55 protein-coding genes and 2 riboswitches (2 of these 57 cut by a window edge) are annotated in these 57,671 nt (G+C 44.0%); of the genes, 11 read left to right on the plus strand and 44 right to left on the minus strand.

What is annotated here, in order from left to right; genetic code table 11:
* Together V6W81_RS17100 and V6W81_RS17105 are read right to left on the minus strand one after the other, a co-directional pair.
* Positions 1-210 carry the 5' portion of an SDR family NAD(P)-dependent oxidoreductase gene (locus tag V6W81_RS17100; RefSeq protein WP_338539866.1) on the minus strand. 564 nt of this gene lie to the left of the window's left edge, so the window shows 210 of its 774 coding nt (coding positions 1-210); its start codon is at positions 208-210; the stop codon falls past the left edge of the window.
* Positions 211-264: 54 nt separating this feature from the next.
* Complete coding sequence (locus tag V6W81_RS17105; RefSeq protein WP_082560223.1) at positions 265-753, minus strand: GNAT family N-acetyltransferase; 489 nt, start codon at positions 751-753, stop codon at positions 265-267.
* Positions 754-936: 183 nt separating this feature from the next.
* Here V6W81_RS17105 and xerS point away from each other — a divergent pair, with 183 nt between their 5' ends.
* Positions 937-2,031 carry a tyrosine recombinase XerS gene (gene xerS, locus V6W81_RS17110; protein WP_145047126.1) on the plus strand — a complete coding sequence of 365 codons (1,095 nt, stop codon included), beginning with the start codon at positions 937-939 and terminating at the stop codon, positions 2,029-2,031.
* 289 nt (positions 2,032-2,320) lie between these two features.
* Here the strand turns inward: xerS and mobB are convergent, their stop codons facing one another.
* Both mobB and V6W81_RS17120 read right to left on the minus strand, forming a co-directional pair.
* Entirely contained in the window at positions 2,321-2,845 is a 525-nt protein-coding gene (gene mobB / locus V6W81_RS17115) for a molybdopterin-guanine dinucleotide biosynthesis protein B (RefSeq protein WP_338539867.1), read from the minus strand.
* A gap of 3 nt (positions 2,846-2,848) precedes the next feature.
* On the minus strand, positions 2,849-4,117 hold the full coding sequence (locus V6W81_RS17120; protein WP_338544017.1) for a molybdopterin molybdotransferase MoeA: 1,269 nt from the start codon (positions 4,115-4,117) through the stop codon (positions 2,849-2,851).
* Between the two features lie 178 nt (positions 4,118-4,295).
* On the opposite strand from V6W81_RS17120, the gene V6W81_RS17125 reads away from it, so the two are divergent.
* The gene (locus V6W81_RS17125; RefSeq protein WP_338539868.1) at positions 4,296-4,586 is read left to right on the plus strand and encodes an HNH endonuclease; all 291 of its coding nucleotides are present in this window, start codon (positions 4,296-4,298) and stop codon (positions 4,584-4,586) included.
* Between the two features lie 113 nt (positions 4,587-4,699).
* Here the strand turns inward: V6W81_RS17125 and V6W81_RS17130 are convergent, their stop codons facing one another.
* The 5 genes from V6W81_RS17130 to V6W81_RS17150 all read right to left on the minus strand — a co-directional run bounded on the left by V6W81_RS17130 (position 4,700) and on the right by V6W81_RS17150 (position 7,634).
* The gene (locus V6W81_RS17130) at positions 4,700-5,434 is read right to left on the minus strand and encodes a DUF4247 domain-containing protein (protein ID WP_338539869.1); all 735 of its coding nucleotides are present in this window, start codon (positions 5,432-5,434) and stop codon (positions 4,700-4,702) included.
* Positions 5,435-5,445: 11 nt separating this feature from the next.
* On the minus strand, positions 5,446-5,952 hold the full coding sequence (locus V6W81_RS17135) for a DUF4178 domain-containing protein (RefSeq protein WP_338539870.1): 507 nt from the start codon (positions 5,950-5,952) through the stop codon (positions 5,446-5,448).
* A gap of 50 nt (positions 5,953-6,002) precedes the next feature.
* Entirely contained in the window at positions 6,003-6,404 is a 402-nt protein-coding gene (locus V6W81_RS17140; RefSeq protein WP_056690140.1) for a DUF350 domain-containing protein, read from the minus strand.
* A gap of 95 nt (positions 6,405-6,499) precedes the next feature.
* Positions 6,500-7,171, minus strand: a complete 672-nt coding sequence (locus V6W81_RS17145; protein ID WP_128101775.1) for a PspA/IM30 family protein — start codon at positions 7,169-7,171, stop codon at positions 6,500-6,502.
* Positions 7,172-7,289: 118 nt separating this feature from the next.
* Complete coding sequence (locus V6W81_RS17150; RefSeq protein WP_338539871.1) at positions 7,290-7,634, minus strand: hypothetical protein; 345 nt, start codon at positions 7,632-7,634, stop codon at positions 7,290-7,292.
* A 155-nt stretch (positions 7,635-7,789) separates the two neighbouring features.
* Between V6W81_RS17150 and V6W81_RS17155 the strand changes: the two genes are divergently transcribed.
* Positions 7,790-8,578 (plus strand): polysaccharide deacetylase family protein, encoded by a 789-nt coding sequence (locus V6W81_RS17155; protein WP_338539872.1) that lies wholly within the window; start codon positions 7,790-7,792, stop codon positions 8,576-8,578.
* Positions 8,579-8,683: 105 nt separating this feature from the next.
* Here the strand turns inward: V6W81_RS17155 and V6W81_RS17160 are convergent, their stop codons facing one another.
* The 3 genes from V6W81_RS17160 to V6W81_RS17170 form a co-directional block, all read right to left on the minus strand.
* Positions 8,684-9,358, minus strand: coding sequence for a 3D domain-containing protein (locus V6W81_RS17160; protein WP_430700888.1), 675 nt, complete (start codon positions 9,356-9,358; stop codon positions 8,684-8,686).
* Positions 9,359-9,360: 2 nt separating this feature from the next.
* A riboswitch (cyclic di-AMP (ydaO/yuaA leader) is annotated at positions 9,361-9,554 on the minus strand.
* A 278-nt stretch (positions 9,555-9,832) separates the two neighbouring features.
* A complete protein-coding gene (locus V6W81_RS17165) occupies positions 9,833-10,555 on the minus strand; it encodes an amino acid ABC transporter ATP-binding protein (RefSeq protein WP_186380900.1) in 723 nt (240 codons plus the stop codon).
* Complete coding sequence (locus tag V6W81_RS17170; protein WP_338539873.1) at positions 10,542-11,999, minus strand: ABC transporter substrate-binding protein/permease; 1,458 nt, start codon at positions 11,997-11,999, stop codon at positions 10,542-10,544. Before V6W81_RS17170 ends, V6W81_RS17165 begins: the two co-directional genes overlap by 14 nt.
* 253 nt (positions 12,000-12,252) lie before the next feature.
* On the opposite strand from V6W81_RS17170, the gene V6W81_RS17175 reads away from it, so the two are divergent.
* Both V6W81_RS17175 and V6W81_RS17180 read left to right on the plus strand, forming a co-directional pair.
* Positions 12,253-13,428, plus strand: coding sequence for a M20 family metallopeptidase (locus tag V6W81_RS17175; protein WP_338539874.1), 1,176 nt, complete (start codon positions 12,253-12,255; stop codon positions 13,426-13,428).
* A 242-nt stretch (positions 13,429-13,670) separates the two neighbouring features.
* Positions 13,671-15,419, plus strand: a complete 1,749-nt coding sequence (locus V6W81_RS17180) for an alpha-glycosidase (RefSeq protein ID WP_338539875.1) — start codon at positions 13,671-13,673, stop codon at positions 15,417-15,419.
* 215 nt (positions 15,420-15,634) lie between these two features.
* Here the strand turns inward: V6W81_RS17180 and glgA are convergent, their stop codons facing one another.
* Together glgA and glgB are read right to left on the minus strand one after the other, a co-directional pair.
* The gene (gene glgA, locus V6W81_RS17185) at positions 15,635-17,071 is read right to left on the minus strand and encodes a glycogen synthase GlgA (RefSeq protein WP_338539876.1); all 1,437 of its coding nucleotides are present in this window, start codon (positions 17,069-17,071) and stop codon (positions 15,635-15,637) included.
* The gene (gene glgB, locus V6W81_RS17190; RefSeq protein ID WP_338539877.1) at positions 17,068-19,074 is read right to left on the minus strand and encodes a 1,4-alpha-glucan branching protein GlgB; all 2,007 of its coding nucleotides are present in this window, start codon (positions 19,072-19,074) and stop codon (positions 17,068-17,070) included. Before glgB ends, glgA begins: the two co-directional genes overlap by 4 nt.
* Before the next feature lie 195 nt (positions 19,075-19,269).
* Here glgB and V6W81_RS17195 point away from each other — a divergent pair, with 195 nt between their 5' ends.
* Positions 19,270-20,496, plus strand: coding sequence for a glucose-1-phosphate adenylyltransferase (locus V6W81_RS17195; protein WP_338539878.1), 1,227 nt, complete (start codon positions 19,270-19,272; stop codon positions 20,494-20,496).
* Between the two features lie 46 nt (positions 20,497-20,542).
* On the opposite strand, the gene V6W81_RS17200 is transcribed toward V6W81_RS17195, so the two are convergent.
* From V6W81_RS17200 to V6W81_RS17220, 5 genes are all read right to left on the minus strand, one after another.
* Positions 20,543-22,000 carry a sensor histidine kinase gene (locus V6W81_RS17200; RefSeq protein ID WP_145047150.1) on the minus strand — a complete coding sequence of 486 codons (1,458 nt, stop codon included), beginning with the start codon at positions 21,998-22,000 and terminating at the stop codon, positions 20,543-20,545.
* The gene (locus V6W81_RS17205; protein ID WP_095286490.1) at positions 21,997-22,695 is read right to left on the minus strand and encodes a response regulator transcription factor; all 699 of its coding nucleotides are present in this window, start codon (positions 22,693-22,695) and stop codon (positions 21,997-21,999) included. The genes V6W81_RS17200 and V6W81_RS17205 overlap by 4 nt, the downstream gene beginning before the upstream one ends.
* Positions 22,688-24,004, minus strand: coding sequence for a hypothetical protein (locus V6W81_RS17210; protein ID WP_145047152.1), 1,317 nt, complete (start codon positions 24,002-24,004; stop codon positions 22,688-22,690). The genes V6W81_RS17205 and V6W81_RS17210 overlap by 8 nt, the downstream gene beginning before the upstream one ends.
* Before the next feature lie 22 nt (positions 24,005-24,026).
* Positions 24,027-24,752, minus strand: a complete 726-nt coding sequence (locus tag V6W81_RS17215) for a phosphonate ABC transporter ATP-binding protein (protein ID WP_056690102.1) — start codon at positions 24,750-24,752, stop codon at positions 24,027-24,029.
* Between the two features lie 84 nt (positions 24,753-24,836).
* Positions 24,837-26,027 (minus strand): MFS transporter, encoded by a 1,191-nt coding sequence (locus V6W81_RS17220; protein WP_338539879.1) that lies wholly within the window; start codon positions 26,025-26,027, stop codon positions 24,837-24,839.
* A 210-nt stretch (positions 26,028-26,237) separates the two neighbouring features.
* Here V6W81_RS17220 and V6W81_RS17225 point away from each other — a divergent pair, with 210 nt between their 5' ends.
* Both V6W81_RS17225 and V6W81_RS17230 read left to right on the plus strand, forming a co-directional pair.
* The gene (locus tag V6W81_RS17225; protein WP_145047156.1) at positions 26,238-27,158 is read left to right on the plus strand and encodes an ArsR/SmtB family transcription factor; all 921 of its coding nucleotides are present in this window, start codon (positions 26,238-26,240) and stop codon (positions 27,156-27,158) included.
* Positions 27,159-27,200: 42 nt separating this feature from the next.
* Complete coding sequence (locus V6W81_RS17230) at positions 27,201-27,959, plus strand: HAD family hydrolase (protein ID WP_056690094.1); 759 nt, start codon at positions 27,201-27,203, stop codon at positions 27,957-27,959.
* A gap of 92 nt (positions 27,960-28,051) precedes the next feature.
* On the opposite strand, the gene V6W81_RS17235 is transcribed toward V6W81_RS17230, so the two are convergent.
* The 9 genes from V6W81_RS17235 to pdhA form a co-directional block, all read right to left on the minus strand.
* Entirely contained in the window at positions 28,052-30,394 is a 2,343-nt protein-coding gene (locus tag V6W81_RS17235) for a type IA DNA topoisomerase (protein ID WP_338539880.1), read from the minus strand.
* Positions 30,395-30,519: 125 nt separating this feature from the next.
* Positions 30,520-31,011, minus strand: a complete 492-nt coding sequence (locus V6W81_RS17240) for a Fur family transcriptional regulator (protein WP_056690088.1) — start codon at positions 31,009-31,011, stop codon at positions 30,520-30,522.
* A gap of 296 nt (positions 31,012-31,307) precedes the next feature.
* The gene (locus V6W81_RS17245; protein ID WP_145047159.1) at positions 31,308-32,795 is read right to left on the minus strand and encodes a glutamate synthase subunit beta; all 1,488 of its coding nucleotides are present in this window, start codon (positions 32,793-32,795) and stop codon (positions 31,308-31,310) included.
* A 629-nt stretch (positions 32,796-33,424) separates the two neighbouring features.
* Positions 33,425-33,913 carry a dihydrofolate reductase gene (locus tag V6W81_RS17250; RefSeq protein WP_338539881.1) on the minus strand — a complete coding sequence of 163 codons (489 nt, stop codon included), beginning with the start codon at positions 33,911-33,913 and terminating at the stop codon, positions 33,425-33,427.
* Between the two features lie 51 nt (positions 33,914-33,964).
* Positions 33,965-34,759: a thymidylate synthase gene (thyA, locus tag V6W81_RS17255; protein WP_338539882.1), complete on the minus strand. Its 795-nt coding sequence runs from the start codon at positions 34,757-34,759 to the stop codon at positions 33,965-33,967.
* A gap of 275 nt (positions 34,760-35,034) precedes the next feature.
* Entirely contained in the window at positions 35,035-36,450 is a 1,416-nt protein-coding gene (gene lpdA / locus V6W81_RS17260) for a dihydrolipoyl dehydrogenase (protein ID WP_036613658.1), read from the minus strand.
* A 3-nt stretch (positions 36,451-36,453) separates the two neighbouring features.
* Positions 36,454-37,773, minus strand: a complete 1,320-nt coding sequence (locus tag V6W81_RS17265; protein ID WP_145047165.1) for a dihydrolipoamide acetyltransferase family protein — start codon at positions 37,771-37,773, stop codon at positions 36,454-36,456.
* Between the two features lie 176 nt (positions 37,774-37,949).
* A complete protein-coding gene (locus V6W81_RS17270; protein ID WP_128101755.1) occupies positions 37,950-38,927 on the minus strand; it encodes an alpha-ketoacid dehydrogenase subunit beta in 978 nt (325 codons plus the stop codon).
* Positions 38,928-39,032: 105 nt separating this feature from the next.
* Positions 39,033-40,100: a pyruvate dehydrogenase (acetyl-transferring) E1 component subunit alpha gene (pdhA, locus tag V6W81_RS17275; RefSeq protein WP_128101754.1), complete on the minus strand. Its 1,068-nt coding sequence runs from the start codon at positions 40,098-40,100 to the stop codon at positions 39,033-39,035.
* A 256-nt stretch (positions 40,101-40,356) separates the two neighbouring features.
* Between pdhA and V6W81_RS17280 the strand changes: the two genes are divergently transcribed.
* On the plus strand, positions 40,357-41,091 hold the full coding sequence (locus tag V6W81_RS17280) for an alpha/beta hydrolase (RefSeq protein WP_056690068.1): 735 nt from the start codon (positions 40,357-40,359) through the stop codon (positions 41,089-41,091).
* 160 nt (positions 41,092-41,251) lie between these two features.
* Here V6W81_RS17280 and V6W81_RS17285 read toward each other — a convergent pair whose 3' ends face one another.
* Positions 41,252-41,722 carry a low molecular weight protein-tyrosine-phosphatase gene (locus V6W81_RS17285; RefSeq protein WP_338539883.1) on the minus strand — a complete coding sequence of 157 codons (471 nt, stop codon included), beginning with the start codon at positions 41,720-41,722 and terminating at the stop codon, positions 41,252-41,254.
* A 5-nt stretch (positions 41,723-41,727) separates the two neighbouring features.
* Positions 41,728-42,402 carry a trimeric intracellular cation channel family protein gene (locus V6W81_RS17290; protein ID WP_307213783.1) on the minus strand — a complete coding sequence of 225 codons (675 nt, stop codon included), beginning with the start codon at positions 42,400-42,402 and terminating at the stop codon, positions 41,728-41,730.
* Between the two features lie 266 nt (positions 42,403-42,668).
* On the opposite strand from V6W81_RS17290, the gene V6W81_RS17295 reads away from it, so the two are divergent.
* Both V6W81_RS17295 and V6W81_RS17300 read left to right on the plus strand, forming a co-directional pair.
* A complete protein-coding gene (locus V6W81_RS17295) occupies positions 42,669-43,310 on the plus strand; it encodes a thiamine diphosphokinase (RefSeq protein ID WP_056690061.1) in 642 nt (213 codons plus the stop codon).
* 280 nt (positions 43,311-43,590) lie between these two features.
* Positions 43,591-44,091, plus strand: a complete 501-nt coding sequence (locus tag V6W81_RS17300) for a C40 family peptidase (RefSeq protein ID WP_145047172.1) — start codon at positions 43,591-43,593, stop codon at positions 44,089-44,091.
* Between the two features lie 128 nt (positions 44,092-44,219).
* On the opposite strand, the gene V6W81_RS17305 is transcribed toward V6W81_RS17300, so the two are convergent.
* The 14 genes from V6W81_RS17305 to V6W81_RS17370 form a co-directional block, all read right to left on the minus strand.
* Positions 44,220-44,906, minus strand: a complete 687-nt coding sequence (locus V6W81_RS17305; RefSeq protein ID WP_338539884.1) for a winged helix-turn-helix transcriptional regulator — start codon at positions 44,904-44,906, stop codon at positions 44,220-44,222.
* A gap of 193 nt (positions 44,907-45,099) precedes the next feature.
* Positions 45,100-46,149: a ThiF family adenylyltransferase gene (locus V6W81_RS17310; protein ID WP_338539885.1), complete on the minus strand. Its 1,050-nt coding sequence runs from the start codon at positions 46,147-46,149 to the stop codon at positions 45,100-45,102.
* Positions 46,146-46,913: a thiazole synthase gene (locus V6W81_RS17315; RefSeq protein ID WP_338539886.1), complete on the minus strand. Its 768-nt coding sequence runs from the start codon at positions 46,911-46,913 to the stop codon at positions 46,146-46,148. Before V6W81_RS17315 ends, V6W81_RS17310 begins: the two co-directional genes overlap by 4 nt.
* A gap of 3 nt (positions 46,914-46,916) precedes the next feature.
* Positions 46,917-47,120, minus strand: a complete 204-nt coding sequence (gene thiS / locus V6W81_RS17320) for a sulfur carrier protein ThiS (protein ID WP_338539887.1) — start codon at positions 47,118-47,120, stop codon at positions 46,917-46,919.
* Positions 47,117-48,349: a glycine oxidase ThiO gene (gene thiO, locus V6W81_RS17325; RefSeq protein WP_338539888.1), complete on the minus strand. Its 1,233-nt coding sequence runs from the start codon at positions 48,347-48,349 to the stop codon at positions 47,117-47,119. Before thiO ends, thiS begins: the two co-directional genes overlap by 4 nt.
* Before the next feature lie 19 nt (positions 48,350-48,368).
* On the minus strand, positions 48,369-49,025 hold the full coding sequence (locus V6W81_RS17330) for a thiamine phosphate synthase (protein WP_338539889.1): 657 nt from the start codon (positions 49,023-49,025) through the stop codon (positions 48,369-48,371).
* A 220-nt stretch (positions 49,026-49,245) separates the two neighbouring features.
* Positions 49,246-49,355, minus strand: a riboswitch (TPP riboswitch).
* Between the two features lie 76 nt (positions 49,356-49,431).
* The gene (gene abc-f / locus V6W81_RS17335) at positions 49,432-50,982 is read right to left on the minus strand and encodes a ribosomal protection-like ABC-F family protein (protein WP_145047185.1); all 1,551 of its coding nucleotides are present in this window, start codon (positions 50,980-50,982) and stop codon (positions 49,432-49,434) included.
* A 123-nt stretch (positions 50,983-51,105) separates the two neighbouring features.
* Positions 51,106-52,101, minus strand: coding sequence for a hypothetical protein (locus tag V6W81_RS17340; RefSeq protein WP_338539890.1), 996 nt, complete (start codon positions 52,099-52,101; stop codon positions 51,106-51,108).
* On the minus strand, positions 52,088-52,639 hold the full coding sequence (locus tag V6W81_RS17345) for a hypothetical protein (RefSeq protein WP_338539891.1): 552 nt from the start codon (positions 52,637-52,639) through the stop codon (positions 52,088-52,090). The genes V6W81_RS17340 and V6W81_RS17345 overlap by 14 nt, the downstream gene beginning before the upstream one ends.
* Entirely contained in the window at positions 52,636-53,034 is a 399-nt protein-coding gene (locus tag V6W81_RS17350) for a hypothetical protein (RefSeq protein ID WP_338539892.1), read from the minus strand. The genes V6W81_RS17345 and V6W81_RS17350 overlap by 4 nt, the downstream gene beginning before the upstream one ends.
* 17 nt (positions 53,035-53,051) lie before the next feature.
* Complete coding sequence (locus V6W81_RS17355) at positions 53,052-53,537, minus strand: hypothetical protein (protein ID WP_056690030.1); 486 nt, start codon at positions 53,535-53,537, stop codon at positions 53,052-53,054.
* A 98-nt stretch (positions 53,538-53,635) separates the two neighbouring features.
* Positions 53,636-55,702: a hypothetical protein gene (locus V6W81_RS17360; protein WP_338539893.1), complete on the minus strand. Its 2,067-nt coding sequence runs from the start codon at positions 55,700-55,702 to the stop codon at positions 53,636-53,638.
* Positions 55,692-57,518, minus strand: coding sequence for an ATPase, T2SS/T4P/T4SS family (locus V6W81_RS17365; RefSeq protein WP_338539894.1), 1,827 nt, complete (start codon positions 57,516-57,518; stop codon positions 55,692-55,694). Before V6W81_RS17365 ends, V6W81_RS17360 begins: the two co-directional genes overlap by 11 nt.
* Positions 57,519-57,524: 6 nt before the next feature.
* Positions 57,525-57,671, minus strand: partial view of a ParA family protein gene (locus V6W81_RS17370; RefSeq protein ID WP_145047197.1) — the final stretch only. Its footprint extends 684 nt past the window's final position; the window shows 147 of its 831 coding nt (coding positions 685-831); its start codon lies off the right edge, out of view — the gene reads right to left on this strand; it ends in the stop codon at positions 57,525-57,527.

A 57,671-nucleotide genomic window follows, 5' to 3' on the forward strand; every position in this document is an offset into this window, starting at 1 on the left:
CGTTACATCAGCAGTAAGAGCTATCGCTCTGCGCCCTGTGTGTTCTTGAATGTAGGCTGCGGTTTCCTCAATTTCGCTGAAAGTCCGTGATACCAACACTACATCACTGCCCGACTCAGCAAGCCCTATGGCAATCGCCTTACCAATCCCTCTGCCTGCACCTGTCACCAGTGCCGTTTGTCCCTCCAGATGAAATTCCGGCTTGTTCATTTCATACACCCCTTATCTTGCTTACAATATGTAATTTTTTCATTAATTTATCCATTACGTCACAAAAAACTGACTGGGATTACCAAGCTCCGGATGGAACTTTTCTCGAAAGCGTCCACCTGTGTAAGCTCCAATAACCTTGCGCCAGAAAGCCTGAGCGACTACGTTATTACGTACCTGTGTAACCTTCCAACGACCAGGAAACCGTTCGAACAACTCATGCGCTGCTTGTGTCCCCACTCCGCTGCGCCGATATTTTTGCATCACAAAAAATTCAGTTAAGTAGTAATCATTGTCGATATTTCCTGGTTCAAAGCGTTCTACTAGAGCGAATCCAGCTGGCGCTCCATCACTCGTTATCAAGAAAGGGAATTTGCGTCCTTCTTCTGCCCAGAATGCATCCAATCCAGGGTATTCTGGAAACACCCCATTATGGTCAACATCAATATTAAGATATTTGGTGAAATCATAAAGATAGAATTGCATTAAATGCCGAATTACCTGACGACGTTCCCAGGGAACCAGCTCCAGTTTCATATTCATCCGGTTCATCTCCCCTGCTCCACGATTTATTACTATATTTATTACTTTAAAGGTTTGATCGCGGAAGGGCAAGAATGACGAACCAACCTACATGACGTTCGTGAACAGACTGTGACCATGTAAATTATGGTACACTTAAGCATAGACTATCTTGAGAAATGCTTGATCTTGGAGGTGCCGACATTGACTAATGTTCAAAAAGAAATTGACCGACGCAAGCTGGATGAGAAGCTACCTACCATGCCCTGGTTCGTTCAGCAATTCATTGACTATAAATTACCGGATCTCTCTCCCTCCACCTTGCTGGAGTACCTGCGAGACTATGATACGTTCTTTAGCTGGCTCCGTGCGGAAGGCTTGTCTGCAGCTAGTACCAACGCAGAGGTTACTTTAATTGAGCTAGAAGTGCTCCGAATGGATTCCGTAACCGCCTATCGATTATTTCTTACAACCAAGCGTGAGGGAGCTAATTCTAGAATTACGGTATCTCGGAAATTATCCTCCCTACGTTCACTCTTTCACTACTTAAGCCAAATTGCCGAAGATGAAGATTTCTACCCCTTACTCAAACGCAATATTATGGCCAAAATTGAAATTAAGCGCACACATAAACCGAAGGATACTGCCGCCAAACTAAAAGGAAAAATTCTCGAAGATGAAGAATTACTAGAATTCATCGGATACATTTTGGAAGGGTATGCGGTGGATGTGGAGAAGAATAAACAAGCGCTGTACTCACATGAGCTGAACAAAGAACGAGATGCCTGTATTGCCAGCCTCATCTTGAACTCCGGATTGCGGGTATCCGAAATCGTTAATCTGAACTTGGATGACCTTGATCTAAATAACAAGCTGTTATATGTTTACCGCAAAGGTAACAATGACGAAACGTACAAGACCCCTGTCTATTTTAGAGAACAGGCCAAAGACGAGCTTGCCATCTATACTAACCTTAGACAGACGAGGTACCGCACACCGAAACGGGAGAAGGCTTTGTTCATTGCTCTACGCAATGGGGAATCTGAGGGAAGTCGAATGACGAAGCGCGCGATACAAGCGATGATTATGAAATACGCTAAACGGTTTGGCAAACCTTATTTGACTGTACATAAGTTGCGCCATTCCTTCGCTACCGATTATTATTTGCAGAACGATATATACAAAACGAAAGAACAACTCGGGCATGCCTCTACAGAGACTACCGAAATTTATGCCCATCTCACCGACAAAACAATGTCAGAGGCGATTGAACGCCGTAATGAAGGCACCGGGTCTTAAACTAGGGAGTGTCCGTAAATTCCGAAAGACGCAGATTTTACCGAATTTTCGTTCCAAGCCAGGAAGTTTTCCGCAGGCGTGCCGGGGCACGTCAAGGGAAAGTGACGCAGCAGGGGGCGAAAAGGTGGTAAAAGATACTTCAGCGAGTTTTCAGACACGACCTAGCATGATCTATGGCAAAATAAAAAAAGAGCGATTGATCCTAAGGTCTCAACTCTTCGGATCAATCGCTCTATTTCATATACTAGAACATAATCAATATTATAATCGAACTCAACATGGTTCGATCTTAAATCCCCTCAATACGTTGTAACAGCCAGTTACCGATATGCTCTGTCTGCTGAATATCGTGCCAAACTAACTGCTCACAAGCTACATCGTCACGACCTACTGGTGCCCTTGTAACCACGGCTATGATCTCCTGTAATTGTTCGTACAATATGAGATCTTCGGGTTCTCGAATCATCAGAAGCTTGGGATATGCCGCTTGCTTGTGCCCTTCAATCAGAATCCAGTCATACTCAGTTAAATATTCAACCATGTCACGAAGCTCTGTAGCTCGTTGTTCAATGATGGCCGTCCGTGTATCGGACATCACAACGACAGCCGAGGCTCCATTCGCGGTGAAGTTATAGGAATCCGTGCCTTCATGATCCATCTGGAAGTGATCATGTCCATCATGTTTAATGACGGCGACCCTGCGTCCAAGAAAGGTCAATTGTTTAGTCAACGCTGCTGTCAGCGTACTCTTACCTGAGTTTTTATATCCCACGATCTGCACGATATGAGGTTGCTTTGTTTGGATATCTGACATAGCCTATCTCACAAGACCTGTAGGCAGCTTAAGAATCCGTACTAGCTCACCCGCAGGAACGCCCTTTTTGTCAGGCGGAATAATAATCAAACATTCGCTATCCTTGATCGTGATCATCACACTGGATTCATCAACCCGGGCTGCTGCCGGCAATGCATGAACCTCACCATTTCGAACCTCTATTCGTCCCCGCACAAAACGGGTATAGTTATTTACCTTTGTATATCCTTCATCTAATATCGCTGTCCATTCTTGTAAATAAGGATGAGGATCATTTTGCATCATGCGAATCGTAGGTCGAACAAATAAGTTAAATCCAACAAAACATGCTCCTGGATTGCCTGATAATGCAAATAGGTTTTTTTGATCCACGATGGCTGCTGTGGTGACACTTCCTGGTCTCATTGTCACTTTGTTAAACAGCATTTCGATGTCGTCTTCACGCACCAGATCTCCCATAATATCATAGTCACCTACAGACACGCCGCCTGTTGTAACAACCATATCGTTGTGCTTGACTGCTTCAGCTAGTGTTTTACGCGCGGTTTCCGCATCATCTGCAATGGAACCGTACATGATCGGCTCACCACCTGCCTCAACAACGAGTGAGCGCAGTAAATAACTGTTACTATTACGAATCCGTCCAGGCTGCAGCGGCTCGTCCAAAGCTAACAATTCGGTTCCCGTTGCGAAGATCGCCACCTTCGGCCGTCGAAATACGGGTACTTCCGCTACACCAAATGTAGCTAATACGGATTGTTCACCTGCTTGGATCAGCGTGCCTGCATCCAGCAGCAACTGGCCTTCTTCTACTTCTAGCCCAATTGGCGTAATGTTAGCCTTTGCCTGTACCTGTCGTTTCAAGCCAATCCATTGCTCGCCATTCTCTGTTTTACTCTCGGTCATCTCAAGCATCACAACAGCGTCAGCACCTTCTGGCACCTGTGCTCCGGTCATTATTCGCGCTGTTGTACCTGGCGTAATCGTCTGATCCGATGTATATCCACAAGGAATCTCATCTACAACACGAAGCCAGATTTGCTGTTCGCTGCTAGCATGAAGCGTGTCGCTGCTTAGTATGGCGTAGCCATCCATTCCTGATCTGCGGAAGAACGGATACGGATGGGGCGCAACGATCTTCTCCGCAAGCGTGCGTCCATGTGCCGATTCTAAGGACACTTTCTCGATTGCGCCTGGTCGTACATGAGCAGCAATTTTAGCCTGAGCATCAGGAACCTGTACAGCCGTTCGATTGAATTTAGCATTTGTCATATCATCAGTATGCGAGTTTAATTTCAATGCAGTCGAGCCTCCTAGTGAACAATCTCTATGTCTAAAAGTGTAGCTTGAAAGTTATAAGGTGACAAGCGTAATCCCTATTCTGTAACGGATATAACATCATTTGTTCATGGATTGACCATAATATGCTGTAGAAACGGAGGAATCCCATGTGAATGATCGATGTGAATTATGTGGTAGAGAGCCTGTCAAAACAACTGTTCATCATCTTACGCCCAAGCAGATGGGAGGCAGCTTCATGCCTACTGCGGATCTATGTATTGCGTGCCACAAACAAATTCATTCCCTCTTCACAAATCGAGATATTATGACGCTGGGATTAACTACCCTTCAGGCTCTTCGAGAGCATGAACGTATGGTTCCGTTTATTCGCTGGATTCGCAAACAACCCGCAACAACGATTCCGCGTATCCGCAAATCGAATCATGTTCGTAATTCCTGAAGCAATAAAAAAGAACAGCGTCTGAGGTTGATCCGTGGAATAGAGCACTACCCCACCTTACCTCTTCGCTGTTCTTCTTATGCGTTACAATGTACTGATTAGGAAAGTCCGTGCTACCTTCGCCGCATGATTCGGCCTCCGCCCACCCTTGTTTTTGGCTTCTTGTAAGAGCTCTTGGGTGAGTTGAATAATCCGCCACTTTTGCCGCGATCAATCTTACCTGAACTTGGTTCCTTCTTACGACTAAACAAACCTCCGCCAGAACCTACACTGGTGTCCGTATCGCCCCCACGTCTAGTAATTGAGCCTTTGCGTTCCACGGTAATCGGTGGAGCAAGCTTTTTGTCATTACTTGTAGGCGCACGATACGTGCCTTCCCTTGGTTTGTACGTATCTTTGTTTGTATAACCACGATATTTCCCGTTTCCGCCTCCGCCAAAGGAATCAAACAAATTTCCGATTAACGTTGCGGTTAAATATCCCTGTAAAAAGGAAGAATCGTAATTCTGACGAACGTATTCTTTGGAATCGACTTCGATTAACGTGTCTTCCGCTTTATTGGGATCCTGCTGTAAATGATAATATTGATCCTGATACACCAGGAACATCCGCTCGGTGCTCTCAGCCGAAATCTGATCAGGTTGACGCTGCTCAGACAATTCCTGGGCAACCTCTGGAACGGTACGCTCAGCAGCCCGGTATACATAGGATGTGGTGTTACCGCTACCACTCACAGATTCAAGTGGGTAGGTGTCCTGTACGGTAGGTGCACCGCAAGCGGACAACAGTGACATCACAAGGCTAAGAACCAACATTAATTTCAAACTATGTGCCATGCGTTTTTTCATGGGAACCTCTCCTAGCTCGAACGAATCACTTTGATATCCGCAGGAAGGATAACCTCACCCTCATAAAGTGTAAAACGTCTGTCTTGCCACTCCACACGAAGTAGCTTGTGATCATCAGATTGATACTGCCACACGAGCTGCTCTCCTGCCTGGCCATATGGTGTTCTGCCTGCAGTCGTTACCATACCTCCATATTCTTCCTCCAGGTGGTATGCGCGTCCATCTAGATCTAATAAGGTTGGAACCTCATCTGGTGCATCTAGACGACCGTCAATCGGTGTGTAGAGAGCATAGCGTGTCAATTCACGCTCTTCAATGTGCAAGTGTCTGAAAGCTGTACCATCCTGCAATGTTAATACGACGGCATTTCTCGAACGATGATGTACCCGCCCAACAACCTCATATATCACAAGAGAGACTTCACAGATATCACCAGGTTCAAGCTGTAGCATCGTCTTCTCGGCCCGAGGCGGTTCGGGTTTAGCTAGTATTCCTTTAATCCGTTTCCATACACTCATGCCCATTAACTCCCGTTCTATTTCTTCTTAGAGGTTGGTTGACCCTCAATTTATAAGCAAGCTGCAATAATTAATGCGCCTACAATATGCAATGCACCTGAGAAGAGACCATACCCTGTTTTCCCTTGTTGAATACCTGTATCCAGATCTAAATTGGCTCTTGTACGAATAACATAATGCACGCCATTCTCCAGAATCAGCAATATAATAAAGGATACGACAGATACGAGCAGTGCCTCACCAAGATGTCCTGCAGTAGAGATGGAGGTCGCCAGTACATAACCTTGGGCAAACAGCTTCATAACCATCCGAGTGGTTACAGCCATATTGCCTGCTTTCACTTCAGCAAAATCCTTGTATTTCGTAAACAATGAATCCACGTACATCAAGACAAACAGCAAAACCGAACCCGATAACGTCCAGACCAGCATTGCCAAAATGTTCAAATCCATTTCAACAGCCCCCACATTTCAACATGAACCGCATTTAAAAGCGAAGAAGAAACACATGTCTCTTCTCCGCTAATTTCCTTACTTCATCTAAAAGGTTAGTTCTTATTCTCGTACTGCTTCATCAGTGCTGCCAATTCATCTTCAACCGCCTGATCTTTACCAAGCTTCTCGAATTCATCATCCAAGGACTTTCCTTTGGAGGACATTTCATTGCTTGCTTCAGCCTGTGCTTCCATTTGCATCATTTTTTCTTCCATACGCTTCATTCCAGCACTAGCAGTATCGGAACTGAATCCGTTCAGCGCTTTGTTGATTTCAGTTTGAGCCTTCGCAGCATTATAACGAGCAACCAAAGTCTCACGTTTGTTTTTCATTTCCGTTAATTGCTTGCGCATCTCATCTAACTTACCACGCAGATTGTCAGCGGAAGCTTTATTCTGGTCATAGCTTGTTTTGTATTCAGCCATTTTTTCTTCAGCCGTTTTCTTCTCTTCAAGCGCTCGGCGAGCCAAATCCATATTTTGTGCGCGAGCTGCGGTGTGCGCTTGCTCTTCGCGTTTCTTCACTAAAGCTTCTTGCTCTTCATAAAGCTGCTTGAACTTCTTCTCAATGGCGATCTGTGCCGCTACAGCCTTCTCCGCATCTTGCAAATCCTCTTGCATATCACGGATATACTGGTCTGTCATTTTGATTGGATCTTCTGCCTTATCAATGATGGAGTTAATATTGGACATCGTTAGATCTCGTAAACGTTTGAAAATGGACATTATGTTATTCCTCCTAGTCGATATTACAACCTTGTATATAATCATACATACGTGATAAACCTCAACCCGTTTCAATTTTAGCAAAAAAAATCAAAACAAACTTCTTCATCATGTAAAATTATTCTTTTAATTGACCTTTTATCAGCAGATGTTCATCAAGGAGCCTCTCTGCAGTCTGCACGATTTCATCAATCTGCATGCGTGTGATCGCATCAAAATGAATGCCCATAATGACCGTCACCGTAACCTTCAACTGATATGCCGCCTTGCGCGCAAGCCTCTCGCATAACTCCTGCTCCTTATGCCCTGGGACATGAAATGTAGCTCCACTAAGACGATCGTGATCTACATAATAGGTTGCCACCGCTCCTATGTGTGCATCGCCGCCTGTAACCATGAATACTTTGTCCTGCCCCACGTCTACAACCTGTAATCGAATTGAACTCAAATCATATTTACTCATACTAATCCACCTATCCTTTTCTCTATCTCATGTTATGGTCCGAATTATGAACAAGATTCGAGAGACTGACAATGAAACATCTCACAAGTCGAATAAATCAAGATTACATCGGGCATACCATAGAGAACGCATTTTTGGAAAAGGGGGCTGCTATTATGCGTATTCGCCTCATCGCAATATCATTTATCGTCTTTCTCTTGAGCGGAAATTTCGCTCCTGCTCATATGTCAGCTGAACCGAACCAAGCCAGTTCACCTGTCACGGAGTTTGATGCACAAGGCGATGAACAGCTCACGCTAGGTCAACTAAGACAGAAATATGCTGATACGTTCAAGACGAATGGGCCTTCCACCAAACAGGTTGCTCTGACTTTTGATGATGTTCCTGATCCAAGGTTCACTCCACAGGTATTGGATGTTTTGAAAAAGTATAAAGTCAAAGCGACTTTTTTTATTGTAGGCAAGCGGGCAGAGAAACATCCGGCTCTAGTCAAACGTATGGTTCGCGAAGGTCATATCATGGGTAACCACAGCTATAGTCATCCTGAATTCAGTAAGCTGACGATGAACGATTTTCGCAAACAAATTTTACATACCGGGGATATCATTCACAATTTAACCGGGTATACGCCAAAAATGATTCGCCCACCTTACGGGGATATTAATGAGAAGCAGCTCCAATGGGCTCAGAAGCAGCAATATAGCATTGTGAACTGGAATGTCGATTCACTCGATTGGAAAGGTCTTTCCAAAGATGAAGTGAAGCAGAATATTTTATCGGCTGTTAAACCAGGGTCGATCGTTCTTCAACATGCAGGAGGCGGAGTGGGCTCTAACCTTCAGGGAACGATTGATGCGTTACCAGAGATCATTGAGGAGCTTCGAGCACGGGGATATAGCCTTGTAACACTGGACGAGATGTTAAACATCTCTAAGAGCAAGTAATTCCAGCATAGGCACTTTAAGAGAAACGTTAAACTAAAAAGGGCGTCTCTACTCACATCAGACTGTGAATGGAAGACACCCTTTTTCATTTTGTTTGCATGACGTTTATTTTAGAATGTAAAGCTCAACATCTTGGAAACCGAATGTGCTCACGGATTGTTTACTGCCAGGAATGAAAATATCAACGCGTTTACCTTTAATCGCACCGCCTGTATCTCGCGCCGTAGCTACAAACGCTTGTTTCGGCAGTCCTGGGTGTGTGTGACCTGTCACGAGGACTTTCGTTCCCAGCGGGATCACACTTGGATCTACAGCGATTGTACCCAATTCAAGCGGATTACCGAAGTAATCTACAGCACCCCATTTTCCGTTTTCGGATGGATCTGCAGAGTACGCTGTTGCCTTCATTTCAATGGACTTGCTGTAATCAAATGTTTTGCCCCAGGCTTCAACCACTTTGCTGTCTGCATTGACATCCAAGCTTGCTGTTGTGATCGTTTTAGCCTCTGCTTTGGCTGCTGGAGCCGCTGCTGCTGAGACGGTGTTGGCTTTTCCAGGTACAGTAATTTTCAGCCCACCATAGATGTTATAAGGTGAAATATTTGCATTTGCTTTAATGAGTGCTTCCATACCTACACCATACTGTTTGGATAAAGTATAGAATGTATCCCCCTCTTTGGCCACATGAACAGAGTCAGCGTAAGCTGGAACGGCCTGAATGAGCATAGCTGCTGTCAGCAATGCTGTTGCTGCTTTCGCAATACGTTTCTTGTTAAACATGGTCTTCCTCCCTCATTATGCCTGCGAGGTTAGTTGTCGGATTCGGATGGAGGAAACCACCCTATAGGTTCAATCACATGCCCTTAACGTTATGTACGCCCTAATTCACCCCTAGCAGTACGCGAACATCAATCCTCGTTTCTGCATCGTTACATCCCCCGCACTTCCTCCTCGGAAGTTTCGGCAGGAACAATATATCACAATCTTGTAACCTATAGTTGTAGTAAATCTTACCAGTACGTTTATGACACATCAAAATTGGTTAATAAAACAAGCCTTTTTCATATTAATAATTCATATATGTCTTCTATATAAGTAACAAAAAAGTTACCTTTTATTCCATTGATCCTTCTGATTATGTATCTCCGGAAAACAAATAAAAACAACCCTGCCGACGATGATGTCGACAAGGCTGTTTGTTACTCTTCATTCAATAGTGTATCCCCAGCTGCTCGGCAGCTTATGATCACATTACTATAGAACTTTGGCAAGAAAATCACGTGTACGAGCATTCTTAGGTGCACCAAACACTTCATCAGGTGTTCCTTGCTCAATAATTACTCCGCCATCCATAAACAGAATTCGGTCTCCTACTTCACGAGCGAAGCCCATCTCATGCGTAACAATGACCATCGTCATTCCACCCTCTGCCAGGCGTTTCATGACATCAAGCACCTCTCCAACCATCTCTGGATCGAGTGCTGAAGTTGGCTCGTCAAACAACATTACATGTGGTTGCATCGCCAAGGCTCTCGCAATCGCAATACGTTGTTTTTGTCCACCTGACAACTGGTTAGGGTATGCATCTTTTTTGTCAGAAAGACCCACCGTTTTAAGCAAATCGGCTGCAATCTGATCTGCTTCCTGTACCGATTGTTTCTTTACTTTGATTGGAGCAATCGTGATGTTCTGCTGAATCGTCTTATGAGGAAACAGGTTGAAATGTTGAAACACCATACCCATCTTTTCACGCGTAGCATTGATGTTATGCTTCGGTTCTGTAATTGAAACACCTTCGAATAGGATCTCGCCTGAAGTCGGCTGCTCAAGCAGGTTCAGACAACGCAAAAATGTACTTTTACCCGAACCGGATGGTCCAATGACAACGACAACCTCGCCTTTGCCAATCGTGACATCAATGCCTTTTAATACTTCATTTTTTCCATAGGATTTATATAATTGACTAACGTCGATCACTTGCATTCAACTTCCTTTCCAGTCGTCCGAGCAGCTTGGACAATATGAAGGTCATTACAAAATAAATAGCTGCTGCAATAAGGAATGGATTCATCCCTTGGTACGTAATATTTTTGACCACACTTGCTTGATACATAATGTCGACCATACCAATAACCGAGATGATGGAAGACTCTTTAATAATCGTTACGAACTCATTACCGATTGCAGGTAATACGGCCTTGAACGCTTGTGGCAATATAATGTAGCGCATCGCTGCACCTCTACCCATACCCAGTGAACGAGCAGCCTCTAATTGTCCACGATCTACACCTTGTACCCCTGCACGGAAGATCTCCGCAAGGTAAGCACCACTGTTGATGGAGAGTGTGATTACACCGGCTTGTAGCGCCGAGAAATTAATTCCGAAGGTCAGTGACAATCCATAATAGATAATCATCAATTGCACGAGCATTGGCGTACCACGAATCAGTTCAACATACGCTGTACCGATCCAACGCAGAATAGCCATATCATGCATACGGAACATACAGATAATCAAACCGATGATTACCCCGAACAATACACCGAGTGCAGATAACAAAAGGGTATAACCTATCCCTGTCGCATAGAAGCTTTTATACGCCCAGAATACTTGAAAAATATTTTTGGTATCTTTACCTGCCATCAATTGGCTTGCTTCGGTTACCATTTCTTCAATTCTATTTTCGCTCTTAAGCCGTTCCAACGTACTATTTACGGCATTTAGCAACTCGGTATTGCCTTTGCGAATCCCGATTGCAGCCTCGACCTGCTCTTCGTCCACCACAATAGGTGCAAGACCGATGGCATCGTCCAGATAACCAGCAGCTACGGTATCTTCTACAATCGCAGCATTTACACGCTTGGTCTGCAATTGCAGAACGATATCGGAGATTTTATCCAGTGCCGTTAATTTGGCACCCGAGATTCCCTGACCAATGGTTTCCTGAATAGAACCCTTTTGAACCCCGATTTTCTCATTTTGCAGATCCGCCATCGTTTGATATTTATCTGTATCCTCGGTGCGAATCATAATGACTTGCTTCGATTTATAATACGTATCAGAGAAATCGATACTTTTCTTACGCTCATCCGTTGGTGTCATACCTGAGATGACTAAGTCCACACGACCACTCTGGAGTGCCGGTAGAAGTCCGTCAAATCCCATATCCTCAATGACAAGCTCTGCTCCCAGATCAGCAGCGATTTCTTTTGCAATTTCAATATCAAATCCAACAATTTCATCTTTTCCATTAATCACTTTATGGAATTCATATGGTGCGAAGTCGGCACTTGTGCCGAGCACCAATTTTTTACCGCCTGAATTGTCCGTAGTGCCGCTTGCGAGTACCGTCGGTACAGCAACTGTCAACATCAGTACAAAGGCCAGCAGCATCATGGTATAACGACTAATCAATTTCAACCCTGTTCTCCCCTTACAATACTTTGTATACGACTTTGTCCATAGTTTTACTTCACTCGATATATCTGCTTTTGAGAAGCTGCCCATAAAAATGATGCATAAGCCTCATATCGATGCCTGAGTCATTATAAAGTACAATGCATGATTATGCAATGCATTTTGTTTTTACAAATCTTGACTTGTTTCTGAAAAATGAGAGCAAACATGATATAATCATTTCACTATTTTTATTTTCTTGCAGAAGGAGCCTGTTATGACACATTCCAAATCACAAATTTTAACGGTTATTGACCAATATGCTTCCCGTTTTAAAGAAATTTCATCATACATCGGTGCAAATCCCGAACTTGGCAACGAAGAGTATCTTGCCTCTGCTCGCTTAAAAGAAGAATTAACATATCATGGCTTCGAAGTAGAAGCGCCGATTCTCGGACTTGATACAGCTTTTATTGGAACTTACACCGCTGCTAAGTCTGGGTCAACCATCGCTTTATTGTGCGAATATGATGCCTTACCTGAGATTGGTCATGCCTGTGGACATCACCTCATCTGTATGATGAGTCTCGGCGCAGCTGTAGGTCTCAAGTCGATCCTCGATGAAGTGGGAGGAACCCTTAAAGTGTTCGGTACACCTGCCGAAGAGACGCGTGGTGCCAAAGTTCCTATGGCCGAGGCAGGCATGTTCGATGACTGTGATATTGCGATCATGGCTCACCCTTATTATGCTTATGAAAGATCAGGAAGCTCGCTCGCAATTGATGCCGTGCAGTTTGAGTTCCATGGCAAATCTTCTCACGCTGCAGCTAGCCCGCACGAAGGCATCAATGCACTCGATGCAGTCATCCAAACCTTTAATGGCATTAATGCTTTTCGGCAACAGGTCAAAAGCACTGTTAGAATTCACGGTGTAATTAATCATGGTGGACAAGCTGCGAACATTATCCCTGATTATGCTTCTGCTCAATTTTATGTACGGGCTTCCACTCGTAAAGAACTGAATGTCCTCACCAAGCGGATCATTCAAATTGCAGAAGGATCGGCATTGCAGACTGGATGTAAGCTGGTCACGTCCAACTATGAAACTTCTTATGATGAGATGGTAACCAACGAGCGCTTATCAAACACATTTAGCGAAAACTTAGTTCAACTCGGGATTCCACAAGAAGAGATCGTAAGTGGCAATGATCATGGCTCGATGGATATTGGTAATGTATCCCTTCGCTGTCCAGCGATTCACCCTTACATTCGTGTTGTGGATGAAGTTCATACCCTGCATTCCATTGAGTTCCGTGATTTGGCTCTACAGGAACGTGCGCTTGACGGTATGATTCTAGGTGCCAAGGCGCTTGCAACAACCGCTTACGATGTACTAACTCAGCCCTCATTGCTGGAAGCGATCCAGTCTGAGTTTAAGCAGCTTAAATATTAATCAGATGAATTAAATCATGCTGCTCAGAGTCTACTCACTCCCTTGATTAGGGGTTCAAGAGTAGGCTTTTTCTTTATGTAGAGTATGTATATAGACCACCAACCTGGAGATGCTGTGAAAAGGATATGAAAATGTTGAAAAAAAACGCATAATTTCCATAACTTAGGCAGAAAAAACGATTCAACGCTCGCTAACTTGGTTATATAAACATACCTTATCTTATAATTTCAGGAGGTGCTGTCATGCTGCTTGAAGCGTTGTACCACGTTCCTCGAGACAAATGGGCTTATGCCTACGATCCGTCTACGATCCATCTGCGTGTGCGCACCAAGAGAAATGATGTACAGTACGTGACTGCACTCACTGGTGACAAATATGATTGGTCAGGTACCTTCCGTGAAATTCAACTTGAAAAGGCTGCTGCGGACAGCATGTTCGATTATTGGGAGATCGCGGTTAAACCAAAATTCAAGCGTGTGTCCTACATATTTCGAATTACATCAGACTCGGAAAATATATATCTGGCCGACGATGGCATTCATCATGCCCCGCCTTACCCAACTGGAGGATATTATGAGTTCTCTTACATACATGAAATCGATGTATTTAAGGTACCCGAATGGGCAAAGGAAGCTGTCTTTTATCAAATCATGACCGAGAGGTTCGCGAATGGTAATCCAGAGTTGAATCCCGAAGAAACACAGCCTTGGGGTGGCAAACCTGAACTGGATAACTATTTTGGTGGTGACCTACAAGGTGTATTGGATCATCTACAGGATTTAACTGAACTAGGCGTTAACGCAATTTACTTTACTCCCCTCTTCCAAGCCAACTCCTACCATAAATATGACACCATTGATTATAAAAAAGTAGATCCGCATTTTGGAGACAATGAATTGCTCAAACAAGTAGCCGAAGCCTGCCATCGACGTGGAATTCGCGTGATGCTTGATGCGGTATTCAACCATTGCAGTGAGGACTTCCCTCCCTTTCAAGATGTGCTAAAGCACGGACAAGCTTCCAAGTATGCAGATTGGTTCCACATTAATGAATTCCCCGTACAGATCAAGGACGGAATCCCCTCATACGACACATTCGGATTTTATGGCAACATGCCCAAATTTAATACCGCTAATCCTGAAGTTAAAGCCTATCTCCTCGATGTTGCTGAATATTGGATCAAAGAAATTAAACTGGATGGATGGCGACTAGATGTCGCAAATGAAGTGGATAATCATTTCTGGCGGGACTTTCGTAAAGTGGTGAAAGCGGCCAATCCTGATGCATATATCGTGGGTGAAGTGTGGAGTGATTCCCTGACTTGGCTCATGGGAGATCAATTCGATTCGGTGATGAATTACCCTTTTGCCGACAAAGTGCTGGAGTTCTTCTGCGGGTCGATGGATGGTTACAATTTTGCCAACGAGATGGGATCACTCATCATGCGATACCCGCAGCAAACGAATGAAGTCATTTTCAATATGTTATGCAGCCATGACACCCCTCGTCTGCTGTCCAGAAGTGGACAAGATAAGCGAAGATTGAAACTTGCGGTCGTTTTCCTTTTCACTTACATTGGAACCCCGTGTATTTTTTATGGAGATGAGGTCGGCATAAGTGGTGACAGTGACCCAGATTGCCGCAAATGTATGGAGTGGGACTCAGCTAAACAAGATCGGGAGCTATATGATTTTTACCGACTAATGATTGATTTGCGCAAGAGCAATGAAGCACTGCGTAAAGGTCGATTTCGCTTCTTAAAAGCAGACCAGCATGACCCCTGTATTGTATATGAGCGCATGGATGAACGTCTTCATTTTACCGTCTGGATGAACAATACCCCAGAGAGTCGTACCCTTTCACACCCTATGGAAACCCAAGATTGGAAAGATGCTCTAACCGAGGAAGAGGTCGTTCCTACCGGTGGTATCATGCATATCCAACTTGATCCTTACGGCTACCGTATTTTATATCGACTGCTTGATGCTTAAGAACATTGATTCAAGAGGTATATGCTACATAAAACCATAGAATCTTGTGATAAACTGCCCGCATGGGTAGTCCCGCCTCTATCCATTTGGGTTGGTTTGCACAAAATAGTCTGTGGTTTGTAGCCCTAAAAGCCGAAATGCTCCAACTTGCGTAGGTCTAGCTACACAAGTTAGAGCATTTTTGGGTTACCTTACGAAATGGATCAACTTGAATATTACTTATCCGTTGTAATATCTCGATAGATATCCATGTATTCTTCGGCAGAGACATCCCAGCTATAGTCCCCGCTCATCGCATTTTTCACAATCGTCTTCCAATGCTGCTTCTCTCTGTAGAACTCCTGGGCACGCCGGATCGTATTCATCATGTCATGGGCGTTAAAGTTCGTGAACGAGAATCCGTTCCCTTCACCAGTAAATTCATTATAGGACTGCACCGTATCATTCAATCCGCCCGTTTCACGCACGAGAGGGATGCTGCCGTATCGAAGAGCTAGCAGCTGACTGATGCCACATGGCTCGAACCGTGAAGGCATTAAGAAGAGATCACTTCCTGCATAGAAGCGCCTGGACAAACCATCATTAAACGTAATTTGAGCAGACATCTTGAGCGGGAAACGATTGGCTGCCTCACGGAACCAATGCTCATAATCGGACTCCCCTGTGCCAAGCACTGCAAATTGAATGTCATCGTAATAGAGCAGTTCGTCAAGTACACGACAGACGAGATCCAGCCCTTTTGAATCGACAAGACGGGTTACCATAACCATCAGAGGAACGTCTGGACGAACAGGCAGACCAAGCTCCTTTTGTAATTCTACTTTGTTCTCGATTTTCTTGGATAAGCTTGTTCGATATTTCACTGCGATTTTGTTGTCGGTTGCCGGATTATAACTGTTGGTATCAATTCCATTGACGATTCCGCTGAAGCGGTTCCCCAGCGAACTAAGCAGCCCATCTAGCCCGTAACCATAATAAGAAGTTTGTACTTCCTGAGCATACGTTGGGCTTACGGTAGTAACATGATCCGCATAGACAATGCCTGCTTTCAGAAAATTCACATTACCGTAATATTCCACACCATCCATGGTGAAGTACCGATCATCAAGTTCAAGCAAGTCACTGAACAACGAATGTGGGAATACGCCTTGATACAGCAAATTATGTATAGTAAAGACCGTTCGTATCTCACTATAAAACGCATCATGGGCATAATGTGCCTGCAGCAACAGAGGAATCATACCTGCATGCCAATCATGAGTATGCAGCACATCAGGCTTGAATTCGAGAAGCGGCAATACTTCAAGCACAGCTCGGTTGAAGAACGCAAACCGTTCCCCATCATCCATATAACCATACACGCCATCCCGTCCAAAATAGTACTCGTTATCTACAAAGTACACTGGGATGCCTTCATATTCCATCATTTCGATGCCACAATATTGTCGGCGCCAGCCGAGTGGCACATCCGTCACAATAACAGGTTGCATGGCCTCTTTGTATTCATCAGGTATACCTTTATATTTGGGTAAAATGACCCGAACATCTGCCCCAGCCTTTTGCAAGGCTTGAGGCAAAGCTCCAATCACATCAGCAAGTCCTCCTGTTTTGATAAATGGATGTGCCTCTGCGGCAGCAAATAGAATGTTCACGCCTTTTTCCTCCTTCTCGGTTTGACCGGGGTGCTTGCTATAGTTTCAATCGTTTTCTGTCTGACAGAAGTGACTTGGTTTGATGTCTCATCCGTTTTCCGGCGTGTCGTCTTTTTTAGAATAACCACGCTCAGTGGAGGTAAAACAATTTCCAGACTATATGGATGCCCGTGAAAAGGAATCTTTTCTGTAGGCAACTGCATATCATTTAGTATACCTGATCCTCCGTAATCGGAATGATCGCTATTCAGAACTTCGGTATACATACCGGGACGCATGACGCCAATCCGGTAACGCTCCCGCTTGACTGGTTGAAAGTTAATGAGCACAAGGAGTGTATCCGCAGGTTTTTTTCCTTTGCGAACATATGAAATGACGCTCTGTGCATGATCATCCGGAGCAATCCATTCATAACCGTCTAAGGAATGATCAAGCTCCCACAACGCTTTCTCGTTGCAGTAAAGCGCAGACAGATCCCGCTCAAATTGGTGAAGCTTGCGGTGACTGTCATAGTCTAGTAAGAACCAGTCCAGTTGATCCTCATCTTTCCATTCGATGAACTGGCCAAACTCTCCTCCCATGAACAATAGTTTTTTACCAGGGAACGTCATAAAGTATCCTAAGAAAGCACGCATCCCGTCAAACTTTTGCTCGTACGTTCCTGGCATTTTGTCCAGTAATGACTTTTTGCCATGCACGACCTCATCATGGGAGAGAGGAAGCACATAATTTTCAGAGAAGGAGTAGACAACAGGGAATGTGAGCAAATGATGTTTGGATGGACGTTCATGGAAATCAGACTCGATATAATCCAGCGTATCATTCATCCAACCCATGTTCCATTTGTAGTTAAAGCCTAACCCTCCCACGTCGACCGGAGAGGTCACGAGTGGCCACGCACTGGATTCTTCAGCCATCATCAGTGCATAAGGGTAGTATTGGAATACCGTTTGATTCAATTGCTGGAGGAACGCTACAGCTTCCTTGTTCTCCAATCCACCGTCTACATTAGGACGGAATTGACCTGGCCCTTTTTCAAAATCAAGTTTCAGCATGCTCGTTACTGCATCTACGCGTAGCCCATCAAAATGATACATTTCCATCCAATACAACGCATTGGAGATCAAGAACGAACAAACTTCAGGTTTGGAGTAGTCAAAACTGAGTGTTCCCCATCCTGGTTTCTCTGCTAACAACGGATCTGCATACTCGTATAAAGGTGTTCCATCGAACAATCGAAGACCATGTGCGTCTTTGGCAAAATGAGCCGGAACCCAATCAAGCAGTACACCGATCCCTGCCTGATGTAGCGTATCTACGAGATACATCAGATCCTTCGGATGTCCATATCGACTAGTCGGGGCGTAAAAACCCGTATTTTGGTATCCCCAGGAAAGGTCATACGGATGCTCGCTTAAGGGCATCATTTCCACATGTGTATATTTCATTTCTAATAAGTATGGAACCAGAAGATCAGCCATTTCCCGATAGGTATACAGCGTGCCATCGTCTTTGCGTTTCCAAGTTCCAATGTGCATCTCATAAATATGTAATGGCTTATTGTAGACGCCTCTTTGCTTGCGTCTCCACGCCCCATCATTCCACTTATAACCTTGAATGGAACTTGTTACTGAAGCGGTCTGCGGTCTGACCTCAGCTTCAAAGGCGTATGGATCTGCTTTGAGCAATTCCGTCCCATCTTCCGTTAATATACGAAATTTGTATAAAGTTCCTTCATGGATTTCAGGAAAAAAACGAGTCCAAAATCCAGAATCGGGTATCTTATATAGAGGATCCTGTTGACCGTTCCATCCATTACGATCTAGAGCGAGCCCTACTTCTTTGGCATTCGGAGCCCATACGGTAAATTGGTACCCCTGACGGCGATCCACGGTCGCAGGCTGTGCGCCTAAAATACGATAACTGTGATGAAGGTTTCCTTCATGAAACAAATAAATATCTTCCGGTGAAATAACCGGACTTGTCAGTGGTTGAATAGCCAAGAGATCACCTTCTTCCTAAGAAAATAGTCATAACAGCAACCATTACCCCATTCTAGCCAAGTTGAAAAGAAAAATGACGCGTTTAAAAAAATGTTGTATATTTTCAGAATTTTTACAGTATATATCGTTTCAATGGCTCCATGTTGCGTTTATGTATCTACTACACTAGAAAAATATCTTGGGAGGGAAACGATCATGTTTAATAAAGATTGCATCGCTATGCTGTTGGCGGGAGGAGAGGGTAAACGATTAGCCCCCTTAACTTCAAGTATCGCAAAACCCGCTGTACCGTTTGGCGGGCACTACCGTATTATCGATTTTCCTCTCAGCAACTGCGTTAATTCAGGCATCGACACTGTAGGTGTGCTTACGCAGTACCAAGCTGACTCTTTGCACGATCACATTGGTGGAGGAGAACCTTGGGGAATTGGTAATACGGTTGATGCAGGAATCTCCCTGCTTCCATCTTATCATACAGGAAATGACGAATACTTGGGAACGGCGGATGCCATTTATAAAAATATTGACTATATTGACAAACAAAACCCCGAAAATGTGCTGATTTTGTCGGGTGACCATATTTATCATATGAATTATCGCGAAATGTTGGATGCTCACATCGCGAATGGTGCAGCGGCAACTATTTCCGTAATGGAAGTCCCATGGGAGGAAGCGCATCGATTTGGCATTATGGCTGCCGATGAGAATTTACGTGTTACCGAATTTGCTGAAAAGCCTGCTGAACCAAAAAGTAACCTAGCTTCTATGGGTATCTACATGTTTAAGTGGGATTATCTGAAACATCATTTGCTGATTGACGCTGCAAACGAAGAATCAAGCCATGATTTTGGTAAAGACGTCATTCCACAGATGTTGAATGAGAACAATCCATTATACGTTTATAACTTCGATGGGTATTGGAAAGACGTTGGCACTGTGAAAAGCCTGTGGGATGCTCACATGGATCTGCTTCATAACGAAGAGAACTGGAGCTTGCAAAAAGATCACTGGCCGATGTTCACACGCGAATGGAGAACAAAACCAAGTGTGTACAAAGCTCGCAATAGCCGGATCGAACATCTCTCCTCCTTGATTCATGATTCTTGCGCCATTGAAGGTCATGCAGATCGTTCCGTCATTTTCTGCGGAGCTGAGGTTGGTAAAGGATCTGAAGTTCTTGACAGCGTGGTAATGCCGAATGCTCGCATCGGGCGTGGCGTTCACATCGAGCGTGCAATTATCGGGGAAGGTGCCATTATTAAAGACGGCGCGATCGTTAAAGGCACTGCTGAAGAAATTATGGTTGTTGGCCCTAATGAGGTTGTGGCTGCTAAACCGGCTGTACGTACTCAACCTACACGTATTTTCAAAGAAGTATACGAAAAAACAGGCCGTTTGCGTGCGGGAGAGCTCTCCTCATAATATAGAAAAAGGTGGATTCCTAAGGAATCCACCTTTTTTTGTGTTATCAATTTGGAATTGATCCATCACTCGATTCGGTCTCTGCTTCATCATCATTCGTATCTTCCATGAGAGCCGGTAACGTAATGGTGACTGTTGTACCTGATCCAAGTTCACTTTGCATGGTAATCGTACCCTCATGCAGTTCCACGAGTTCCTGTGTGATGGCTAGTCCTAGCCCTGTTCCGCCGTTCTGGTGATTCACCTGGAAGAAACGGTCTCGTACTTTAATTAGGTGCTCCTCACTAATCCCGATCCCCGTATCTTGAATGGCGGCGATAATCTGACCATTCTCTTCTTTTACGGACAAGTAGATCCAGGAGTTCTCATGTGAGAATTTAATCGCGTTATCTACAATGTTAAGGAATACTTGCTTCAGTCGGTTTCCATCACCAAATACGTTATACGGATACGTTTCATCGGCATCCAGCTTCAGATGAATTTGCTTTTGTTCCGCTTTGGCCCAGACATTCAGCATCGTTTCTTGCACAATTTCACGAATGCTGACTGTCCCCTTCACCAGCTTCATCTGATTCTGTTGCAATTTGGAGAAATCGAGCATCTCTTCAACAAGCCCAATTAAACGCTCTGTTTCTTTGGAAATGATGCTCATCCCGATTCGTGTCTCCTCTGGATCATAACCTCCGGAGTCCAATGTCTCACTCCAGCCCTTGATACTGGTCAGAGGGGTACGCAACTCATGCGAGATAGATGATATGAAGTCGTCCTTAATCTGATTGCTTCGTACGATCTCATGTGCCATGAAATTCAATGTTGAGGCCAACTCACCGAGTTCATGCTTGTAATTGCCCTTAACCCTAACATCCAATCGCCCACGTGCCATCTGAGCAGATACAGCAGTGATATTATTAATCGGACGAACTATTGAATTCGCCATACCTATACTGATAATTAATACGATAGCAAGCACAGCTACACCTACTGCACTAGCCAGCAAGCCCATAACCAGCAATTTCGAGTTGACCATGGTGAGTGCTGTCATATATCGGATGACATACGTATGATCTCCACCAAGGTCGAATTTGTGCGAAACAGCCATAATCTGTTCACCTGTCGAAGGTTCCCTGCCTACCCATCGCCCCATCGCACCATTAAGCGCCTGAGAAATATCACTCGTTTGCAGCACAGCACGATCGGATTCAAAAGCGGTTGAGCTTGCCAATACACGTCCATTCAGATCAAGAATCTGCAATTCTGTATTGGATAATTTCAGGTTTTCAAGCAATCTAGACAGATTGTTACCATCCTCAGCATTATTTGCCCGCGAGATTGGTTCAAAAAAATCCTTGGAATTCGAAATATGAGTACTTATGGTGTTATAGATGCTCTCGTAGTAATATCGCTGCACCGCCAGCATAAATACAAATTCCACCAGCAGCAGAGCTAGAAAAACGACGAAAAAGTAGTGTAATACAATCTGCCGCGTAATACCTTTTTTTATCATTGCTCCCTGCCCTTCCATTTGTACCCGTGTCCCCATACAGTTTGCAGGTATTCAGGTTCGGAAGGGTTGTTCTCAATTTTCTGGCGTAAGCGACGTATATTTACATCCACAATTTTGGGGTCACCCATGTACTCTTTGCCCCAGACATGATCCAGCAGCAAATCTCGACTGAGCGGTGTATTTTCCTTCTCTAAGAAAAATTGAATCAATGAAAATTCTGTAGGTGTTAGCTCAATGAGTTCATTTTGTTTCTTGAACTGCTTCGAGATTAGGTCTAGCGAGAACGGACCTGATTGGAAAGTAACCTTAGCCGCTGTCTCCCGGTGCACATTGACACGACGCAGTAAGGACTGAATACGCGCAATCAGCTCGGTTGGACTGAAAGGCTTGCTCACATGGTCATCTGCTCCGACCGATAATGCATATACTTTATCCTGTTCCTGTACTTTAGCTGTTAAGAAAATAATACCTAAGCGTTCATTGGTCTCACGAATGCGTCGACAGACTTCGAATCCGTCAATGCCCGGTACCATGACATCCAAAAGCGCTAAGTCAATATCCGGCACAGTCTGCAAGATTCGCAGTGCTTCATGGCCATCTCCTGCTTCAAGCACCTCAAATCCATTTCTTTTCAGATTAATGACGATAAAACTGCGGATGGATTCTTCATCTTCCAAAATAAGTACTTTACTCATTTAGCTCGTCCTTTCTGTTCAGTTGCGACATGTTATCTAGTAATCCATCAGTATTCGGTTGGGCTACACGTGAAGCAATAACTCGATCGTTTGTTCGTGTAATCTCTTTCCACCGTTTCCCTTTTTCCTGTTCCCACTGGGACAGTGTAAAGTACTTGATTTCAGCTACCGTTTCATCGGTATCGATCATTTTGAAGCGAATGTATTTTTCTTTTTCTGATCGGGTATCAATGGTAATTTTACCGTACCACTCAGACTTGAGATTTAAATGGAATAAGTCGGCGTCATCCCGATATTGGAATGAAACAAACTCCTTGCCGTCCTTGCCATCCCATTGATAAAAGGTATAGAACCACATACGCGAATCAAAAACGTAATGCTCCCAACCTTTTGGGGTTTCTTTAAGCCCAAATTCAATAATACCATCATTGTTGAAATCACCGCTTAAAATTTTGTCATCTCTATACGTTTGATCCGGAGATTTGAATGCATTTACCAGTTTGTTATCCTTTACATAGATAAGCTGAGAGAATGAACTCTTATCATCCAGCTCGGCATCCAGAACAATTCCCGGCTGATCCTTGGCAATCTGGCCTCCAAGTGCATTGTAAATCTCTTTTACCGTATAGTCCGTCTGCATCCGATCAACTTCCTTGAAGCTACCCTCATCGTATTGGTACAATGCAATCGTTGCGAATCCACTGCTATTCAGGGAAACAATCGTAAAATCACTTTTCCCGTCACCATTCAGATCAAGTGAATTGCCTTGTGCATCATCAATAATAAATTGATTGTAGGGTACGCCACCTAATACCTGTTCTAGCGCACCGTTTTTATAGGAGTATGCCGTTAAGGCCTTTTGATCCTGCAAGCTTACGCCCAATATAATATCGGGATTGCCATCATTCGTAATATCCAGCAGCTTGAAGGACTGCAGCTCACTGCCTGGAACATCAAACGTTAATTTTTTGACCCATGCGCCGCCTTGTTCCTCCAGCAGTAATCCGTGAATCCGAACATTCTCATTCGGCGTCTCATAAAAAGCAATGGCTTCCCTTGTCCCGTCTCCATTAAGATCTTCCACACGGATCATGCTCGTATTGCTCAGATCTTTCGGACGAATGAGTTCACTTTCGGGAGGCTGCTCCAGCTGCACGACGTTGTACAGTTTTTCTTTATCTGTTGACATCATCGGTTTACGCATCAAAATCTTGGGGTCACTTATTACCGTACATCCGCTCAAAACAGAGCCCAGCAACATAGCAATCGCTCCACCTGCTATCAAGCGTCCCCAACGTGAGTTAAGCAAGTTCATCACTCTTTTCAATAGTTTAAATCATATTTTTTTCTTGCTGAGTCAGCCGCCGTCCACGTATATCAAAAGCAATCTTGCCCTCTGCTAGTCCCCAGATCCGCGTCGCGTGCTTCTCCGCAAGTTCAATCGGCAATACCGCAATGATGGTTGCCCGTTCCTCTTCACATAATTTACGCAACGTTTCCAGAACAGCATCAGCTGTATGTGGATCCAGTCCAATAACCGGTTCATCAGCCAAAATTACCTTAGCACCATGAGCCAGCGCTCTAGCAATAGCTACACGCTGCTTCTCTCCACCACTAAGCTTTTCAGCCAGCTGATGCGCTTTATCGAGAAGGCCCAGACTCTCCAAATAATCCATAGCCCCCATATAATCATCCGAACGAACCATACCCGTGACCATTCTCCATACAGGTGTCTGACCTGAACGACCAATCAACACATTTTTGAGTGCTGATCTTCTTGGAAATAATTCAGGATTTTGTTCTAAGTATGCCCATTCACGCTTTATTCTCCGTTTACCAGCCATGCCTTCTTTTAATATTTCGGCTCCGTCTACGGTTAAGCGACCGCTATCCCATTTTTCCATCATCGCCAGGCATTTAAGCAGCATGCTCTTACCACTGCCGCTTGAACCTACAACAGCGATCATTTCTCCTTGTTGCATATCAAATCGAATATCCCGCAAAACCGGAATTCTATCCGCTCCTACGGATTTACTTAAATTCTCAACTCTGATCATCGCGATGTCTCCCCTTGTCCAAGGTTTTCCCTACTCCATAGTGTACTCGGAAACGGACATCAATTTCCATGCGAACACCAGCTTCTATTCTACCACAGATTGAAGCTCAGGTTTACGTCTAAAGAACACACCTGCAACTCCAAACAGAAGATACATGCAACCCATCCATATAAACATGCTTCCTGGTGCGAACCAGTTAATAACCTGACCGCCGAGGTTAGGCCCAATAATGCTACCGATTGTGAAATAGAAAGAGGCTACGACGTTAGCCGCTGGCAACAGCACTTTTGGCAAAATGTCTGCTGCATAAGCCAGTCCTAGAGAGAAAAACGACCCCACGAGCCCTCCTGCAATCGTTAGTAACACCAGCGTCCACCAGAAATGATTTCCGGCTGCCGGAATGAGCATAAACGTAATTCCTCCTGCAATCCCAGCTGCCATGAGCACCTTTTTTCTACCCAATCGATCACTTAATATCCCAAGCGGGAACTGCAGGAATAGTCCACCTATTCCGACAAATGGAAGCAACGAAGAGATCTGACTCTCATCCATACCAATGCGGAGACCGTACACTGGGAAGTTACTGTTCATTCCCGCTTCCATATAACCGTACAATAGCGCTGGTATTAACGCATACCATGCCCAGGTCAAGCTGCGACGGAATCGACGCTCCGGCATTTGCCCCTGTTCTACCTTCTCAGGTCTAGAATTCGGAAGCTTCATTAATACAAGCACGAGCACAGCTGCCATACAGATGAAAAGAACCCAGAATGGAACTGCCTGACCGAACCCGAGCAGCTTGATCCCGAGCGGACCAATACTGAATCCTAGTCCATAGGACATCCCGTACAGGGATATGTAGCGCCCTCTCTTCTCTGGAGCCGTCACAAGAAGAACCCAGAGCTGGGCGGCATAGTGCAGAGCACTATCTCCAATGCCAACGATGAGGCGTAGAATGAACCATATTTTGATATCCGGAAAATAAGGAAATAAGATTAAGGGAATCATAACAAAGATGAGCCCACCAATGATTAATTTTTTGAAACCAAATGCTCCTAATAAACGCTCAGCCACTAGGGTCATAGCAAATGATCCCACATACAATGCAGCAGCATTAAGTCCATTGAGGCCTGGGGATACACCCTTTTGTTCCAAAAAGATGGATAATACAGGTAATAAAAGCCCCTGGCTAATCCCTGCCACAACTATAACCGTTATCAAAATCAAGTAGTTGGATATGGAATGTGACGGTTTAGCAGTATGAATAGATGACACGAAATGGTTTCCCTCCTGCAAGCATACAAAGAAAAATCGCCATCGCTGACGACTTTTCGTATGATCTTCATATTCTTTTGCTCAAGCACAGATATCCCAGGACATTTGGCTGGGACTTGAACATTATAGTGGACAACGCCGTGCAAAACAAGCCATAATAGTACATAAGTCGCTGTGTATATTAGATGTGACGGGAGGATTCTACATCATATGCCTTATCAAGTTAAAATTGATGTTTCACCGATATATGAGATGCTCAATAGTTTTCTGGTGTATGTCACCAAAAAGTGGATCCAGCATTTGGACGTTGGTCCAGAATGGATTCTGGAGGTCGAAGGCAAACTAAGCTCCAACGTGAGAGCTGCGCTGGCTCCAGCCGCTACGTGGCCTTTTGATGATTTTGACGTATTGTTTGCATGGGCGGCATATCGAAACTGCGATTCAGAGAATCAAGATTTCCTGAATATGCTTTCGGATATGTCGGCAGAACAATTATTTGCACAGATCTCACCTTTACTGCCTTCCATTACAATGGAAGAGTCCACACGGATACGGGACAGTTATGTTCCGCTTTTGCGCTTGTGGGACGAGCATTATTGCCAGAATATCAGCGAAGATTATCGTACTTGGCTCGAAGAGGATGCGGAGGAAAAACAGATTCTGTTGGACAAAATGGGACCAGAACTGTTAATTGAATACGCGACAGCAGGTGTCATTGTTGAACCGATGCCTGGACTGAACGAAGTGATTCTGTTTCCAACCATCCATAATCGGCCTATTAACATGTACTGCTTCTACGAAGGCATGATGATCATGCAATATCCGATTGATGCACCTGAGGAAGATGAGGATCAACCGCCAACCTGCTTGCTCCGCTTCACTCATGCTCTGGCTGATCCCGAGAGACTTCGCTTGTTACGTTACGTTTCGGGCGAACCGAAATCGCTAGCTGAAATGTGTGAGGAACTCGATAAGGATGAAGACATGGTCAAGGACCAGGTAATGGCACTACGCATCGCGGGGTTGCTGAGAACTCACCTTCTTGGAAGCAACCGTAAAGAGAAATATAGTATTCGGCCGGATGGCGTGTCTGAATTGAACATGTTCCTGGAATCCTACATTCGCATATAATGCATTAAACTGAGGTTGCCGGCTGCAAGGAGTGATTTTAATATGAGCAACACGAAACAACACATTTTGTTCGACCTAGATGATACGCTTGTATACTGTAACAAATACTTCAACCTCATTCTGGGTGAATTCTTCGAAAACATGCAGGAGTGGTTTGACGGTGATGATCTAACCATTCAGCAGATTCGTGAGAAGCAACTAGAGATTGACGTCACTGGAGTTAACAAAGTGGGGTTCGCAAGTCACCACTTCCCTCAATCTCTGATTGATACGTATCGTTACTTCTCGCAAAAGTTCGCAAGATCTACCTCCCCCAAAGAGGAGAACTACTTAAGCAAACTTGGAATGAGTGTGTACGATCAGGAGGTAGAACCTTATCCTCATATGGTCGAAACGTTGGAGAACCTGCAGTCTGCTGGACATGCCCTCTATCTCTACACTGGTGGGGAAACTGTCATTCAACAACGTAAGATTGATCAGATGAAGTTATCTGCATATTTCGATGATCGCATCTATATACGGCAACACAAAAACGTTGAAGCTCTGGAAGGCATTTTATCTTCGGGGACGTTTGATCGTACAGCCACGTGGATGATAGGCAACTCCTTACGAACAGACATTATGCCTGCTGTAACAGCTGGTATTCACAGTATCTATATTAAGCAGCCTAATGAATGGCAATACAATATCGTGGAGCTGAAACCTAATCCCGAACGCGCTTTATATACGATTACGGCACTAGAAGAGGTTCCGAAAGTTATACAAGAGAATATTGAGCAACAATACAAAAAGACCCTGTAATCTTACAGGGCCTTTTTCGTGCTGTATTTATTACAATACACTCTCCGCCTATGTTTCATTTATCAATACCAGAGAGTCCAAATGCAGAGCTTTTACGTCTCGATCTTCTCGGCTGTCAGTTTACCGGTAAGCATGTCCTGCAACACAATACGAGCTTTAACGGTACTGCCGTCTTTTCGTTTAAAAGCCAGCACTTGTGTGCTTCCTTTGTCGATCAACGATCTCAGCATCGTACTCGTTATTTTTTTGCCGATGTACTCTTTCCAGATGACAAAGCCACAGCCTTCTTTGAATCGTGTGCATCCATAACCTTTTTTACCTTCAATGATCTGACCCGTACAACCTGGTGCAGGGCACGGAGCCAACAGCTCACGAGCACCAGACGGATTAGAAACAGCAACAGTCGTCTTAGTTTTAGCCGCCGTACCAGTGGCGCTACGGGCGTTGCCAGAAGCTCCTGAAGATGAACGTGACGTTGATGCAGAAGAACTAGCCGCTGTTCTGGTTGAAGTTTTAGCCCTGTTCCCTTTGCTACTAGCGCCCTTGCTTTTACCTCGACTGCCACGAGCATCTTCACCAAATGCATCTGCTGGCGCAGGAGCTTGCACCTTAACCTTATCAATGATCGACATGGTAAACTTCTTCACGTTCTCCATAAACTTGTCTTGACCCGCTTCTCCTTTGGAGATTTGGTACAATCTTCGTTCCCATTGACCTGTCATTTCTGGAGAGGTTAAGAGATCCACACCTGCTCGCCGAATTAATTCGATCGCCGTTCGCCCTTTGAGCGTAAGTTGCATCTTTTTGCCTTGCATGGTAATATAACCAACATTTTTGAGACGCTCAATCGTAGCAGCCCGCGTTGCCGGTGTTCCTAATCCACTGTCTTTCATGGCATCACGAAGCTCTTCGTTCTCGATCTGCTTCCCGGCACTTTCCATCGCCTTGAGCAATGTACCTTCGGTATAACTTTTTGGAGGCTGGGTAGCTTTCTCCTTGAATTCACTCTTCGTGCATTGAACAGGTAACTCAGGCTGAACAGAGAAGGACTTGTCCGTCCACTCCTCCGCTTCCTCTTCTTCATTACCATTCTTTTTGCTTTTCTTCTTCCCAGAACCACTCTGTTCCTGATCTGATGAAGAAAGTACGACTTTCCAACCTAATGATAATAACTCCTTCACAGACGTTTTGAACTGATGTTGTTCAACCTCTGTTAGTACGGTGTGCTGTTTATACTCGGCTGGTGGGTAGAAATGAGATAAAAAACGTCTAACGATCAGATCATAGATATTCTGTTCGTCCTTGGATAATGTACCCGGTCGCTTCAACGTTGGCAAAATCGCATGGTGATCTTCAACCCGTGATGGGTTACAGACCCCTTTATTGTTTTTGTGTACCAGTTCTGGCTTAGCTCCTTGAGCTAGCTCACTGTACGTTCCATTTTTCAATAAATTCAGCGTTTTGTGCATGCCTTCAATATTCTGTTCCGTCACATAGTTAGAGTTCGTACGTGGATACGAGATTACCTTATGTTTTTCATATAAGGCTTGGGCAATGTCCAACGTTTTCTTGGCACCATAACCAAATTTCGCATTCGCCTCACGCTGCAAAAGTGTGAGATCGTACAACCGGTAGGGATATTCCTTCGTTTGTTTTGCTTCATATTTGGTAATACGTCCTGTCTTCCCCTTCACGCTGGCTGCAATTGCCTCCGCTGCCTCTGAATCAGTGAGCTTGTCTCCTTGACGCAAGCCACGATATTCAACACCTTCCTGACGAAACCAAGCCGCCACTTCATAGAAGGTCTGCGACTGAAAAGCTTCAATCTCAATCTCGCGATCATAGATCAATGCGAGTACCGGTGTCTGAACACGTCCAACAGACAACAGCGCATTGTGCCGTGTCGTGAAAGCGCGTGAAGCGTTCATTCCGATCAGCCAATCTGCCTCGCTTCGAGCACGAGCAGCATGTGTAAGATTTTCAAACTCCGATGCATCCTTCAGCCCATCAAATCCTTTTTGGATACTAGCGGCAGTCAGATCCGATATCCATAATCGTTTAACCGGCTGACGAAGCTTCAACTGCTGCTGGATCAGCGCGAAGATATACTGACCCTCACGTCCTGCGTCACATGCGTTGACAATAGCAGAAGCGCGTTTGGAAAGTTCTCCGATGATCTTCAATTGATCCTTCGTTTTTGGGTTAGGTACGATTTTGAACTGATCCGGAATGATGGGTAAGTCAGCGATGTTCCAACGCTTGTACTTCGTATCATATGCATCTGGTTCAGCCAGTCCGAGCAAATGACCAATCGCCCAAGTGATGATATAATGCTCCCCTTCGAGGTAACTGCGATTGTTCTTGGCTTTTGGTTCTATGACGGCGGCAATGGTTCGACCCATATCAGGCTTCTCCGCTATAACCAGTGTCTTCATCCGTCCATCTCTCCTCCTTCACCGTCCGCATGACGGCAAAAAGGGGCCTTCCGCCCACGGAAGCCCCTTGCTTCTGAAACATATTATATCAGATTTTGAGTCCGGGAGCATCCCTTCACGAGGGATTAACCAGCAGCCGGCTCATTTAAAGCTCGCTTTTGTCTACATTCCTTGCATACGCCTTGAAAATCAAGTCGGTGATCTGTAACAGCAAATCCATATTGCCGCTCAATTTGCTGTTCCAAACGGAGCAACCCATCCTCCATAATCTCCTCTACACTACCGCAGTCTGTACAAATGAGATGGTGATGATGATGAGAACCGTCCGTACTACGTAAATCAAACCGCGCAGCCCCATCTCCAAAATTAATTTTCTCTACCACTTGCAGATCACTTAGCAATTCAAGTGTACGATATACCGTGGCAAGACCAATCTCAGGGAATTGTTCTTTCACAAGCAAGAAGACTTCTTCGGCGCTAAAATGATCCTTTTCATGCTCAAGTAACACACGCACGGTCACTTCACGTTGTTGAGTCAACTTGTATCCTTTCTCAACCAATTGCTTCTTAATATCATAAATCTGGTCTGAAATGCATTTGTCCCGATTCGTCGCCATAGCTGGTTGCACCTCCAAATATTATATCTTCACGTCATTGATTTTCATATTATTAAAAAACTCTTATTTATAATTATTATAATATAATAATAAATCTTTAAGGAATAAAAAGCAATGCTCTACCTCACACTTACACTAAAAAAACGCAAACGACGCAGTCTTAACTGCCATTAACTAAGTAATTAATTTAACTTGTTCTATATCCTTCAAACTAAAGAATCAGATAAAAAGCAGATAGAAAGTTAAGCAAATAAAAACCCCCGCCATCATGGCGAGGGTTGCAATAACGATATGAGTTATACGAGAACCGTAGCTCCCATCAAATATTTATCAACTTCACGAGCCGCTTCGCGACCTTCATTGATTGCCCATACAACTAGACTTTGTCCACGACGCATGTCGCCTGCTGCAAATACTTTATCAACGTTCGTATTGTATTTACCGTAGCGGGCTTTAACATTGGTACGACGGTCTGTTGCAAGTCCCAATTGTTCTACCAGTGTCTGTTCTGGTCCATCAAAACCGATCGCAATCATCGCCATCTGAGCAGGGAAAACGCGCTCTGTTCCAGGGATTGGTTGATAGATTTTGCGACCTGTCTCATCCACGATACGCTCAATCTGAACGGTATGCAGCTCTTTCAAGTTGCCTTCTTCGTCACCAACAAATTTCGTTGTCATGATGGAGAATTCACGCGGATCTTGACCAAACAACGCTTTGGCTTCTTCTTGAGCGTAATCTAATGTGTACACATTAGGGAACTGTGGCCAAGGGTTATTGATGCGGTCACGCTCCATAGGCGCTTGAGTGTGAGTACCAAATTGTGTAATGGTACGACAACCATGACGAAGAGATGTAGCTACACAGTCAGAGCCTGTGTCACCGCCACCAATAACGATAACATCTTTGTCTTGTGCAGACAGATAGTTACCATCTTCCAAGTTAGAATCCAAATAGCTCTTAATGCTGCTATTGAGGAAGTCCATAGCGTAGTGTACGCCTTTCAGATCACTACCTTCAATGTTGAATTCGCGTGGTTTGGTTGCGCCACCACACAATACAACAGCATCATAATCGTCTACTAGTTGCTGTGCAGGAATATCTTTACCGATCTCTGTATTCGTGATGAATTGAACGCCTTCTGCTTCAAGCAAGTCCACACGACGTTGAACTACTTTTTTGTCCAATTTCATTGTTGGAATACCGTACATCAACAAACCACCCACACGGTCAGAACGCTCGTATACTGTTACTGTGTGACCTGCTTTGTTTAACTGAGCTGCAGTTGCAAGTCCTGCTGGACCCGAACCAACAACAGCTACGCGTTTACCCGTGCGTTTCTCTGGAGGTTGAGGAACTACCCATCCTTCTTCAAAACCTTTTTCAATAATTGCTTCTTCTATCGTTTTAATGGTTACAGGCTGACCAATCAATCCAACAGTACAAGATCCTTCACAAGGAGCTGGACAGACACGACCTGTAAACTCAGGGAAGTTATTCGTTTTGTGAAGACGCTCAAGTGCTTCTCTCCACAATCCGCGGTAGACAAGGTTGTTCCATTCCGGAATCAGGTTATGCACGGGGCATCCTGATGTGCCACCAATCATATCTATACCTGTATGGCAATACGGGGTACCACAATCCATGCATCGTGCACCTTGTGTTCTGAGCTCTTCTTCGGCCATATGTTTATGAAACTCTTCCCAATCCTTAATCCGCTCCGCTGGCTCGCGATCCGCTGGCAATTGCCGTTTGTATTCCATAAATCCAGTAGGTGTAGACATCTTACGTTTTCCCCCATCCGTTCTTGTCTTAATCCCTTCATCTGCACGATTCTATATGAAATGGATTACTCATGATCTGAGTTTTTTGTCTATTGTATCACAAAATCTTCTCGAAGATATTTCAATTATAGTAGCATTTCGACATCTGAATATTAAATGGATTATCCGCATAATTATTTGTATTTTATACATCATATCGTCTCAATCTACTCAGGGTCAATCCCCTAATTTTGGTGCAATATGTGTTATTTCAACATAAAAACAGGCGTGTGTTAGTCATTTCAAAGTTCACAACGTCACGTAAATGTCAGATAATTTACCATTTAAATCAACTGATTTGTACCAATCTGATGCTGATTTCCGAATATTAGGCTTATTTTAGGGCTTTACAACGTTGAATGCCTACAACTTTTACACTTTTTGTCTTATCACTGTTGATCTATATGTATATTATACATAATTCCCTATGCTTTATGTTACATAAATGTTATATACCATTTTCTGCAGGCTAAAAATATTCTGAAAAATCAAAAAAAACGCTGTTCACGAATATTTCGTAATCAGCGCCTCAATATTTTTTTATAAATTCACTTCAAAACGTAATAAATTGATTGAAGCTATGTTCAATCTTATTGTCTGCGTTCGTAAAACTCAAAGGTAAACGCGTGGACGTTTTTCTCATCCTGTTCGCCTTCAATTTGCTTAATTAGCTCCCATTCAGACCAATCCACTTCAGGGAAAAATGTATCTCCCTCAAAATATTCATGAATCTTGGTGACAACAAGACGGTCGGCAAACGGTAAAAATTCGCGATAAACCTGTGAACCACCGATTACACACAGCTCTTCTCCTTGCGTTACACTTAGACCCTCTTCGATGGTGTGAACCACTTCAGCTTGCTCTGCTGTGTAGTCTAAGTCTCTCGTTACGACGATATTGCGACGTTTAGGGAGTGGTTTGCCGCCAAAAGATTCCCACGTATTACGTCCCATAATAATAGTTTTGTTCAACGTTTGTTGTTTGAAAAAGGCCATATCCTTGGGTAAATGCCATGGCAACGAATTATTTAAGCCAATCACGCCATTCTCACCCATCGCCCATACAAGTTCAATGCTCAAAGAATATACACTCCTTCGATCCAAAATCAAAATCGATTCCGCTTCTGCATTTTATACTGCAATTGGAGCTTTAATACCTGGGTGGTGCTGATAGTTCTCAAATTCGAAATCTTCAAACTTATAGTCAAAAATGGATTCTGGCTTGCGCTTAATCACCAATTTAGGTAATGCAAAAGGCTCGCGCGCCAGTTGAGTTTTGACTTGCTCTACATGGTTTGAATAGATGTGCACATCTCCACCTGACCAGATGAACTCACCCACCTCAAGGTCACATTGCTGCGCAATCATATGTGTTAGAAGCGCATAACTGGCAATGTTGAACGGCAGACCCAGGAAGGTATCTACTGAACGCATGGTAAGCATACATGATAATTTACCCTCTGCAACATAAAACTGAAACGCGAAATGACATGGCGGAAGCTTCATATGATTAATCTCCGCCACATTCCACGCACTTACAAGATGACGTCTAGAATCCGGGTTGTTTTTGATCGAATCAATCACTGCCGCGATCTGGTCAATCTTCTCTCCATTTGGTGCTTCCCACGTACGCCACTGTGAGCCATACACAGGTCCGAGATCACCATTTTCATCCGCCCAATCGTCCCAGATTTTCACGCCGTTTTCTTTCAAGTAAGCGATGTTTGTATCCCCACTCAAAAACCACAAAAGCTCATGGATCACCGATTTAAGATGAATTCGTTTTGTTGTTACAAGTGGGAATCCCTCGGAAAGATCATAACGAAGCTGTCTACCAAATACGGATTGAGTTCCCGTTCCCGTACGATCTCCTTTGTGTACGCCATTGTCTAATATATCTTGTAATAAATCGAGATAGTTTTTCAAATTGATTTCCCCTCGCATCTCTATATATGTTGCCACTCAATTCCAGTTTGACTTGAATTACATCATGTCTGAACATCTTAACAGTTTATCACACTGTGCACGATGGAAAAAGAGTTGAGGCACATTCAATTTTGCCCACGTTTTACAGCACTAAGTGCAAGATATTCCCTTTAGAAGTCTCATATACTCAGAAAAAAAGAGGTGAGTAGCGCTAACGCACTACTCACCTCTTTGATCTACGTATGATGCCGGACGAATCCGAAGCTTAGAGGATCTTAACGGGAAATGATGTGGATCGGGTGACCCATAACCAATTCCGCTGCTTCCATCACGATTTCGCCCAAAGTTGGGTGAGCGTGGATAGTAAGCGCCAGATCTTCCAAAGTTGCGCCCATCTCGATTGCAAGACCAAGCTCAGCAATCAAGTTGGAAGCTTCCAGACCAACGATTTGGCAACCAAGTACAAGGCCGCTCTCTTCGTCAGCTACGATTTTCACGAAGCCTTCAGCATGGTTCAAAGATACTGCACGGCCGTTACCCGCATAAGGGAATTTACCTGCTTTTACTTTGTAACCTTTTTCTTTAGCTTCTTTTTCAGTGTAACCTACGCTGGAGCATTCTGGATCTGTGAAGACAACAGCTGGCATACATTTGTAGTCAACTACAGATGGTTGTCCTGCGATTGCTTCAGCAGCCACTTTACCTTCATAAGAAGCTTTGTGTGCCAGAGCAAGACCAGATACGATATCACCAATTGCGAAGATGTGCGGGATGCTAGTGCGACCTTGGTGGTCAACTTTAACGAATCCACGCTCGTCAACGTCAACACCGATCATATCAAGACCCAGCTCACCGTCTGTGTTTGGACGACGTCCAACAGTAACAAGCAGGTAATCTGCAGTTACTTCTTTGGACTCACCATTTACAGAATATTTAACAGTTACATCTTTATCCGTTTGCTCAGCACTTTCAGCTTTTGCACCCGTTACGATTTCGATGCCTGTTTTCTTCATGTTTTTAGCCACAAGGCTAGTCATGTCTTTATCGAATCCTGGCAATACAGTATCCAAACCTTCGATGATTGTTACTTTAGCACCGAATTTGGAGTACATTTGACCAAGCTCAGCGCCGATATAACCGCCACCGATTACGATCATGCTTTTTGGTACTTCAGGCAAGTTCAATGCTTCTGTTGAAGACAGAATGCGTCCGCCAAACGGGAAAGGTTTCAGTTCGATTGGACGGGAACCTGTTGCAATAATTGCATTTTTGAACTTGTAACGTGGTGACTCGTGATCGTTAAATACACGAGCTTCGTTTTCATTGATGAACATGCACTCACCGTTGAAAACTTCGACTTTGTTGCCTTTGAGCAAACCAGCTACGCCGCCAGTCATTTTCTTAACAACGCCGTTTTTGAATTCTTGAGTTTTGCTGAAATCTACTTTAACGTTCTCAGCAGAGATACCAAATGCTTCACCGTGAAGTGCAGACTCATATTGGTGTGCAGCAGAGATCAGAGCTTTGGATGGAATACATCCGCGGTTCAAACATACGCCGCCTAGCTCAGATTTGTCTACGATCAATACGCTTTGGCCCAGTTGTGCAGCACGGATGGCAGCTACATAGCCGCCAGGTCCTGCACCAATTACTAATGTATCGATATTGAGAGAAGCGTCGCCTACTACCATATCTTACACCTCCATAACAAGCAACTCAGGGTTAGCGAGCAGCTGTTTAATGTAATTCATAAAGTTTTGTGCAGTTGCGCCATCGATGATACGGTGGTCAAAGCTCAAGGAAAGAGCCATTACTGGTGCTGCAACAACTTCGCCGTTTTTGATAACCGCTTTTTCACTGATGCGTCCAGTTCCGAGGATAGCAACTTCAGGGAAGTTGATGATCGGAGTGAAGAACATACCGCCAGCAGAACCGATGTTACTGATGGAGATTGTGCTTCCTTTCATTTCGTTCGCGCTCAGTTTACCTTCACGACCACGAGCTGCCAGATCACGGATAGAGTCAGCGATCATCCAGATGGATTTACGATCAGCATCTTTGATAACAGGAACGATCAAGCCGTTGTCTGTATCTGTAGCGATACCGATGTTGTAGTATTTTTTGTAAACAATTTCGTTAGCTTCTTCATCGATCATTGCGTTCAGAGCAGGGAATTGGCGGGAAGCCGCAACCAATGCTTTAACGATGAATGGCAAGTAAGTAACTTTTGTTCCTTTTTTCTCAGCAATTGGTTTCATGCGAGTACGGAAAGCAACCAATTCAGTTACGTCAACTTCGTCCATGATTGTAACGTGAGGTGCTGTGTAAGCCGATTTAACCATTGCGTTAGAGATCGCTTTACGGATACCTTTGAACGGTACGCGCTCTTCTTCAAGGCGTTGATCAGCTGCTGCAGCTGGTGCTGCGGATTTTTTCTCTTCTTGAGCAGGTGCTTCGGAAGATGCCGCTGCGGAAGAACCGCCACCATTTTTGAAGGATTCAACATCTTCTTTGGTTACTTTACCGTTGTTGCCAGTACCGTTAACCTGAGCGATGTCTACACCTTGTTCACGAGCGAATTTACGCACGCTTGGAGTTGCCAGAACGTCTTTAGCAGGTACCGCTGGTACGCTGTTATTGCCGCCTTCTTTAGTTGCATCCGGGCTGGAAGCTGCTGCAGAAGAACCGCTAGTGTCAGCTCCACCTTGAGCTGCATCTTTTTCTTGCTCGCCTTGATCGCCAGCAGGAGCGTCGTCTTGCTCAGGAAGTTCGCCTTCTGCGTCGATGATTGCTACAACTTCACCAACGTGGCAGATTTGACCGTCTTTAGCGAATACTTCAGTAACTGTTCCGTTAACTGGACAAGGTACTTCAACTACCGCTTTATCGTTCTGTACTTCCATGATGATATCGTCGTCAGTTACCTTGTCCCCAACTTTGATGTGCATCTTGATGATTTCGCCTTCGTGAAGGCCTTCGCCTAGTTCAGGGAATTTATATTCAAATTTAGCCAACTGAAAAACCTCCTTGATTATGTGCTCAATCCTGAAAACAACCCTTAACTCCAAGAACCAACTGTTACTGCTAATGCAAATAACTGTTACTCAAGGGGCTAATGGCTGTTTACAGTGCAGCCTACGCTGCGGTGTGAATCACCATACTGCGCCTTGCGGCATGTCAGATGATTAAATTAGAAATTTACGACTTTGTTAACCGCAGCAACAATGCGTGCTGGGTTAGGCAGCCATGTATCTTCGATTTGTGCAAAAGGATATACAGTATCCGGACCTGCTACACGCAGTACCGGTGCTTCCAAGTGCAGGATTGCTTTTTCATTGATTTGTGCAATGACTTCAGCTGCAACACCTGCGCTCTTTTGAGCTTCTTGTACAACAATTGCACGATTTGTTTTCTTAACAGAAGCAATAACTGTATCGATATCGATCGGGCTGATCGTACGAAGGTCGATTACTTCAACTTTGATTCCTTGTTTTTCAAGCTCTTCCGCTGCTTTAACGGAAGTGTGAACCATCATACCGTAAGTGATGATAGTAACGTCGGAACCTTCACGAACAACGTTCGCTTTACCCAGTTCAACAACATAGTCCTCTTCAGGCACTTCAGCACGGAAAGCATGGTACAGGTTCAAGTGCTCCATGAAGAATACAGGATCGTTGTCGCGGATAGAAGCAATCATCAGACCTTTTGCATCGTAAGGGTTAGATGGAACTACTACTTTAATACCCGGAGTTTGCGTGAGCAAACCTTCCAGAGAATCTGTATGCAATTCTGCCGCTTTTACACCGCCACCGAATGGTGTACGGAATACGATTGGAGAATTGTATTTTCCGCCAGAGCGGAAACGCATACGAGCAGCTTGAACTACCATTTGGTCAAGCGCTTCGAAGATGAAACCAACGAATTGGATTTCAGCTACTGGACGGAAGCCTTGGATACCCAAACCTACAGCCAGACCACCAATAGCGGACTCAGCCAGCGGAGTATCAAATACACGCTCTTCGCCAAACTCTTTTTGCAGACCTTCCGTTACACGGAAAACGCCGCCTACATTACCTACGTCTTCACCGAAAAGCAGAACGTTAGGATCACGTTTCAACTCAACGCGAAGCGCATCACGGATTGCTTCTTTCATGTTCAATTGTGCCATTTGCTTCATTTCCTCCTTAAACATTGACAGTTCACATTTGAATTCATACATGTATACCGAGACACCATAACCGGCGCCGGATGTTTATGCTTTATCGGAAAAAACTTATTGGAAATCAGCTTTTTGCTCTTCCAAGTGCTTAGGCGTTTGTTCGAACATGCTGTCGATCAAGCCTGAAATCGTCATTTTCTCGGTTTTTTCCGCTTTTTTGATCTCTTCGTTTACTTTAGCTTTTGCTTCTTCTTTCACACGAGCTGTATCTTCTTCAGTCCACAGACCTTTTTTCTCCAGATACTTAGCGAAACGTGCGATTGGATCTTTAACGCTCCATTCAGCCTCTTCTTCTTTTGTACGATATTTGGAAGCATCGTCAGAAAGGGAGTGAGGACGGAAACGGTAAGTTACCGCTTCGATCAATGTAGCGCCTTCTCCGTTACGACCACGTTCAGCAGCTTCCTGAACAGCTTTGATAACAGCGAAAATGTCCATACCGTCAACTTTAACACCTTTGATCCCTGCTGCTACCGCTTTGTGAGCGATGGACAGAGCTGCTGTTTGTTTAGCAAAAGGAGTTGTGATGGCATAACCATTGTTTTGTACGAAGAAGATCACTGGCAGTTTGTATACACCAGCGTAGTTCAGACCTTCATAGAAGTCACCTTCAGAAGAACCGCCATCACCTGTGTACGTAATAACTACTTGTTTTTGTTTCTTCAATTTGTAACCCATAGCAATACCCATTGCGTGCAGAATTTGTGCACCAATGATGATTTGTGGCATCAATACGTTAACGCCATCTGGAATTTGTCCACCATGTTGGTGTCCACGGGAGTACAAGAACGCTTGATAAAGAGGAAGTCCGTGCCACACGAGTTGCGGAATGTCGCGATAGCCTGGAGCAACAAAATCTTCTTTTTCAAGTGCATATTCACTACCAACCATTGTAGCTTCTTGACCAGATACTGGAGCATAGAAACCAAGACGACCTTGACGGCCCAGGTTTACTGCACGGTCATCCCAAGTACGGGTAAATACCATGCGGTACATAATTTCTTTTAATTGATCGTCGGAAAGCTTAGGCATCATGTCTTTGTTAACAATTTCGCCGTCAGGAGACAGCACGGACAGAGCTTCTACATCCTCCGTATATACTTCATAAGGAACCTTGCTCATTTTTTTCTTCACCTCAACAAAAAATTTGAATATCAAGTTCCGCTGTTATAATATTATTATACACCTGTTTCACTGCATACGTCAAAGATATCCGTAATTTTTTTATATTTTCTTTCGGATTGTATGTATAACAGGGTAGTAATATTGGTATAACAGCATAGTACATGTTTGCGTTTTTTACCTAAACCCGCATAAGGTTAATCTTACCGTATTGCGCGGTCGAATGCAAAAATAAAACCGAGAAAGGTGACGTTTTATGACGGATTCTCGCTATTTGAAACGCACAATTGTAAAGGAAGAGATTGAAAGTCGTTATCTCGGAGAGAAGCGGACTCTACGAATTTACCTTCCGCCTGGCTACAATGAACTGCTCAGTTATCCTGTCGTTTATTGTCAGGATGGCGAAGAATTTTTCAATTTTGGACGAATCGCTACAACAGCAAACCGCATTATCCTAGATGAGGGCGCCGAACCTTTCATCATCGTTGGGGTTCAGGTTGACGTGTCTGTAAGGACACAGGAGTACGCTCCCTTCGGAGATCGGTTTAAGGCTTATACCGCTTGCTTCGCTGAAGAGATTATTCCCTATGTAGAAGAGAAATATCCTGTGCGCCGCTCACCGCAAGAACGTGTCTTGGCTGGTGACTCACTCGGCGGCAGTGTATCATTGCATCTTGCCCTACTCTATCCTGATCTGTTCCATCGCGTCATTAGCTTGTCCGGAGCCTTCTATTCCGCTTCCCAAGAAATCTATGCCGCAGAAGAGAATTTGTCTTGGCTTTCCATCTGGATGATCGTTGGTTTGCAGGAAACAGCTTTTGAAGCAGACACAGGAACTTATGACTTTGTTCAATTGAACCGAGATACACGTGATTTACTGGATAAACGTGGTGCGATCGTCTCCTATAGAGAGAAAGAAGGAAACCACCAATGGGGATTTTGGCAAAAGGAACTGCCCGAAGCACTGTTATACTTTCTTCAAGAAAATTAATACTGTATTCAACTGAACAAGCGGCTGATATGCCGCTTTTGTTTTACCCTTAATTGTTACCGCTTACATATATCTGCAATAAAAAAGCTGGATGTTATTCTTTAACCCAGCTCTACTTGAATTCATTCCATTCCTTTTGTACAAAGTGCCTTACAAAATCTTAAGCCAATGCATGTTCAGCAGTAATTCGTTCCAATAATACATCACAGCCTGCATCAACCAATTGATACACTTCCTCAAAATTGCCAGTATGATATGGATCGGGAACTTCACGCAGCACTTCATGAGGTAGAAGATCCATCAGTTTGATGATATCTGCATCTGCACCACCTGTAAGTTTGCGAACATTCGCTTCATTAGAGTTGTCCATGCAGACAATGTAATCGAATTGCTCGAAGTCATTACTTGCGAACTGTCTTGCAGCCATATTGGCATAAGAGATTTGAACGCTATCTAACAGTTTACGAGTTCCCTCATGAGGAGGTTTACCTACATGCCAGTCCCCTGTTCCTGCTGAATCAACTTCAATCTGCTGTGCTAGTCCGCGCTCTTCAATTTTGTGGCGCAGCACTGCTTCAGCCATAGGTGATCGGCAGATATTGCCAAGACAAACGAATAAAACTCGAATCATTTTAATTATTCCCCCTTGCTTAACGTACGACTTAATGCAGTCTGTGTTGTCTGTGGTTGGATGCTGTCCGATGCAACAAGTGAACGGCGTGGCAGTTTCCACTTATAATGTACAGAACACATCCGGAAGAACACAACCCCTGCGAAACAGATTAGTAGACCCATATTGCTTGTGAACCAACCCATTCCAATCGTAAATCCAGCGGCCATTGCCCAGACAGCATATATTTCGTCACGTAACACGAGCGGCTTCCGTCCTGCGAGCAAGTCGCGTATAATCCCCCCGCCAATACCAGTCATCACCGCAGCTACAATTACTGCACTCACGGGATGTCCCATTTTGGCAGCATACAAACCACCCTGAATCGCAAATGCCGCAAGTCCAATAGCATCAAACAGCGCTTCCGTTCGCTTCCAATGACTAATCCATTGTAAAGGAAGAATAAATGCAATGGCAACTGATACGAGTGCCAACATAATAAGCCCGCCCTGACTCCATAAAGTCGTTACCGGCACTCCGATCAGGACATTACGGATAATTCCGCCGCCAAAGGCTGTCACAAGACCCAGTACCAGCACTCCTAAGATATCATACTCCTCTTCCATTGCCACAAAAGCACCGGACATCGCAAACGCAATCGTCCCTATAATACTGAACACTTCAAAAATGTGTAAGTCCAACCTGTTCAAACCTCACTTTTCAAGTCATCTCCATGTCGCTCTACCCATTGTATCCGCGAGTACTAAAATTAAGCAACAACATTTTGTCAAATGTACGTGTATTTTGTTGAAATCGAACTCAATTAGCGTATAAATCAGTACAAATAACATCAATTTGTTCATATTCCTATATGCCTGCTCTATAAATATCCGCATATCTATAGGAGAGTTTCGAATTAACATAAAAAAATGATATAATTCCTTCATTAGAAGGAAGGATGAATAGAATGACCATGAAACGTATTGTCATTTTTACCGGTGGGGAGCTGTTTCCTGAGTTCCTAGAGGCGCTTCATAAGGATGACATGATTATTGCAGCAGACCGCGGAGCGTTATTTCTCATTGAACATGGGATTACGCCGGATATCGCCGTTGGGGATTTTGACTCCATTACAGAAGAGGAACAACAATTAGTTCGTGAAAAAAGTGGACGGATGATTGTGGTGGATCCTGTACTTAAAGACTGGACAGATACAGAGATGGCTTTTGAGACAGCCTTGGATCACGAGCCAACCCATATTCTAATGTTAGGTGCTACAGGGACACGCATGGATCACACTTTGGCAAACGTACATATTATGGTTCGTGCGATGCAGCGTCATATCTCCTGTTCGCTGCAAGACAAAAATAACCTCATGATGTTAACGACATCCGAAGCCGTAGTCGAAGACCATGGCTATGAGTATGTCTCTTTATTACCTTTGACACCAGAAGTAACAGGGATTAACTTAAAAGGATTCCAATATCCACTGCAGGAAGCCACTCTGCGAATGGGACAGTCATTAGGGATCAGCAACAAATTGTTAGGTAAGTCTGGAACCGTCTCTATTGATAGCGGATTATTGCTAATTATCCAGAGCAAAGATTAGATTAGAATCTTAAATAGTTACGTTTTTGTAACCCATGATTCAAACTTAAATTAAGTGGAATTCACGTAAAGACCCTTGAATATCAAGGGTCTTTTTTATTTTTCTCCAAATGGATGTCCGTCAATGATTAATTTTTTGACATTTTTAATTGTTTTTTAATAATGATATCCAATGCTTTGTGACACAAGGGATTGTGCACACCTATCCAATTTCTAGGCTGTTACAAACCTGTTATAGTAGCTCTAGCAACTTAACGAAAACGAATTTTGGAGGTACTTACATGAAAACAAACATCTTAGTCCAAAAGGCCGTAACCGTCGGGTTGTGCGCTACACTTGGTTTTGGAGCAGTTCTTATGACTAACGCACCCGTTGCTCAAGCAGCAACCGCATCGGTATCAACTGGACAGCAAATTGTAAACTATGGTAAAAAGTTCACTGGAACTCCATATAAATTTGGCGCTTCAACCACAACAACGAAATATTTTGATTGCTCTTCATTTATGAAGTATATTTTCAAGAAATATGGCGTTGACTTGCCACGTACATCCGTGAAGCAATCCAAAGAAGGTAAAGCTGTATCTAAAGCTAACCTACGTGTAGGCGACCTTGTCTTCTTCTCCAGCGGCAGCCGCTCTACTGGTTCTAACATTACTCATGTCGGAGTATATGCAGGAAATGGCAAGATTCTCCACACTTACGGATCTCCAGGTGTAACTCTGTCAGATTTGAACTCTGGCACGTGGAAAAGAACCTACATTAAAGCTCGTCGCGTACTATAGCGCTTCATTGCAAACGGTAAGGACAACTTGAATTGAACCGAATCCATGGATTCGGTTCTTTTTGTTTGTTCTAATTTGCTACAGAGTATCTAGAGAACCATTCGTAATTATTGACCACTACCCAATACTTAGGTATGAAGCATATAACCTACTCCACGTACCGTATGGATCAATTTCTGGGGTCGCCCTTTGTCTACCTTTACGCGGAGATGTTTAATATATACGTCCACGACATTCGTATCCATTGCAAATTCGTATCCCCATACTTCACTTAAAATCATACTACGCGTGCACGCCTCATTAACATGACGAGCCAAATACTCCAACAATTCGTACTCCTTAGGTGTTAACATCAAATATTCCCCCGCACGGCTCACTCGGCGAGAACGTAAATTCACTTTAAGATCATGCACAACGATGACCTCTTCATCCATCTGACCTACACTCACAAATAGTCTTAACAAATTACGAAGCCGTGCCAATAGGACACTCGAGTGAACGGGCTCTAGAATTACATCGTTTGCCCCAAGATCGAGCCAATGAACAATCTCTTCATCCATTGCCTGGTATGTAAGTACCACTATTGGGACAGGCTTACTCTTTTGAGCTAAACGTTCAATACCTTCCGACATTTCTTCGCGTGAATCCGTACCATGCAAGAGAATGATCATACGGATCGATTCCAGCTGTTCACATCGCTCTTGTTGCAATTGTTGCCACCTAAGCTCCACAACAGTATATGAATGATTCAGTAACACTTCTTTAATGGATGCGGTTCGCTCTGTCGTTCCCACCAAAAGGATGGATGTTTGCATGTAGTATTCACCCGGCTTATCTCAAACTTCGCCATGATATTTCTGCACAATGAATAAGGGTCACAAATAAACACAAAGATGCAGAACAACATTTCGTTATTTGTTTATCATGCCGCATAACCCAAAAGTCCATTCCTTTAGGAATGGACTTAGGTAGTTTGTATCATTAATATTTGTCGGGTAAATTCACCACTTAACCAAAGTAACGATGTACAAGCGTTCGCGCTTCTGCTGTATCTTTCGTTCCATGCACAAGAATACGTCCATCCTGGAAAATAACCATTCGTTGCGCTCCCGTTGTGAATGAAACTAAAAAGGGATTAGCCTCAACCTGACCTTCATCAAGTCCACGTAATCGCTCAGCTGTATGTTCTAGATCAAGTTTTGTAGGGCGTGCCGGGCGAATCTGTACTGTGTCTCTGCCACATAATACGTCCGTCTTCTCCAGATTTGAAGCAGAGAGGTACGGATAAGTCGCTGTTTCACCACAGGAAGCACATTGTTGCTTTTTCGCACCATCCACGTTAATTGAAATGTATTCATTACGCCATAGATCGAAAGATAATAGCTTCCGTCTTAACGCCTCTGGATGGCCACTTAACCATTTCAGTGCTTCGGCTGTTTGATTCGCTGTTACCATCTGTACAGCCTGAGGAATAATTCCGGAGGTATCACAAGTATCACCACCAAGTGGAACCTCTCCGAGCAAACAATTCAAACAAGGTGTCTCACCAGGGACAAATGTGTACGTAATTCCATAACTGCCGACACATCCGCCGTAGATCCATGGAATGCGGTATTTCTGGCACATATCATTGATCAATAATCTCGTATCAAAGTTATCTGTTGCATCCATAATTAGATCGACATGTGGAATTAAATCCTCTAACTCATCTGCCCTAACATCCATTACAATTCCCTTAACGGTAACTGTGGAATTGATTGCACTGAGATGCTTCTGTGCAGCGATCGCTTTGGGCATTCTCTCCATTGCATCCTGTTCGATATATAGTTGCTGTCGCTGCAAGTTGCTCCACTCTACATAGTCACGATCTACAATCGTAACATGTCCTACACCGGAACGTACCAGCGTCTCCGCAATACCGGTTCCTAGTGCACCTGCACCAACGATCAAAACTTTACCGTCACTTAATTTGCGCTGTCCTTCCTTGCCAAGAGGAGCATAACGCTCTTGTCTGGAATATCGATCTCCTTGGTCAGGTGAACACGTCTCATTCATCATGTATGAACCATTCCTTCCGCCGGACTACTCGCTGCTGCATAACGCTTCACTGGAATCATTCCTGCCTCATATGCCAATCTTCCTGCCTCTACCCCGAGTCTCATGGCCTTCGCCATACTCACAGGATAACCGGATCCAGACACTGCTGTATTCAACAACACAGCGTCTGCTCCCATTTCCATTGCACGAGCAGCATCACTAGGTGATCGAAGTCCAGCATCTACAATCACAGGTACAACCGCCTGTTCAATAATAACCTCGAGATTGTATGGATTCATGATCCCCTTGCCTGACCCAATGGGTGAAGCCCCAGGCATCACAGCGTGTACGCCAAGTAACTGAAGCCTTTTCGCCAAGATTACATCATCAGATATATAAGGAAGAACCGTAAAGCCTTTATGTAGCAGCATCTCACAGGCTTTATACGTTTCAATCGGGTCTGGTAACAGAGTAATTCCATCGCCAATCACTTCTACTTTTATCATATCACAAAGTCCGGAAGCACGGGCGAGTTCAGCAATCCGAACAGCTTCTTCTGCCGTAGAAGCGCCCGCTGTGTTAGGCAGCAAGGTGTAGCGATCCAAATCTACCATATCGAGAAAATGCTTTTTGTTACGCTCTTCAAGGTTAAGGCGTCTCACAGCAAACGTAAGTACCTCTGTACCAGAGGCTTCAATTGCCTGAGACTGCACCTCTAAATCGTCAAATTTACCTGTACCCAACAATAATCTAGACTGAAAGTCATGTTCCCCAATTTTCAACATCACTTAACCCCCTCCTACAAAATGTACAATTTCAACCCGATCCCCATCTTTTAAATGGGTCGTCTCATGATGTTCACGGGTAAGAATCTGACGATTCAACTCAACAACCACTGTTTTCACATGAAGATCAAATGAGTGCAGCAGTTTATCTACACGGTTCAAACGGTCTTCAATCTCCATTCGTTGACCATTGATTATAATATTCAATGCAAGATCCCCCTTTTATTAAAGCGTTCTGGACGACAACCCTGCACATTCAGTTCCTCAGAAGATTTACCTTCAATAAAATCAGCGAGTAAGCTACCCGTTACGGCACTTAACAAGATTCCGTTGCGATGATGTCCAAAAGCTGTATACAAACCTGGTATGCTCTCACATGCGCCTAGGTAAGGTAATCCATCGGGTGTTGAAGGCCTTACTCCGGCCCATGTCCGTACAAACTGAGCTTCTCCAATGCCAGGTACCCAGCTGGCAGCACGTTCAAGCAGTTTTTGCAACCCGGCAGCTGAGACATGTAGATCAGATTCTCCCGGTAAAACGGTCGCACCAATCCATACTTCTCCATTGGCCTTAGGAACGATATAAATGTCCTCTGCGTATACCGTTTTGTCTGGGGCAAGTTGTCTAGAATGATCCGAGAACTGCACTGCTGCAATTTCGCCTTTGACAGGCATAGTCGGCAATTGAAGCCCAGCCTGCTTCATTAACACTTCCCCTTGCAAACCATTAGCAACAATGACATTGCGACATGTCATCGTTCCAATTGAAGTTTCCACGCCTTGTACTCCGTTTGCATCCACTCGAAGACTAACATGATGCACACCTTCAATAATCCGTGCTCCGAGTGCCTGAGCTGATTTTGCATAAGCTTGAGTCAAATTAACAGGTAGAACGTCACATTCCAACGGTCGATAGTAGGCACCATAAATATCTTTGCTTAACCATGGAGCCTCTTGTTGTACCGTGATTTCATCCCACCAAATTTCAGAAGCGATTGATCGTGGTGCTGTAACAGTGGAATCGCGGCTTAAATCTTTTTCCAAACGTACAGGAGTAATAAAACCATTTTGTTGATATCCAATATGCATCTCACTCAGGGAGCTCAATTGTTCATACTGCTCATGCAGTAGCTGTCTGCTCATGGTTGCCAGGTTCAACATCATCGGTGAAGAAAAATGCTCACTATCTGCTGCAATCATGCCAGCTGCTGCACAAGATGCACCCTCAGCGATCCGCGCACGTTCAAGCAGAAGAACATCTTGTCCTCGTGCTGCAAGCTCATAAGCGATTGCACAACCAATCACGCCCCCACCAATCACAATCGTTTCTGCATGAAGTTTGTCGTGGATTCCAGCTTTGGTTCTACTGAGGGACAAAGTTTTACGTAAATCCCGGTTACTACTGCGGCTTCGAACTCTCGCTCCATCGTTCACCATCTCATCTCCTTGCTCAAGATTAACCTTCCGATTCCACAATCGCCTGTTTTAGTGCACTAACCGCTTGGATTGGATGCTCACTCGCCCAGATATGCGATATGACCGCTAAGCCTCTCGCTCCTACATTGCGAAGATCACGAACATGCTCGATCCCAATGCCACCAATTGCAATTACTGGAACGTTCACTGTGGCGCATACTTCAGCAAGCAGCTTCAGTCCTCTGGGTTTGATTCCTGGTTTACTATTTGAGTCATAGATATGACCGAAAAAAACATAGTCTACGCCCTGTTGCTCAGCAGCCTTAGCTTCATCTACAGAATGAACGGACACACCGATGCGAATTCGCTTTCGCATATCCCCTATAGATCTTGTCGTGCTTTGTGAGAAATCTGCCTGACCCCAATGCACACCTGTGAACCCTTCATCTTGACCCACTTCAAGCACACCATTGACTACAATACGATGATGAGGAACCCCTGATTGATGCAGTTTGTTTGCCCACTCCCTACGCTGCTCAGGTGACTTTTGTTTTTCTCGAATATGAATATAGTCCACCCATGGCCATATATCCTTCGATATACTCACAAAGTTGTGCAAATTCCCTACGCCTTGAGAAATGACATGCAGCTCAAAAGAAGCTGTGACATCGGAGTCATGCTCTTCTGTAATTACCAAACGATAACCTCCTCTCTTGACCAATGACATAACAAAAAAGCCACTCCCGTAGGGGAGTGGCTGCGAAATATATGCTTTGATTCGTTTAATAAAGTGTTGAACGACCACAGAGGTTCTATGCATGCAACGGTTAGCCCCATTGCAAAATCTCATAGAAACAACATGCTGTTCTCTCAGAAACAAGCATCTACCTTATTCATGCAGAGTACTGTTTCTAATAAACGAAAACGCGCCACTTCCCTACGCTGGTATGATCCAGATCAGGTGCAAAGGGTCCGGAATCGCATTCTTCCATCTCAGCCGCATCGTGCGGCCCCCCTAGTGTTCATATGAAGTTGTAGCCTATATTACCATAGAGTCCTTTTTTTGTCACCGAAGATTTCTGAATCCTGTTCGGCTACGTAGACTAATTTTTCTCAGACCAAGCTTCAACATCCCACGTCTTTGTAACCCAATCCTCGTAGAAATCAGGTTCGTGAGATACGAGAAGTACTGTACCCTTAAATTCCTGCAGGGCGCGCTTCAGTTCAGCTTTGGCTGTTACATCAAGGTGATTGGTCGGCTCATCGAACAAAATCCAGTTACTCTCGCGCATTAACAACTTGCACAAACGCACTTTTGCTTGTTCTCCACCACTTAGCATGTTAAGTGGACGAGTAATATGTTCGTTTTTTAATCCACAACGTGCAAGATGTCCCCTAACCTCATTCTGGGTCAGATGCGAAAATTCATTCCATACATCCTCGATTGGAGTGATATTTCCCGCCCGTACCTCCTGCTCGAAATAAGCCGTTTCCAGATAATCTCCCAAAAATGTTTTGCCGCTGATTGGTGGAATTTTACCAAGAATCGTTTTGAGTAGTGTAGATTTACCTACACCGTTACAACCAACAATAGCAATTTTCTCTCCACGTTCAATGGTCATCGTCATTTTAGGTAATAAAGCATGAGAATATCCAATTTCAAAATCAATGCCCTCAAACACCGTTTTACTGCTGGCACGAGCATCTTTGAATTTGAAAGTAGGTTTGGCTGCCTCATCCGGACGATCAATCCGTTCAATTTTACCCAATTGCTTCTCACGGCTCTTCGCACGACCTGACGTAGAAGCACGTGCTTTATTCCGCTGGATGAAGTCTTCCTGCTTTTTGATATACTCCTGTTGCTTCTCATAAGCATCAATATGCTGTGCTTTCTGCATATCGGCCATCTCAAGAAACTTGTTGTAGTTCGCTGCGTATCTTGTCAACTTGGCAAATTCCAAGTGGTAGATCACGTTAACTACTTCGTTCATGAACTCTGTATCATGGGAGATCAAAATAAAAGCATACGGGTAATCCTTCAAATACCGGGTCAGCCATTCAATATGCTCAACATCCAGATAGTTCGTAGGTTCATCGAGCAGAAGCGCTGTAGGCTTCTCCAAGAGAAGCTTAGCCAGGAGCACCTTGGTACGCTGACCCCCACTTAGTGAAGCAACGTCACGATCAAGTCCAATGACGGACAGACCCAGACCGTTAGCCATCTCTTCTACCTTCACATCGATCAAATAAAAATCGCCCTGCTCCAACTGTTCTTGGATGTCACCCATTTCTTCAAGCAACTGTTCCAATTGCTCAGGGTCAGCATCAGCCATCTGATCTGTAATTGCCATCATTTCTTTTTCTAATTCAAGTAGTGGTAAGAATGCATCCTTCAGCACATCCCGGATCGTTTTACCTGGCGTTAGCTTGGTATGCTGATCCAAATATCCATAACGAACTTTAGGTGTCCATTCAACTTTGCCGCTATCTTTAAGCAATTTTCCGGTCAAAATATTCATTAGCGTGGATTTGCCTACACCATTTGCTCCAACAAGACCTACTCGCTCACCTGACAGTAAACGAAAGGATACATTTTTAAATAATGTGCGGTCTCCAAAATTGTGACTAACGTTCTCAACTGACAATAAACTCATAAGATGAGGTTGCTCCTATCTATTTGACATTACTTGATCACTAATTTAGACATTGTACCAAAGACCTATTCTAGCACGTACCTGTCTTTTCTGAAAGTAATGTCTTCTTGCAAACTTTTTCACTTATGGAGCTTGCCCGCTGACATAACAATTACGCTCAAAATAACCTTGTGCAGCAGCTTGTTTTCCGTCACCAAAGACCTCTTCGGCTCTAAAACCATAGTTACATGTAGACGGATAGTAATATTTAACTCCAGTTGCTGGATCTACTCCTCCGACCACAGCCGTCTTCTTTACAAGCCTGCCTCCACCAATAGCATAATTATTAACTTTTTGATCTCCTACAGGTATACCTTGGATAAACGCCATAATGCCTGTATCATTAATTGAATTATACCAATCCTCTTGCGGGATTAGAGGCAACGTAAACGTATAAGAGATACCATTTCTACGTGCAAATTCATTATGGCGGTTAATAATATCAGCAAGATCCTCCTGTACACTGGTCACAATCCAACTTCTTCTCACTTGCTCAAATGTGTCGGCATCTTGTAATAACGGGATTTGCGTGTTAGATGCCAACTCCTTCTGAAAACCTTCAATCCATTTCCCTTGGATAGCATCATAAGCGTATACATATCCATCCAAGGTAAAATTAATGCTGCTGCCATTTGGATCTGCATATGTATATGGCTTCTTGGGACTCCAGACTTGCTTGAACGAAAGCTCGGCATTTCCTGTCATTTCCGTTTCCTTCGCTAAAATGTAGTATCCATCATAATCCAGTACAACAATTGCTGGTATGTAATCATATAACGCTTGAATAGCAGCCGGATCATCCTGAATCCCCATATTCAACGCCATCGTTTGTGTAAATGTAAGCAAGGCTAGTTCCTTATCCGCCTTCACAAATTTCGTAGAATCATAACCTGCTTCATTATTTTGCTTTTCATTTTGATGCATCACCGCTCCTGCATCGAGCACAGCAGTTTGCAATGCAGACTTATACTTCTGACTTAGAAGCTGAGCTTCCTCAGCATCCCGTGTATGAAGAGATACAAGCCAGAACAACGGCACGAAGATAATTACAAACACAATCGAGAAATCAGTAATCTTCATTTAAAACCATACCTCCATAGGTGGTAAGCACAGCAGGTGCAGTCGGAGTTCCATTCAGCCATTCCCGGATCAACATACCGGATGTGCGATTGGTGCTTTGGACAGTAATCGTAATAAAATCCCCCATAACCAGCGTATATCTACGACCTGGATCATCTGCAGTTAGCCCACCTGCAGCAGGAAATAACCGTTCTTTAATCTGACTGGTGTAATATCCATCCTCTACGGTCTCATATGTACCTGTGAAGGTACTTTGATTCATTGGATCAGTATAGTGTGGCACATATTTTTTGTGTAAATGTTCTATTAGAATCTCATAGGCATTACCTGTTCGAGCCAGTTGTTCTTCCAATTCGCTGTACATGGCTGGTGAGATATATCCCTTGGTTCTAACCGCATCTACAAAACGTACAACGCTCTGATTCACGGTTATTCTCGCCAGGTCATCCTGCCGGTTAGCCGTTTCAGCCGTTGGATAGATATAGAGCAGGATTACAGCTAGCATAACTGCGAGTAGCTTAGATGCAGCATTAATCAATGAACGCTGGCCTCCTTCCAGAATTGGATTCTCATCAACCCTCCCCATTCATCTCTAATGAACTCTGGTCTGTACGAGCCGTTAAGCTGCACGGGAATAGTCTTCTTGCGATTTATTAAGGGGTCTATGAGATGAGCCTGACCATCCACTTCCACCGTGATCGATGTCCCAGTCATTTGTCTCACCGTATGTAATACTTCAGCACCGCTATATCTTTTCGGCTCCGTTGTACGGAGCGTTGTGTTCATTCTTCGTTCCATCTCTACTGTGAATTGTGTCGTATTATTAAGAGCATCAGTCATCGTTTTAATTAACTGCTGCCCGTACAGGCAGGCTGTCACAAATAGGACAACCGCCGTACTGAACAACATAAGCTGTTGAGCGTTTCTGAACATCTATAGTCAACCCCCTGTTAGGATTGCTGGAAAATGAGTCCTCTGACCACATTCGATTTATCCTTTACGATCAGTGCTTTGAATTTTCCGCTCGGATTCACATACTGATTCTCTTTTTCACTCATCGTTTGGTTAATATTCCCTACCTTTTCATTCGTCTTAATCACTGAACCATAGCTCTCATTATTGAGGTCTTGAGAGATATTCAACTCATTTCCATACCATTGTCCACCTTTGTTCTTACCCGTAATGACCTGAATGCCGAATTGATCCTTGTCTGCGTATTTCCGCAATGCATTGGTAACCTGTGATCCGCTAATTGTAGTACCGTCATATACCGTAAAAGCCGCCTGAGACAACTCTGTCTGGATATCCGCGAAGTTGTTCTGTGCAGTCTTGGTAGCTTCCTGTGCAGAGATAAAAAGTAAAACCACGATAGTAATGAGCGCAATGGTCAAAAAGATCCCTGCCGCCACTTTTAAAGCGCTTGATGCATTATTCATGAAAAATCCTCCAATGATTATAGATTTTAATTTTAATTTGACTTCAACTAGAACTGATTTAGAGATAGATCAGTTTTATTTTTATAACACTTTATTTATCACAGCTTCTGAATCTGTTCATAATACATGTTCATTTGCAAGAAACTCATCCCTACAAGTGGAATTACAAGGTATAAAAAAATTAGAGCATACATCGGAGTAAATCCGATCATCCGTCCCCATGCTGCTTTTGCATCAATCATTTTGGTATATTCCTGCTTGCGTTGCTCAAAATAGAAGGCCATCATGCTATCCAGATCATCGAACGCTTCACGAATTGAAATTCTACCAAGGGCAAGTTGTAATTTATCTGCTAGCCGCTGAAACTCAGGTAATCCGGCATCTAACTTTAATTGCTCCAGTGCATCCTCTGGCCCATGTTCAAAATGCAGTAGACACTTTTGGAGCGGACGCTTGAAAATGACAGAAAATCGATTTAACCATTCCAAAATTTCCTCTACAGACATTCGATCCATCTCGCGTAAGATTGATATGACCGTCTGGAATTGATAAATCTCATGTCTCATATCCATACTGCGCATTTTACGCTGAAACAGCATTAGCCAGATTGGCAGATAAAATCCCACTATTCCGATGGCAACAGCAATAACCACTTCCCACCAGTGCAAAAACTGCTTGTTATACGAATCCATCTTTTGCATAATTCTCGCAACAACCTCGGTTTGTGTATCATGGTCTAGTTGAATAGGTGAGCTCTGTTGTAAAGCCAAAGCGATCTCATCATAACTAGCCCAACGTTTCATATTAATTTTTTGCATGACAGATCGATCCAGGGCTGCTTTTTCCTTGGCCTGCTCCAGCTCAGCTTCAGCCATTGCTCCGAACATCCGATCATCTCGCACCGGGTCGTACATAATGTGATTTCGCTCAACCTGATGTAGCAACAACACGCACGTTACACTCAGAATGAAGCAGGTTACAAACAACATTAACCTTCGAATGGCTAACCATTCATACTTTAACTCAGAGCTGCTCTCACGCATAAGTCTTACCGTCTGGCTGTACTGGGTACTTCCTGGTTTGGGGGCGAATAACATCGCCAATTTACGAATGAATATCTGGTTATACAACAATCGGGCAAACAAAGATTGCTTTCTACCTGCTCGAAAGCGCGTTTCATCATACTGCTGTAACCTTTGTAATAACAAGTAAGCCAGGATAATGATGATGTATATTGATATTTTGGTGATAAACCCGAGCTTGCTACGATAAAATTCATCCATCGTTGGAAAGCTGCCTCTTGCCCAACGTTCAATAGGAGCTGTGAACAACACAGGAGCAAGAGCGATGATGTTTAGACCCTTTAACAGATAATCTAACTTATCTCGGCGCAGTATTTCTAAATGAATTTCCTGGGTAAGATTACTTAATCCCTTCAGATAGATGGAACCCTGTGCTCGATCCTTATCCCCAAATTCCATCACCATGTAGGATATTCCCGCAAAACCTTTAAGAAAACGATTCGGCGCAACTTCATAGTATTGTTCTAATGCTTCACTCGGATCAGGCGATGTCAGCGCTTCGTATATAAGCATCACTTGCTCGGCAGCTTCTCCGTTACCTAACTCGCCTGCTTCATAGAGTGCTTCCTCAATCATTCCATGCTGGTGATACCGATGACGAACATCTGCGAACAGTTCCAGCATCTGTACCAATAGTCGTTTTTCGAGTCGATTCAGATACATATCTAGGATTAGACTGTTTAATACAACACCGCAGAGCACAGACAAGATAATAAAAGCAACACCTGGCTGCATGAGGAACAAGATTAGACTGACACTTCCGTACCCTACGGCAATAATCAGAACAACCGTCATCGTCCTTCTTCTGAGAGCAGGTTCATCACCAACGTGTCGGAATGAAATCCGCTTTTTTACTTGTACAATGTACGAGGATAGCAGTGGAACCTTCATCCCCCATCGATACAGTCGCAATAGGGATGACGTGAGCTTTAATGATCGATTACTAACAGGTGCCAACCCTGCGGCTACATTCTTATTAAATCCACCTCCTCTCTGTCGAAGTAAACTCAGGATAAGAAAAGTGACAATCATACCCGTGACACATATCCCCAATACGATAATTAGTATGGATTTAATGGTCATAGTGGTCACCCCAATACTGGGCAATGAATCGGTCGAATTCCGCAGCATCCTGCAACGTCATCTGATCTCGCATGTCCATAATACTTCCAGCCGAGATCGGAGCTGTTACGACATAGCCTCCATTTTGATACTCCACGACATTCCGGAATGTAAATCCATTACGTTCTTCAACACTATCGCTCTGCTCTGCCCGAGGCAAACACTCTGTAATACGTTCAATATACCGTCGTCCCTCGGCGTCCTTTTTCATATGTACATCAAAATTAATGACACTTACTACCTGTTCCTCGGCAATATGCTCATGCTGAAACATTCCTGTTTTGAGCAGTGAATTTCGAAGTGAAAACACCAGATCACGAAACGTCTTAGCGTGATGTGTAAACAACGTGAACAAACTGGCTACTTGCGACATCTGAATCATCCATGCAGCAACCTCATCACTCGCGACTTCTCCCAGAATATTGACTGTACCGTCTGTTTTTTTCTGTAGATCAAGTCCTTGTTGACCTGAAATGTGCTCTGTTTCGCGAAAACTCAATATGTTACGTCGGCTATAGATTCGTCTAAGCTGCAATTCAAACGCCATCTCTTGTACCCTTAACGTATATGATGCATAAATATGTTTCACCATAGCCATTAACAAAGTTGTTTTACCAGAACCCTGTGCTCCAGTTACGGCAGTAATTCGGCTGCCTTTCATTAAATACTGCAGTATAGTTATTGGCAGCTCAGCATTCGTGCCTGTGATCAGTTGTTCCAGCGAGGCATTAGGAATATCAAATTTTCTTACAAAGAATGCCCATGACTCTGCAAATGGCGGACGTACCACGACGACACGAGAACCATCCTTCATTTCATTAACCTTGTAACCATTCGCTTCGGATAGCTGACCGGGATAGTTATATTTATAAATATTTTGACATACCCTTTTCAGTTCACGGATGCTGCCAAATGACAGAAATGCTAGATGAATCGACTTGCCTTTATAGAAAATCCATACACTCTGCATACCGTTCAATGGAGCCTGCGTCTGAGCATCTTCAAGCCCCGCTTCCAGTAAATCATTCCACGAACTAGGCTGCCGAAGTCGCACATCCTGCATCGCATCAAGCATGCCGCTAACACCACCACTCACGCCGTCAATGCGTTGATCTCGAATTTCATCTACAACCGAGAACCCTTTGTAGTGTTGATAGATGCGTTGCACAATGATATCTGTCTTTTCTCTGAATCCAAGCTCCCGATACTCACATTCGAACACATATTGAATATCTTCTTCAGAGATATAAAAGCCTCCCCCATCCTGGATACCTTCTTCCATTCGCAGTCTACCCAGATCATACGTATCAATTAGACGGGATAACGCATCCATGCCGAATTGCTGCTGGTAGAGGTAAAAGACAATTTCAAATTGATCCTGACTTGTCAGAAGTTCCGGTTCTGCAAAAGGAATAACTTCATCCACATTCGATTTATTCAGTCCTATGCTGCGTGTTAGCAGATCACTTATTAGATTTTTGACATAGGTTTTGTCACTGATACTACCTGAGACACAACCTTTCAGTGCCTTTCGCATTTCAGCTCGCTGATTGATCCTTCTCCGATATTCCTCTTCATGCAATCCAGCATCCGCCAACTGACCATGGCTTAGTTCATGAAGTGAATTTTTCACCTTCTCGGTTAAACTTTCAATCGTGAAGTCGCCCGGTTCAGTCACATCTGTACGTTGTTCTCGATGGTAAGCGCGGTATCTGAAACCTACATAACCAAGACCCGCAACGATAATTAACCCTATACCGATCATGTTCCATAACATTTAGGGTCAGGCACCCCTTTCTAGCCTCTTCAGAGCCGTGCGCATCCCTGCGCCGTCCATTATGAGGCGAGCAAGTTCAGCCATACTTGCTGTGAAGCTTCCTTTTCGAACATTCTTACTGTCACTTAGACCTTCCAAATGTAAATATGCTGC

It is taken from the genome of Paenibacillus tundrae (genome assembly GCF_036884255.1).
Lineage (GTDB): Bacteria > Bacillota > Bacilli > Paenibacillales > Paenibacillaceae > Paenibacillus.

Excerpts from the sequence above, each read along its gene's own strand:
- V6W81_RS17105 (WP_082560223.1), bottom strand. The coding sequence starts at position 753 with ATGAATATGAAACTGGAGCTGGTTCCCTGGGAACGTCGTCAGGTAATT.
- mobB (WP_338539867.1), bottom strand. The coding sequence starts at position 2,845 with ATGTCAGATATCCAAACAAAGCAACCTCATATCGTGCAGATCGTGGGA.
- V6W81_RS17120 (WP_338544017.1), bottom strand. The coding sequence starts at position 4,117 with ATGACAAATGCTAAATTCAATCGAACGGCTGTACAGGTTCCTGATGCT.
- V6W81_RS17130 (WP_338539869.1), bottom strand. The coding sequence starts at position 5,434 with ATGAAAAAACGCATGGCACATAGTTTGAAATTAATGTTGGTTCTTAGC.
- V6W81_RS17135 (WP_338539870.1), bottom strand. The coding sequence starts at position 5,952 with ATGAGTGTATGGAAACGGATTAAAGGAATACTAGCTAAACCCGAACCG.
- V6W81_RS17140 (WP_056690140.1), bottom strand. The coding sequence starts at position 6,404 with ATGGATTTGAACATTTTGGCAATGCTGGTCTGGACGTTATCGGGTTCG.
- V6W81_RS17145 (WP_128101775.1), bottom strand. The coding sequence starts at position 7,171 with ATGTCCATTTTCAAACGTTTACGAGATCTAACGATGTCCAATATTAAC.
- V6W81_RS17150 (WP_338539871.1), bottom strand. The coding sequence starts at position 7,634 with ATGAGTAAATATGATTTGAGTTCAATTCGATTACAGGTTGTAGACGTG.
- V6W81_RS17155 (WP_338539872.1), top strand. The coding sequence starts at position 7,790 with ATGCGTATTCGCCTCATCGCAATATCATTTATCGTCTTTCTCTTGAGC.
- V6W81_RS17160 (WP_430700888.1), bottom strand. The coding sequence starts at position 9,358 with ATGTTTAACAAGAAACGTATTGCGAAAGCAGCAACAGCATTGCTGACA.
- V6W81_RS17175 (WP_338539874.1), top strand. The coding sequence starts at position 12,253 with ATGACACATTCCAAATCACAAATTTTAACGGTTATTGACCAATATGCT.
- V6W81_RS17180 (WP_338539875.1), top strand. The coding sequence starts at position 13,671 with ATGCTGCTTGAAGCGTTGTACCACGTTCCTCGAGACAAATGGGCTTAT.
- V6W81_RS17195 (WP_338539878.1), top strand. The coding sequence starts at position 19,270 with ATGTTTAATAAAGATTGCATCGCTATGCTGTTGGCGGGAGGAGAGGGT.
- V6W81_RS17200 (WP_145047150.1), bottom strand. The coding sequence starts at position 22,000 with ATGATAAAAAAAGGTATTACGCGGCAGATTGTATTACACTACTTTTTC.
- V6W81_RS17205 (WP_095286490.1), bottom strand. The coding sequence starts at position 22,695 with ATGAGTAAAGTACTTATTTTGGAAGATGAAGAATCCATCCGCAGTTTT.
- V6W81_RS17215 (WP_056690102.1), bottom strand. The coding sequence starts at position 24,752 with ATGATCAGAGTTGAGAATTTAAGTAAATCCGTAGGAGCGGATAGAATT.
- V6W81_RS17225 (WP_145047156.1), top strand. The coding sequence starts at position 26,238 with ATGCCTTATCAAGTTAAAATTGATGTTTCACCGATATATGAGATGCTC.
- V6W81_RS17230 (WP_056690094.1), top strand. The coding sequence starts at position 27,201 with ATGAGCAACACGAAACAACACATTTTGTTCGACCTAGATGATACGCTT.
- V6W81_RS17235 (WP_338539880.1), bottom strand. The coding sequence starts at position 30,394 with ATGAAGACACTGGTTATAGCGGAGAAGCCTGATATGGGTCGAACCATT.
- V6W81_RS17240 (WP_056690088.1), bottom strand. The coding sequence starts at position 31,011 with ATGGCGACGAATCGGGACAAATGCATTTCAGACCAGATTTATGATATT.
- V6W81_RS17245 (WP_145047159.1), bottom strand. The coding sequence starts at position 32,795 with ATGTCTACACCTACTGGATTTATGGAATACAAACGGCAATTGCCAGCG.
- lpdA (WP_036613658.1), bottom strand. The coding sequence starts at position 36,450 with ATGGTAGTAGGCGACGCTTCTCTCAATATCGATACATTAGTAATTGGT.
- V6W81_RS17270 (WP_128101755.1), bottom strand. The coding sequence starts at position 38,927 with ATGGCACAATTGAACATGAAAGAAGCAATCCGTGATGCGCTTCGCGTT.
- pdhA (WP_128101754.1), bottom strand. The coding sequence starts at position 40,100 with ATGAGCAAGGTTCCTTATGAAGTATATACGGAGGATGTAGAAGCTCTG.
- V6W81_RS17280 (WP_056690068.1), top strand. The coding sequence starts at position 40,357 with ATGACGGATTCTCGCTATTTGAAACGCACAATTGTAAAGGAAGAGATT.
- V6W81_RS17285 (WP_338539883.1), bottom strand. The coding sequence starts at position 41,722 with ATGATTCGAGTTTTATTCGTTTGTCTTGGCAATATCTGCCGATCACCT.
- V6W81_RS17295 (WP_056690061.1), top strand. The coding sequence starts at position 42,669 with ATGACCATGAAACGTATTGTCATTTTTACCGGTGGGGAGCTGTTTCCT.
- V6W81_RS17300 (WP_145047172.1), top strand. The coding sequence starts at position 43,591 with ATGAAAACAAACATCTTAGTCCAAAAGGCCGTAACCGTCGGGTTGTGC.
- V6W81_RS17305 (WP_338539884.1), bottom strand. The coding sequence starts at position 44,906 with ATGCAAACATCCATCCTTTTGGTGGGAACGACAGAGCGAACCGCATCC.
- V6W81_RS17310 (WP_338539885.1), bottom strand. The coding sequence starts at position 46,149 with ATGATGAATGAGACGTGTTCACCTGACCAAGGAGATCGATATTCCAGA.
- V6W81_RS17315 (WP_338539886.1), bottom strand. The coding sequence starts at position 46,913 with ATGTTGAAAATTGGGGAACATGACTTTCAGTCTAGATTATTGTTGGGT.
- thiO (WP_338539888.1), bottom strand. The coding sequence starts at position 48,349 with ATGGTGAACGATGGAGCGAGAGTTCGAAGCCGCAGTAGTAACCGGGAT.
- abc-f (WP_145047185.1), bottom strand. The coding sequence starts at position 50,982 with ATGAGTTTATTGTCAGTTGAGAACGTTAGTCACAATTTTGGAGACCGC.
- V6W81_RS17340 (WP_338539890.1), bottom strand. The coding sequence starts at position 52,101 with ATGAAGATTACTGATTTCTCGATTGTGTTTGTAATTATCTTCGTGCCG.
- V6W81_RS17350 (WP_338539892.1), bottom strand. The coding sequence starts at position 53,034 with ATGTTCAGAAACGCTCAACAGCTTATGTTGTTCAGTACGGCGGTTGTC.
- V6W81_RS17355 (WP_056690030.1), bottom strand. The coding sequence starts at position 53,537 with ATGAATAATGCATCAAGCGCTTTAAAAGTGGCGGCAGGGATCTTTTTG.
- V6W81_RS17360 (WP_338539893.1), bottom strand. The coding sequence starts at position 55,702 with ATGACCATTAAATCCATACTAATTATCGTATTGGGGATATGTGTCACG.
- V6W81_RS17365 (WP_338539894.1), bottom strand. The coding sequence starts at position 57,518 with ATGTTATGGAACATGATCGGTATAGGGTTAATTATCGTTGCGGGTCTT.